This is a genomic window from Dactylosporangium darangshiense, from assembly GCF_039537565.1.
GTDB classification, from domain to species: Bacteria; Actinomycetota; Actinomycetes; order Mycobacteriales; family Micromonosporaceae; genus Dactylosporangium; species Dactylosporangium darangshiense.
The window spans coordinates 341,467-398,393 of the sequence record NZ_BAABAT010000002.1 but is presented as its reverse complement, the minus strand read 5'-3'; the positions used below and the strand labels follow the sequence as shown (position 1 = coordinate 398,393).

Genomic DNA, 56,927 nt, shown 5'->3' with positions numbered 1-56,927 from the left:
CCTTCCCGGATACGCCGGGCGCGTGCACGACCACCTGGTTCGCCATCCGGAACGCCTGCGGCTGATGATGTGGGGTCAGCTGGAGCTCCCGGCCGGGCAGGCGCCACCCGACGATCCCTTCCAGGCGTCCGTGCGCCACAAGGTCGAGCAGCTACGCGACGCTCAGAAGGCCGGCGCACTCGATGCCGTGTGGGCGCCCGAGGACGTGCTCGTGTTCGTCAGCCAGCTCGCCACCTCGTGGGCCGCCCAGGCCGATCACGCACCCACCGGCGCCGATCGCGACCGGTTCATGGCGGCGCGCCGGGCGGCCATCGTCGCCGCCGTCCAGCGGCTCTTTCCCGCCGCTGCAAACAAGGCCGCGCCCAGCGGAGGCTGATCGCGACGCCCACGGGTCACCGCGACGGGGTCGGGACCAGATAGCGGCGGGCGATCGCGCGGAAGTCGGACACCAGGCGGCCCGTCTCGGCCGGGCGGGTCGCCAGGGCGACCGTGCAGGGTGCGACGCCGTGCAGTGGCACCTCCGTCAGGTCCGGGCGCAGCGCCGCGAACCCCGCCGGCATGATGACCACCGCCTCGCCCGACGCGATCAGCTCGAACTTGTCCTCGACCGATGTCAGGAGGGGTCCGTCGGGGGCGGGGCGGCCGTCCGGGCGGGGGTCGGCGAGCCAGAACGACGCCCACGCCGGGTCGACGCCGGGCAGGCGCGGCATGGGCTCGTCGGCGATGTCGTCCAGGGTCAGGGAGTCCTTGCCGGCCAGGCGGTGCGCGGACGGCAGGACGACGACCCGCGGCTCGTCGTAGAGGGCCGTGACGCTCAGGCCGTCCGTGGCCGGGTTGGAGCGCAAGGTTCGGCGTGGCGTTGGTCGATAACTGAAGAGGTCTCCGGTACCTGGTTCTGTGACCAAGCAAGAACTGCACACCGGAGACCTTGTGGCCACCACCGTAGCGGTGACGAGGCGGCATCACCTGACCGACGCGCAGTGAGCGTGGGAGCCCGCCGATCACGGTCCGGGCCGTTCCCGCGGCGGGCTGACCAGGAAGACGCATCTGGCCCGTGAACAGGGTCAGAAAGTGCTGTCCCTGATCGTGACCGCTGGGCATCGCTGGGACAGCCCGCAGTTCGTCCCGGTGCTGCCCCAGATCCACGTCGGCCGACCCGCGACCCGGCCGGTGATGGTGCTGGCCGACAAGGCCTCCACCAGCCGGGCCAACCGCCGATATCTGCGCTCCCGCGGGATCAACGATCGGAGCGGCTGCTCGTCGTCCGGGCCCGCCGCTGCGGGTTTGAGGGGGTTCGGGTGGAGCGAAGCTCCCCCGGGCGAGCGCAGCGAGCTAGGAAACAGCGCCGACGTAGTCGGCCAGGTGGCGGCCGGTCAGGGTCGCGCGGGACTCGACCAGGGTGGCGGGCGTGCCCTCGAAGACGATGGTGCCGCCGTCGTGGCCGGCGCCCGGGCCGATGTCGATGATCCAGTCGGCGTACGCCATGACGGCCAGGTGGTGCTCGATGACGATGACCGACTTGCCGGCGTCGACGAGCCGGTCGAGCAGGCCGAGGAGCTGCTCGACGTCGGCCAGGTGCAGGCCGGTCGTCGGCTCGTCCAGCACGTAGACGCCGCCCTTCTCGGCCATGTGGATGGCGAGCTTGAGACGCTGCCGCTCGCCGCCCGACAAGGTCGTCAGGGGCTGGCCGAGGCTCAGGTAGCCCAGGCCGACGTCGGCGAGGCGGGCCAGGATCGCGTGTGCGGGGGCGTTCTTCGCCGGGCCGGCGTGGAAGAACTCCTTGGCCTCGGTGACCGGCATCGCGAGGACCTCGCTGATGTCGCGGTCCCCCAGCTTGTACTCCAGCACCGACGCCTGGAACCGCTTGCCCTCGCACTCCTCGCACACGGTAGCGACGCCCGCCATCATGGCCAGGTCGGTGTAGATGACCCCGGCGCCGTTGCAGTTCGGGCAGGCACCGGCCGAGTTGGCGCTGAACAGGGCCGGCTTGACCTTGTTGGCCTTGGCGAACGCGGAGCGGATCGGGTCGAGCAGGCCGGTGTAGGTTGCCGGGTTGCTGCGCCGCGAGCCGCGGATCCCGGCCTGGTCGACGGAGACGACGCCGGCGCCCTTCGGGATCGAGCCGTGGATGAGCGAGCTCTTGCCCGAGCCGGCCACGCCGGTCACGACGACCAGCACACCCAGCGGCACGTCGACGTCGACGTTGCGCAGGTTGTGCCGGGTGGCGCCGCGGATCTGCAGGGCGCCCGACGGGGTGCGGGTCTGCGCCTTGAGCCGGGCCCGGTAGTCGAGGTGGCGGCCGGTGAGGGTGCCGCTGCGGCGCAGGCCCTCGACGGTGCCCTCGAAGCAGACCGTGCCGCCCGCGCCGCCGGCGCCGGGGCCGAGGTCGACGACGTGGTCGGCGATGGCGATGGTCTCCGGCTTGTGCTCCACGACGAGGACGGTGTTGCCCTTGTCGCGCAGGCGCAGCAGCAGGCCGTTCATGTTCTGGATGTCGTGCGGGTGCAGGCCCACGGTCGGCTCGTCGAAGATGTACGACACGTCGGTGAGCGACGAGCCGAGGTGCCGGATCATCTTGGTGCGCTGCGCCTCGCCGCCGGACAGGGAGCCGGACGGGCGCTCCAGCGACAGGTACCCCAGCCCGATCTCCACGAACGAGTCCAGGGTGCGCTGCAGCGTGGCCAGCAGCGGCGCGACCGAGCGGTCCTCGACGCCGCGCACCCACTCGGCGAGGTCGCTGATCTGCATCGCGCAGGCCTCGGCGATGTTGATGCCGCCGATGCGGGAGGCGAGCGCGGCCCGGTTGAGCCGGGTGCCGCCGCACTCGGGGCAGGCGGTGAACGTGACCGCCCGCTCGACGAACGCGCGGATGTGCGGCTGCATCGCGTCCTTGTCCTTCTGCAGGAACGCCTTCTGCACCCGGGGCACGAGCCCCTCGTACGTCATGTTGATGTTCTCGAGCTTGACCTTCGTCGGCTCCTTGTAGAGGAAGTCGTGCAGCTCACGCTCGGTGAAGTCGCGGATCGGCTTGTCGGGGTCGAAGAACCCGGAGGCGGAGAAGATGCGCACCAGCCAGCCGTCCACGGTGTACCCCGGAATGGTGATCGCGCCCCCGGCGAGCGACTTGTCGCGGTCGAACAGCTCGTCGAGGTCGATGTCGCTCGTGGTGCCCATCCCCTCGCAGCGCGGGCACGCGCCGGCCGGGGTGTTGAAGCTGTAGTGGAACGCGGGGCCGGCGCTCGGCTCCCCCAGTCGGCTGAACACGATGCGCAGCATGGCGTTGGCATCGGTGGCGGTGCCCACGGTCGAGCGGGAGTTGGCGCCCATGCGCTCCTGGTCGACGATGATCGCCGTGGTCAGGCCCTCGAGCAGGTCGACGTCGGGCCGGGCCAGGCTCGTCATGAACCCCTGCACGAACGCGCTGTACGTCTCGTTGATGAGCCGCTGCGACTCGGCGGCGATCGTGCCGAACACCAGTGAGCTCTTGCCGGAGCCGGAGACCCCGGTGAAGACGGTCAGCCGGCGCTTCGGGATCTCGACGCTCACGTTCTTGAGGTTGTTCTCGCGGGCACCGTGCACCTGGATCAGGTCGTGACTGTCGGCAGCATGCATCGGGCCACCGTATCCGGGATCACGCCCCGCGGGCGACGCTCCACGAGCGCAGGGCGTCCTCGAGCGTGGAATAGGCCCGCAGGTGGGTGTGGCCGAGGGCGCCCTCGCCGTCGAGGACGCGCCGCCCCGCGGCGTCGACGCCGGCCAGCCACAGCCGGGTGCCGGGCCCGGCGCGCAGGTCGTCGTCGAGCGTCAGGAGCATGTCGGCGACGGCCACCCCGATGCCGGCGGAGTTGGCCAGGTCGAGCACGACGACGTCGGGCGACTCCGCATTCGCCCGGTCGAGCACCGCGACCCGGACCGGCTCCGCGTTGCCGTAGAACAGCGGCCTGTCGGGGCGCAGCACCAACGCGCTGTCGCCGCCGAGGTGCTCCTCGCGCAGGTGCGGGCGCGCGCCGCGGCCGGCGAACAGCACCAGCGACAGCACCACGGCGATCGCCAGGCCCGGCAGCAGGTCGAAGCACAGCACGCCGAGCAGCGCGGCCGCCGCGACGGCGAACGCCGGGCGCTGCAGCCGCCAGTACCGCACGAATCGCCCCAGCCGCAGGAACCCGCGCAGCGCCACCACGATGATCGCGGCGAGCACCGCCTGGGGCAGCACGCCCAGCAGCGGCGTGCACAGGGCGGCGGTGAGCAGCACGAGCGCCGCGGCCAGCAGCGACACCATCGGTGTGCGCGCGCCCGTGCCGGCGACCGCCGCGGTGCGCGAGGCGCTCCCCGACACCGCGAACCCGCGGAACCAGCCGGCGGCCAGGTTCGTCACCCCGAGCGCGACGAGCTCCCGGTCGGCGTCCACCCGCGGCCCGCGCCGGCCGGCACAGCGCGCGGCGACGCTGTAGGACTCGGCGAACACCACCAGCGCCGCACCGCCCGCGCCGGCGGCCAGCAGCAGCCAGTCCCGCCAGCCGACCCCGGGCGCGGCGGGCCGGGTCAGCCCCCGCGGCAGCGCTCCCACGACGTCGACGCCGCGGCGGGCCAGGCCGAGCGCCGCCGACGCCGCGATCGAGCCGGCGAGCACTACGATGGCCGCCGGGACGCGCGGCAGCCAGCGCTGCAGGGCCAGCAGGGCGGCGAGCGCGGCCGCCGCCGTCGCAGCGGTCGCCGGCTGCAGTTCATCCGGGTGTACCGCGATGTGCCCGGCCCGCTCGAAGAAGTTCCCGTCGCCGCCGGAGACGCCGAGCAGCGTCGGCGCCTGCCGCACGACGATGACGAGGGCCATGCCGGACAGGAACCCGGTCAGCGCCGCGTCGGACAGGAAGTTGGCCAGGAAGCCCAAGCGCAGCAGCCCGGCGGCGACGAGCAGCAGCCCGCACACCATCGCGAACGCCGCCGACAGCGCCGCGAACGAGCCGGCCGCCCCTCCCCCGACCGCGGCGCCGACGGCCGAGGCGGAGATCACCGCGGCGGCCGACGTCGAGCCGACCAGCAGCAGCCGCGACGTGCCCAGCAGCGCGTAGGCGACCAGCGCCACCGGCGCCGCGTAGAACCCGTGCTGCGGCGGCACCCCGGCCAGCTGCGCGTAGGCCACCGACTCGGGCACGATCACCGCCGCCGCGATCACCGCGCCGGCGACGTCGCCGCGCCACCATTCCCGTCGATAGCCGGTCAGCCAGCCCGGCAGTGCCCGCGTCACGCAAAGACGATCACAATTCGCGGTACCGCCGCGGACCACCCGATTCAGGTGACCTGTCTGCGGGCACTCAGCGCGCGACCCACGGCAACCCGACGAGCTTGCCCACCTTCGTGCCTTGCTCGAGGTCCGTGTGGGCCTGGCGGATGTCGTCGATCGCATAGCGGTGGACCGGACCGAGGGACACCTCGCCTGCGGCGATGCGGTCGAGGTAGCGCTGCAGCACCTCGGCGGGCAGGTCGTCGCTCTCGCCCCCGTACGCCGAGAGCCGCACGCCCCGCGGCAGGTACCCGATCGGGTAGAAGTCGCGGACCAGCCACTCGTTGGACAGCATGCCGGTGAAGCAGACCGTGCCGTGCACGCGCGTGGCCCGCAGCGTGTCGGGCAGCGTGGGCGTGCCGACCAGCTCGAGCGCCGCGTCGACGCCGTCCGGGAACAGCTTGCGCACCTGCCCGGCGACGTCTCCGTCATCGATGAGCGGATGGTCGGCGCCCATGGCGTCGAGGCGTTCCGGCCGGCGCGTGGTGGCGAGCACCATGGCGCCGAGATCCCGGGCCAGCGCGGCGGCGGCGAGGCCGACCGAGGACGTGCCGCCGCGGATGAGCAGCGTCTGGCCGGGCCGCAGGTCGAGCCCGACGGTCAGCGAGCCGTACGCGGTCTGCAACGTCTCCGGCACCGCGCCGATCGTCGCCCAGGGCAGCGCCGATCGGAACGGGATGACCTGCTCGCGGGGCACCACCGTGTACTGCGCGTATCCGCCGTCGAACGTCCGCCCCATCCCGCCCATCATCGTCACGACCTGCTGGCGCTCGGCGAGGTCGGTGCCGTTGGGGTCGTCGACGACCCCGGACGCCTCGATACCGGGAACCCGCGGAAACGTCACGCCGTCGGCGAGGCCCAGCCGGGTGTGCAGTTCCGACCGGTTGAGTCCGAACGCCTCCACCCGGATCCGCACCCAACCGGGCGGCACCGCGGGGTCCGGCACCTCACGAACCTGCAGGTTCTCCACCGGCCCGGGCCCGGTCAGCACAACCGCCTTCATCGTCTCGCCAGCCTCCGTCGTGTCATGCTCCACCCAAAATCGCTCTGGATCGTAATGCTGAGCTGGCATTATCCGGGGCATGACGAGCGATCCCGGCGAGGTAGTGCGGCGCGGATATGACGCGGTTTCCTATCAGTACCGCGGCGACGACGACATGCCGGAGCAGTACCTGGCCTGGCTCGACGAGCTGCAGGACAGCCTTCCGGAGCGCGCCGACGTGCTCGACCTCGGCTGCGGCTGCGGGGTGCCGGTCGCCCGGGTGCTGGACGAGCGCGGCCACCGGGTGACCGGGGTCGACATCAGCGGCGTGCAGGTCGAGCGGGCGCGCCGGCTCGTGCCCGGCGCCACCTTCATGCAGGCGGACGCGACCACCGTGTCGTTCCCGGACGGCTCGTTCGACGCCGTCGTGTGCCTCTACGCGCTCATCCACATGCCCCTCGACGCGCAGCCGGCGCTCATCGAGCGGATCGGCCGCTGGCTGCGCCCCGGCGGGGTGCTGCTGGCCACCACCGGCGCCCGGGAGTGGACCGGCGGCGAGGACGGGTGGCTCGGCGGCGACGCGAGCATGTGGTGGAGCCAGGCCGACGCGGCGACCTACCGCGCCTGGATCACCCGCGCCGGGCTCGACATCATCCACGACGAGTTCGTGCCCGAGGGCGACAGCGGCCACCAGTTTTTCCGGGCCTCTCGCGGAAATTTCGTAATGTGACGCGTAACAATTCCCACGTCGCCTGACCGGCCGTTTTAGTCGCCCGTTAAGTTTCGCTTTGCCGCCGCGCGCGAGGCGATTCGCCCGATTGAAAAACCCTATAGTCGCTCCCCGTGGATCCCTTGGACCCCCGATCGCCGACGGGTTGGACGAAACGGCGGCGGCTGGTTGTCGCCGTCGCGGCGGGTGCGGCGTTGCTCGCCGCGCTGGGCGCCGGGGCGGCCGCGCTGACGACCGGCGGCTCCGCCTCGGACACCGGCGACGGCCGGGCGGCGCTGCAGGCGGCCGGGTCCGATGCCTCGGCGGGCGACGGGGCGGCCTCCGCGTCGGCGAGCGCGAGCGGGTCCGCGTCGGCGAAGCCCACCGGCCCGTGCGGCCGCCCGGCGTCCGCGGCCCCGGCGGTCCGGGTCACCGACGTCAACGTCGGCACGTCGGTCACCGGCTACGGGCGGGAGGGCGACACCGACCCGCTGCCCATGGCGATCGCCGCCACGCCCTCCGGCGGGTCCTGGCTGGCCTGGCTCGGCACGAACGGCAAGGTGTACCTCGGCCGCCTCGACTGCGACGATCACCTGGCCGGCTCACCCACCAGCTTCGACGGCATCGACCTGCAGGACGTGCAGGCCGACGCGAACGGCGGCGTGGTGCTGCTCACCCGCAAGGGCGACTGCCACACCGGCCCGCTGTGCGGCGGGTCCTCCAGCCCGTGCAACACCATGTGGATGGTCCGGTTCGACAACAACGGGCAGAAGGTCTGGGAGCGGCAGGTCACCAACCTGACGAGCGGCCTCGGCGGGTACGACAACGGGGCCCGGTTCGTGTGGTGGTACCAGCACCACGGGCGCCTCGCCAGCGACGGCAGCAACTACGCGGCCTACTTCGGCGTGGCCATCACCGTGCAGAACGGCAGCTGCGTCGACATCCACGAGGGCGACCGGATGCAGGTGGTGAACGCCGGCGGCGGCCTGGTCTCCGGGCACCGCGACAGCTTCGAGGTCGGCTGCAGCCACAGCTGGGGCACCCGGATCGCGTGGGACCCGCGCACCAGCCACTTCGCGATGGTGTGCGCCACCGACAACAACTGCCGCATCGCCCAGCCGCACCCGTACCGCACGGTCGCCACCGGCGCCTGCGACGGCACCCTGTTCGGCGGCGACCTCGTCCTGGCCAGGACGTCGGGCTACTGGAGCGCGTGGAGCCAGGGCGGGCAGGCCCGCCTCGAGCACTTCGGCAACGGCGCGTCGGACTCGACGGTGCGCACCGGGGCGGCGTCGGCCCATCCGCACCTGGTGACCTACGGCGCCGGCCGCATGCTGCTCGCCTGGGAGTCGGGATCGTCGATGTCGGCACAGGTCTACGACTCCGGCACGGGCAAGACCGTCGGCGCGAAGTTCACGATCGGCGTCAAGGACCACAACTACCAGGCGTTCAAGTCCTACGCCGACGGCAGCGCCGCCTACCCGGCCGCGGGCGCCAACGGCACCTCGGTCCGTATCGCCCGGGTCATGCCGCTCGCCTGACCGCGACTGCGCCGCCGGCGCCGGCGTAACCAAAAGTTAGCGCTAACAGTGGCATTGATAAATGCGCGGGGGCACGGCAAAGTGAGCGCTCACAACGGGCGCTACGAGAGGAATCCGCCATGCCTCAGCCCCACCACCTCAGCCGGCGTCGGCTGCTGCAGACCTCCGGAGCCGTCGCCATGGCCGCCGCCGCGGTGCCGCTGGTCGCCGAAGGGGCCGACGCCGTCGTCGCGCCGGCCCGGGCCGACACCGGGGTGTCGGCGTACGCGTTCGACCTCGGGCAGGTGAAGCTGACCGCCGGACGGCTCATGGACAACCAGAGCCGGACCCTTGCGTACCTGAAGTTTCTCGACGTCGACCGGATGCTGTACAACTTCCGCGCCAACCACAAGCTGTCCACCAACGGCGCGACGGCCACCGGCGGCTGGGACGCGCCGACGTTCCCGTTCCGCACCCACATGCAGGGGCACCTGCTCACCGCCTGGGCGCAGGCCTACGCGGTGCTCGGCGACACCACCTGCCGGGACAAGGCCGGCGCGATGGTCGCCGGGCTCGCCGCGTGCCAGGCCAACAACGCCGCCGCCGGGTTCAGCACCGGGTACCTGTCCGGCTTCCCCGAGTCCGACTTCACCGCACTCGAGGGCGGCACGCTCGGCAACGGCAACGTCCCGTGGTACTGCATCCACAAGACCCTCGCCGGACTGCTCGACGTCTGGCGGTACATCGGCAGCACCCAGGCCCGCGACGTGCTCCTGGCGCTGTGCGGCTGGGTCGACTGGCGCACCGGCCGGCTCAGCTCCACGCAGATGCAGAGCGTGCTCGGCACCGAGTTCGGCGGCATGAACGCGGTGCTCACCGACGTCTACCAGCAGACCGGCGACGGCCGCTGGCTCACCGCGGCGCAGCGCTTCGACCACGCAGCCGTGTTCAACCCCCTCGCGTCCAACACCGACCAGCTGAACGGGCTGCACGCCAACACGCAGGTGCCGAAGTGGATCGGGGCGGCGCGGGAGTTCAAGGCGACGGGCACCACCCGATACCGCGACATCGCCGTCAACGCGTGGAACATCACCGTCAACGCGCACACGTACGTCATCGGCGGCAACAGCCAGGCCGAGCACTTCCGCGCGCCGAACGCCATCGCGTCGTACCTGACGAACGACACCTGCGAGCAGTGCAACAGCTACAACATGCTCAAGCTGACCCGCGAGCTGTGGATGGTGTACCCCGACCAGGCCGCCTACTTCGACTTCTACGAGCGGGCCCTGCTCAACCACCTCGTCGGCGCGCAGAACCCGGCCGACAGCCACGGGCACATCACCTACTTCACCCCGCTCAACCCCGGCGGCCGGCGCGGCGTCGGGCCGGCGTGGGGCGGCGGCACGTGGAGCACCGACTACACGTCGTTCTGGTGCTGCCAGGGCACCGGCGTGGAGACCAACACGAAGCTGATGGACTCCATCTATTTCTACAACGGCACCACCCTCACCGTGAACCTGTTCGTGCCGTCCGTGCTGACCTGGAGCCAGCGCGGCATCACCGTCACGCAGACCACGACGTACCCGGTCGGCGACACCACCACGCTGCAGGTCACCGGCAGCGTGAGCGGCTCGTGGACGATGCGCGTCCGCATCCCCGCGTGGGCGAGCGGCGCGACCGTCAGCGTCAACGGCGTCGCACAGAGCGTCGCCGCCACCCCGGGCACCTACGCGTCGCTGACCCGCTCGTGGACGTCGGGCGACACCGTCACCGTGAAGCTGCCGATGGCCGTCGCCGTGCGCCCGGCCAACGACAACGCCAACGTCGTCGCGCTCACCTACGGCCCGGTCGTGCTCGCCGGCAACTACGGCAGCACCGCCCTGTCGGCGTTGCCGGCGCTGAACACCTCGTCGGTCAACCGCACCAGCAGCACGTCCCTGGCGTTCTCGGCGACGGCGAACAACACCACCGTCGGGCTCGGGCCGTTCCACGACGCGCAGGGGTTCAACTACACCGTGTACTGGAGCGCGAACGGCCAGGCCGGCGGGCCGGCCTACCGGCTCGCCAACGCCTCCAGCGGCCTGGTGCTGGGCATCCAGAACATGTCCACCGCCGACGGCGGGCTCGCGCTGCAGTGGGCCGACAACGGCACCGCCGACCACGACTGGGAGCTCGTCGTGGACGGCACCGCGGTACGACTGCGCAACGCCAACAGCGGCAAGGTCCTCGGCGTGCAGAACATGTCCACCGCCGACAACGCCGTCGTGCTGCAGTGGACCGACAACGGCACCGCCGACCACCGCTGGACGATCGTCGACAACGGCGACGGCACCCACAAGCTGCGCAACGCCAACAGCGCCAAGGTGCTCGGCATGTCCGGCAACTCCACGGCCGGCGGCGCGCAGGCGGTACAGGCCCCCGACGACGGCAGCGCCGACAACCTGTGGCGCTTCCTGCCCGGCGGCTCCCGGCGCATCCAGAACCTCGGCAGCGGCCTGGTGCTCGGCGTGACGAACATGTCCACATCGGACGGTGCGTTGGTCGTGCAGTGGGGCGACAGCGGCACCGCCGACCACCTGTGGAGCGCGGTGGTCGACTCGGGCGGCTACATCAGGCTGCGCAACGCCAACAGCGGCAAGGTCCTCGGCGTCGAGAACAGCGGGACGGCCAACGGCACCCGCGCGGTCCAGCTGCCCGACACGGCGTCCAACGACCGGCGGTGGCGGCTGCGGTACGGCGGCAACGGCTACTTCCGCATCCAGTCCGCGGGCGGCGGCCGGGTGCTCGGGGTGAGCGGCGCCTCGACCGCGCCGGGCGCGCAGGTGCTCATCTGGGACGACAACGGCACCGATGACCACCTCTGGCGCTTCGTCTGAGCCTCTTGCCGAAAAGGTTTTCGGCGTGCACAGTGGGCAGCGGACCGCATAGACCAACGGCTATGCAATCCGTCCTCGTGCCGGGCCCCGCCAGGCCCGGCGCTCCCACTCCGCCGTGCCGATGCCGCATGCCCCGGCGCGGCTCTGCCGTGGAGGTACCCATGCAGCATCGCCGGACCTGGGCGGCGACCCTGGCCGCCGTGACCACCCTGACCACCGCGCTGCTCGCGGCCCCGGAAGCCTCGGCCGCGCCCGCCGGCCGGCTGGCCCGCCCGGCTGCCGACGGAGGCGGCCTCGCGCCGATCGGCGGCACCGTCCCGGGCCTCACCGGGGAGTCCGCACGCGCCGCGGGCGGCGCCGCCGTCGAGCACTTCGCCGGCACCCGCCGGCAGCAGAGCGTGCAGGCCCGGAGCGCGCAGATACAGGCCGCGCAGCTGCACACCGACTGGGGCGTGAACCTGCCCAGCGCCACGACGCAGGGCCTGCACGCCACGCAGAGCGTGCTGGACTCGGCGCCGACCACGACCACCGGCGGCGACTACGTCTACGCGCCGACCGCGCTGCCCGGCGGCAACGCGTGCATCGAGATGACCACCGCCTACACGCCCACCGGCCCGTACCTGTGGGCGTGGGACTGGTGCGGCGGGCGCGACGGCGTCGGCAAGCTCACCCCGATGGACGCGACCTTCCTGGCCACGTACACGACCACGGTCAACGGCCGGCGCGCCTACAGCATGGACGAGCACAAGACCTCGACCACCGCCAACACCTGGACCGCGTACCTCTACAACTACGTCACCCACGCCTGGGACACGTACTTCACCAGCTCCGGCACCTTCGACCTGCCGCAGTTCAACTTCGGCTGGAACATGTTCGAGATCTACACGTCGGTGAACCCGTCCACCGGCGCCGGCTACTACTGCCAGACCTTCGCCGGGCGCGGGTTCGAAAGCAGCGCCGTGCAGGTCTACGCCGGCGGCGCCTGGGTCGCGGCGACCTCGGCGAACACCTCGACCACGCACCGCACGATCCCGTCCGGCAGCGCCTACGACTGCCCGGCGCTCACCTTCTCGATGCTCAACCCGAACGACCACTGGCTCGCCCAGATCGGCGGCGCCCAGCCGCCGGCCGGCGCCTCCTACGAGGCCGAGTCCTCCGCCAACACCCTCGCCGGCCAGGCCCGCGTCCGCACGTCGGCGGGCGCCTCCGGCGGCGCGTTCGTCGGCTACGTCGGCGGCGGCTCGGCGAACACCCTGCGGTTCAACAACGTCACCGCCTCCGCCGCCGGCACCAGGACGGTGCGGCTCTACTACGCCTCCGGCGAGGCCCGGTCCGTGACGCTGACCGTCAACGGCACCGCCGGCCCGACGGTGAGCACGCCGTCCACGGGCGGCTGGGACACCGTCGGCTCGGTCACGCTCAGCGTCACCCTGCGGGCCGGCGCCAACACCATCCAGCTGGGCAACGCCGGCGGCTGGGCCCCGGACATCGACCGCATCGTCGTGTCCTGAGGTACAGTCCGCACATGCCTGGCCGGCGCGCGTCTGTCCGCCTCAACCTGGCCGCACTGTTTGCGGCGCTCCTGCTGGCAGTTGCCTCCGCGCTGCCGTGGGAGGAGCGGGTGACGATCGCGGGCGCGCACGCGGTCTCCGGCCTGCAGCTCGGCGGCGCGGTCACGCTGCCGCTCGCCCTGTTCGCCGCCGCGACCTCGGTCGCGGCGGCGATCACCGGGCGGGCCCGGTTCGCGGTGCCGTCGGCGATCGCCGGCGCCGCCGCGGCGGTCGTGGCCACGCGGGACTTCGCCCGCCTGGCGCAGACCCGCTACGAGGTCATCGACAACGCGTCGGAGCCGATGCTCGGCGTCCTGCTCGCCGCCGTCGCCGGTGTGCTCCTCGCCTGCCTCGCCACGGCCGCCGTCGCGCTCAGCCCGCGAAGCGCGGGGTCGGCAGGCCGCGGGGGCCGCCCGGATCGATGACCAGCACCTGGCCGGACAGCGGCGCCGCCGCGAGCTCGGCGTCGGTGAGGCCCATGCGGGCGCTGGTGACGGCGAGCAGCGCCAGGTCCGGGCCGATGAACGCGCACCGGGTGGGCCGCGGCACCGGCAGGAGGAGCTCACGGTCGACGGTGCCGTCAGGGGCGTAACGCACGATCCGCCCGCCGGCCCACTTGCAGTTCCACACGTAGCCTTCGGCGTCGACGGTGACGCCGTCGGGGTACCAGCCGGTGCCGGTGTCGTCGACGAAGACGCTGCCGGGGCCGGCCTCGCCGGTGTCCGGGTCGAACGGGTGGGCGCGCACGACCTGGCGGGTGGAGTCGACGTGGTACATCGTGCGGCCGTCGGGGCTCCACGCCGGACCGTTGGAGCAGATGATCCCGTCGAACACGGCGGTCGGCGTGCCGCCCGGCGACAGGCAGTAGAACGAGCCGGTGGGGTCGGTCTCGGCGAGGTCCATGGTGCCGAACCAGAACCGGCCGGCCGGATCGACCGCGCCGTCGTTGCAGCGGTTGCCGGGCCGGTCGGCCTCGACCGCGGCGACGACCTCGCACCATCCGGCGTCGGGATCGAGGTAGGCGACCGCATGGCGCAGCGCCATGACGAGGCCGCCGTCCTCGCGCAGGGCGACCGAGCCGACCATGTCGCCGACGTCGATCGTGCGGGTCGGGCCGCCGGCCCAGTCCAGGGTGTGCACGAGCCCGGCGGTGATGTCGACCCAGTGCAGGCGGGCGGCCCGGTCGTCCCACACGGCGCTCTCGCCGAGGTGGCAGGGTAGGTCGCCGAGCACCGTCCACGTTGTGTCAGTCATCGGCGCGCTCCCGGCCGTAGGTGAACAGGATGGCCAGGATGACCAGGCCGTAGATGATGTCGCGGCCGTACTCGGGCACCCGCTCGGCCTGCAGCAGGGTCACGATGGCCACGAGGGTGACGCTGCCGGCGACGACGCCGGCGTAGTGGCCCCGTCCGCCGAGGATCGACACGCCGCCGACGACGACCGCGGCGATGGACTCGAACAGGTACGGGTCGCCGAGGCCCAGCGACGGCTGTCCGCCGTAGCCGACGAGGGCGATGCCGGCGACGGCCGCGAAGACGCCGGAGAGGGTGTACAGCGCGACGGTGACGGCCCGCACCGGCACCCCGGCGAGGAACGCGGCCCGGGGGTTGTTGCCGACGGCGTACACCCGCCGGCCGAACGTCGTCAGCGTGAGCAGGACGGTGACGGCCAGCCCGGCGCCGGCCCACAGCAGCAGCTCGGTCGGCACGCCGAGCACCCGCCCGACGACGAGCCGCCGCAGCGGCTCCGGGGCGTAGGAGGCGCACGACGCGCAGGTGAGCCCCTTGGACAGGCCCAGCGACAGGCCCTGCAGCACGCCGTTCATGCCCAGCGTCATGACGACCGCGGGCACCCCCAGCCAGGCGACGCCGAGCCCGTTGGCCATGCCCACGAGCGCGCCGGTGCCGATCGCGGCCAGCAGCGCGAGCGGCAGCCGCGAGGTCTGGCCGAGGCTGGTCGTGGTGAGCACGATCGCGGCGCCGTTGAGCACCCACGGCATCGACAGGTCGATCCCGCCGACGAGCACGACGAGCATCTGCCCCGCGGCGACGAAGCCGATGAAGCTCGCCACCACGAGCATCGCGCGCAGGCTGGTCCAGCCGGCGAAGCCGGGGTGCAGGATCGTGCCGGCCACCAGGATGAACGCGGCGGCGGCGAACGCGTAGACCAGCCGCTGCACGCCCGGGGTGAGCGCGGTGAACCGCGCGACGAGGGCGCTCACGAGACCGCCTCCCGGCGGCGGCGGGCCAGCAGGGCGGCGCCGCTGCCGAGCAGCACCGCCACGACCAGGAACAACCCCTGGAACAGCGACTGGTACAGCGGGTCGATCCCGGCGAAGAACAGCACGTCGATGACGAGGGTGAGCGCGAACGCCCCGGCGACGGCGCCGAGTGCGCTGCCGCGGCCGCCGGTGAACGCGATCCCGCCGACGACGACGGCGGCGATGGAGGTGAGGATGTACGGCGCGCCCGCGTTCGGGTCGCCGGACGTCGTCGTGGACACGTAGAAGACAGCGGCGAGGGCGCTGCACAGGCCGGACAGCGCGTAGACGGCGACCTTGACCCGGGCCGCGGGCACGCCGACCGCGCGGGCGCTCGCCTCGTCGGAGCCGACCGCGTAGACGCGCATGCCGAAGCGGGTGCGGCGCAGCACGAGCCACCCCGCGACCGCCAGGGCGAGCCAGATCAGGGCGGTGGGCGCGTCCGGGTCGGTGAGCACGGAGCGCACCGCCGGGTCGATCGAGCCGCCGGGCACGGGCAGCACGCGCAGCGCGAGGCCGCTGTAGACGCTCAGGGTGGCGAGGGTGGTGAGGATCGGCGCGATGCGGCCGCGGGCGACGATCAGGCCGTTGACCGCGCCGCAGAGCGCGCCGACGGCGAGCACGAGCAGGAGCCAGCCGGGCGAGCCGCCGGTCGCGGCGGTGATGGCGACGCCGAGGCCGACGGTGCCGCCGACGGACAGGTCGATGCCGCCGGTGAGCACGACGAGGCTCTGCCCGATGGCCACGAACACCAGCGGCAGGGAGGTGTTGAGCAGCGACAGGTAGTCGAACGGGGTCGGGAAGTGCCCGAGGCTCGTCGTGTAGACGGCGAGGTACGCGGCGAACGTGGCGCCGAGCACGAGCACCCCCAGCCGGAGTTCACGCATGCGGTACCAACTCCTTCATGGCTGCCGCCACGATCCGCTCAGCGTCGCCGACGGGGCCGGGCAGCTCGGCGGTGATGCGGCCCTCCCGCAGGACGAGGACGCGGTGGCAGAGGTGGGCGATCTCCTCGGTCTCGCTGGAGTACAGCAGGACAGCCTTGCCCGCCGCGGCGAGCCGGGCCACGAGGGCGTACAAGTCGTGCTTGGTGGCGGCGTCGACGCCGCGGGTGACGTCGTAGAGCAGCAGCACGTCGGCCTCGGTGAGCAGCCAGCGGCCCATGAGGACCTTCTGCTGGTTGCCGCCGGACAGCGTGCCGACCGGCCGGGTCGCCGGGCGGTCGGCGCGGATCGACAGCTGCGCGACCATCGCCGCGACCGCCTCCCGCTCGGCCCGCCGTCGCACGAACCCGGCTGTGGAGATGCGCTCGAGCGTGGCCAGGGTCAGGTTGTCGCGCACGGACATGGGCAGCAGCAGCCCCTCGGCCTTGCGGTCCTCGGGCACGTAGGCGATGCCGATCCCGGCGCGGATCGCGTCGGCGGGCCTGCGGATGCGCGCCGGCCGCCCGGCGACCTCGATGCTCCCGGCGCGGGCCCGCCGGGCCCCGAACAGGGTGAGGAACAGGTCGCGCTGGCCCTGCCCGGCGAGGCCGCCGATGCCGAGAATCTCGCCGCGGCGCAGCTCGAAGGAGACGTCGCGCAGCGTCGGGCCGCTCAGCCCGTCGACGCGCAGCGCCGCGTCGGTCTGCTCGACCGGTGCGATGGTGGGGTAGCTGCCGGCGAGGATGCGCCCGCTCATCAGCCGCACCGCCTCGGCCTCCGACAGCCGGTCGCGGGTGTCGACCCGGGTCCCGTTGCGAAACACGGTGACCCGGTCGGCGAGCGCCTCGATCTCGCGCCAGCGGTGCGAGGTGAACACGACGCAGCAGCCGGCGTCGCGCAGCCGCCGCATGTGCCCGGCCAGCCACGCCACCTGCTGCTCGGCGAGGGCAGCGGTCGGCTCGTCGAGGATGAGCACCCGCGGCTCGGTGGCCAGGACCCGGACCAGCTCGACGACCTGCCGCTGCGCGACGGTCAGGTCGCCGGTCGTCGCCGCCGGGTCGATGTGCTCGGCGCCGAGCCGTTCCAGGAGCAGGTGCGCCGTCGGTACGAGCTGACGCCGCCGGACCAGGCCGAAACGCCCGCGCGGCGGGTGCTGCAGCAGCAGGTTCTCGGCGACGCTCAGGTCGGGCATGAGCGAGAGCTCCTGGAACGTGGTCGCCATGCCCAGCGCCTGGCGGGCCGCGGGCCCGGCGAGCCGGCCGACCGGCTCGCCGAGGATCTCCACGGTCCCGCGGTCCGCGCGGATCAGCCCGCACAGGACCTTGATCATCGTGCTCTTGCCGGCGCCGTTCTCCCCCGCCAGGGCGTGGATCTCGCCGGGACGCGCCGCGAACGACGCGTCCCGCAGCGCCTGGACCCCGCCGAAGGCGCGGTCGACCCCGGTGGCCGCGACGGCGTCGACCGGCCCGGCCCCCGGGTCCGCGGGTGCCGCCGGCGGCGCCGTCGACGAAGTCCCGTCCACGTCAGCCCAGCTTCACGTTGAGCGTCGCGCCCGGGCAGGGCGTGCCGTCCGTCGCCGCCTCCTGGCACAGCACCAGCAGCGCGTTGGGCCCGGAGTCGGTGAAGTCGGCGAAGAAGCTGTCGGGCAGGTCCGGGAAGACGGTCTCGCCGGGCTTGATGGTGTCCGACGTGGCCACCGGGAACGGGATGGTGATGCTCTGCTTGGGGTGCTCGCCCTTGATGACGGCCCGGGCGAGCTCGAGGGAGATGACCGACAGGAACGGCGGCTGGCCGATCGACATGCCGTTCACCTTCGGCTGGGAGATGCCGGCCATGTACTTGCGGAAGCCGTTCTCCGCCTCGCCGCCGACGACCGGCACGGGCTTGCCGGCCTCGGCGAAGGCCTTGATGACACCGTCGGTGCCGCCGGATACCCAGACGCCGTCGACCTTCGGCAGGCTCGGCAGCTGCGCCGCGGTCTGGCGCTGCGCGGTGGCGGAGTCCCACATGCCGCTGTACGTGGCGACGATCTTGATGCCGGGGTTGGCCGCGAACACCTTCTTGGCGCCGGCGTTGCGGTCGTTGTCGGCGCCGGTGCCGGCCACGCCGGTCACCATCACCACGTTGCCCTGCCCCTTGAGCTGGTCGACGATGAACTGGGCCAGCTGCTCGCCGAACTTCACCTGGTCGGTGTTGACGGTCAGCCCGCACGGCTCGTCGACGGTGTTGTCGAACGACACCACGACGATGCCGCGGTCGCAGGCCTGCTTCACCACGCCGTTGAGCCCGCTCGTCGACGCGGCGTTGATGACGATGCCGTCGACGCCCTGCGCGATGAGGTTCGAGATCTGCCGGGTCTGCACGGCCACGTCGTTGCCGGCGTTGAACACCGTGCAGTCGACCTGGTCCTTGTACGGCGGCATCGCGCACGCCGCCTTGAAGACGTTCTCCATCTCCACGCGCCACCCGTTGCCGATGAACGAGTTGGACAGGGCGATCTTCAGCTTGCCCTTGGCGCCGGCGCCGGCGTCCTTGGCGCTCGGCCCTGAGCTGCAACCGGCCGCGACCAGCACGGCCAGCAATCCGGCCGCGAGCAGCCGGGTATAGCGGGGTAGCATCATTCGCGCTCCACCTTCGGGTGTGTGCGGTCCCGAGTTGCCGCTCGGGGCCTTTGCTGCATTTGGGATGTGCGGCAGTGCGGCCAGGGTCTTCGGGCTCTGGCCGTGCTCGGTGTGCGAGCTGGTTCTTAGGCGACGGTTCCCGCGCCGAGCGGGAATCCGGCCGAATCGCGCAGGACGGCCGCGGCGGCGCCGACCACCACGACCACCTCCCCGTCCAGGGCACCGGCGACGACGGGCGGGATCGCCTCGCCGGCATGGATGGCCCGCCGCGCCATGGACTCGCGCAGCGGATCGATGAGGATGGAGCCGGCCGGCGCAAGGTTGCCGCCGAGCACGATCAGCTCCGGATCCAGCAGGTTGTACATGTTCGCCATCGCGACGCCGATGTGCCGCCCGGCGTCGGCGAGCACCCGCCGGCACCCGGCGTCGCCGTCGTGCGCGAGCCGGATGACCTCGGCGATCGAGGGCTTGCCGGGATGCGACTGCCACAGGTGCTGCGTGATCGCGTCCGCATTGGCCAGGGTGTTGAGGCAGCCGCGCCCGCCGCACTCGCAGACGAGCCCGTCCTCGTTGATGGTGGTGTGGCCGATCTCGCCGGCCGTGCCGTTCGCGCCGACATACAGCGCCCCGTCGAGGACGAAGCCGGCGCCGATCCCGTTGGCGGTGTAGACGTAGGCGTAGTCGCGCAGCCCGCGGGCCACGCCAAGGGTGAGTTCGGCCAGCGCGGCCAGGTTGGCGTCGTTGCCGACCAGGACCGGCAGCCCGAGAATCTCGGTGGCCAGGGCGTGCGGGTTGACGCTCACCCACGGCTTGAGGGTCGTCGCCCGCCCGTTGAGCCCGGTGCGACGCTGGATCGGCCCCGGCATCGCGATGCCGACCCCGATGACCTGCTCCCGGCGGAACGACGTGCGCCCCAGCAGCCGGTCGATCAGCTCGCCGGTCAGGCGCAGCGTCTCGGCCGGCCCGATGCGGTCGTCGACCGTCACGGCGTCGTGCACGAGCAACTCCTGCGCGACGTTGCAGACCGCGGCCCGCACCGTCCCGTTGGCGATCTCGACGCCGACGGTCGCGCCGAGCCCCCCGTGCAGCCCGACGAGCGTCGGCGGCCGCCCGGTGACCACCCGCCCGTTGCGCGGCGCGTCCGCCACCTCCACGACGGTCCCGGCATCGAGCAGCTCGGCAACCACACTGGCCACGGTCGACCGGGACAGCCCGATCTCGGCGAGGTCGGAGCGGGACATCGCACCGCGCTGCCGCAGCGCGTGCACCACGCGACTGCGGTTGGCGTTGCGCTGTGCGGAGCCCGCATCCATGACCGGAGTATTGACGTTCCAGCTGATCCAGTCAATACACTGCCCGGGAGAGCGTTTCCTGCGACCTATTTATGTCTGGACTAATCAAAACAGGAGGCGTCATGGACACCGCCGACACCGCAATGCGCCACTGGATCGCCGGCGCCGCAACCGGCGACTGGACCGCGCTGGTCGCCCTGCTCGACCCGTCGGTCGCCTTCCACGTCCCCGTCTCCGGCTTTTCCGGCGTCCAGCACGGCGTCGAGTCGGCCGAGCGCTTCTTCGCCGGCCTGACCGCCCGCCTGCGCGCCGCCCTGACCGTCACCGCCCGCCTCACCGGCGACGGCCGCACGGCCTTCGAGGTGGCCGTGGCCGGCATGTTGTCCGGGCATGCCTTCGAGCAGCGCCTGTGCCTGGTCTTCATCACCGCGGACGGGAAGGTCCGCGAGTTCCGCGAGTACCTGGCCTTCCCCTCCGCGGCGCTTTAGGGGTCGGGCAACGACATCACCGACGCACCGAGGGTGCCGGCCCGAAAAACACGTGGATCGATGTGGGGTGGCGGGCTACGGTCGCCGCATGATCTACCAGCATCCGTTGGCGTACCTGCTCGGGATCGAGGGCCTCGCGCTCCTGCATGCGTGGGGCGGGGAGTACGACGAGAAGTTCACGCAGCGGCGGCTGGCCGAGGTACGGGACCTGCTGGCCAACCCGGCGCTCACCGGGCACGAGGGGGTACTGGCCGGGCGGGGCGACACGCTCACCGGGTACCGGCAGTGGGCGGCGACCTACGACGAGCCGCGCAACAGCCTGTTCGATATCGACGAGCCGGTCATGCACCGGCGTATCGAGGCGCTGCCGGTCGGCGACGCCCTCGACGCGGCGTGCGGTACGGGAAGGCACGCCGAGTACCTTGCCGGGCGAGGGTTCACGGTGATCGGCGTGGACAGCTCACCGGAGATGCTGGAGCGGGCCCGCAACCGGGTACCGTTTGGAGACTTCCACCTGGGCGATCTGCGCGAGCTGCCCCTCCCCGACGACAGTGTCGACCTCGTCGTCTCCGGCCTCGCGCTGTCCCACTCGCCCTCGCTGGAGCCGGTGCTGACCGAGTTCGCCCGCGTCCTGCGCCCCGGCGGGCACGCGGTGATCTCCGATGCGCATTGCGAGATCGGCTTCCGCGGCTCCGTCCCGCACGCGCTCGGGCCGGCCGGCGAACCCGGCCTCGTCGCCACGTACCGGCACACCGTCGGCGACTTCGTACGCGCGGCGCTGGCCGCCGGGCTCCAGATCCGGGCGTGCGAGGAGCCGCACGGCTCGCGTGGTGACCAGTCCTCACCGCCACCGCCACCGCCGGTACCTCCCGCAGAGGCGCCCCCCGGCGACTGGGCCAACTGGCCGTGGTCGCTCATAGCGCTGCTGCCCGAGGCGGCACGGGCCGCGTGGGCGGTACCCGCGGTCGTCGTCTGGGACTTCGAGCTTCCCGAGGGCGCCTAGGCCTGCCTTTGCAGCATCCGGGTGCCCCGGCCCGCGGGCGGGCGCCATATACCTGCTCCAGCGGGGATACCGCTAGAGCAGGTATCTCGAGCGATCGGGCTACGACAGCGTCCAGGTGACGGTGTCGGTGACCGTTGTGCCGTTGATGACGGCGGTGGCCGTCACCGTGTTGGTGCCCGGGCGCAACGTCACGCCCGGCCAGGTGAAGATGTGGTCGGTGCTCGATCGGGAGCCCAGCGAGGTGCCGTTGAGGCTCAGCGTCACGGTGGCGGCGTTCGAGTAGATCTTCACGTCTGTCGCCGCCGTCGTGCGCTGTGTCCAGCGGCGGCTGGTGATGTACACCGTCGGTGCGGGTGACCAGTTCGCCTTGTACCAGTAGAAGGCGTCCTTCTTCACCGCCCGGTCGCGGGTCACCAGACCCTTGTCGTTGATGCCGGGCTGGGAACCCTCGTTGCGGCCGTCGGAGGCGAAGTCGAACATGTTCCAGACGAACTTGCCCCAGACGTAGGGGCGGGCCTGCAGCTGCTTCCACGACTGTTCATGCAGCAGCGCCTGGTACTCCTCCGGGTGCCACTGGCCGCCGGCGCTGGGCTGGGCCGGGTTGAGCTCGTGCTGGGTGGTGTTGGCGCCGGCGCCGTACTCCGACACGGCGATCGGGCGGGCCGGCATCGCGGCGTGCAGCGAGTCCAGGTTCGGGCCGAGGCCGGAGACCGAGCCGGTGTACCAGCCGTAGTACTTGTTGTAGCCGGTCGTCTCCGCGTGGGTGGGCACGGCGCCGGTGTCGCTGACGCAGCAGGTGGCGTAGGTGGACAGGCGGTCGGGGTCCTCGGTGCCGACGATGCCGGCCAGGTCGGCGAGCAGGTTGTTCGTGGCGGCGTTGTCGGCCCGCTGCTCGTTGCCGATGCTCCAGAACACGATCGACGGATGGTTGTAGTTCTGGCGGATCAGCTCGCGCAGCTGCTGCTCGGCGTTGGCGGTGAAGCCCGACGACGCCGTGGTGTCGTTGACGAGCGGGATCTCGGCCCACACCACCAGGCCGGCGGCGTCGGCGAGGTTGTAGTCCTTCTGGTCGTGCTGGTAGTGCGCCATGCGCACCGCGGTGGCGCCGATCTCCTTGATGAGGTCGAAGTCCTGGGTGTGCTGGGTGTCGTTGACCGCCCAGCCGGCGCCGGCGCGGTCCTGGTGCAGGTTCACGCCGTGCAGGTCCAGGTGGTGGCCGTTGAGGCTGAAGCCGGTGTTGGGGTCGATGGCGAACGAGCGCAGGCCGAGCGGCTCGGTGACGACGTCGGTGACCCGGCCCGTGGCGGTGTCGCGCAGCTCGACGTTGGCGTTGTACTGGTACGGGTCGGCGAGGCCGTCCCAGCGGTGCGGGTTGGCGATGGTGACGGTCTGCACCACGTCCTTGCCGGCGTGCGCGGCGACGCTGCCGGCGCTCGCGGTCTGGTCGGCCACGACGTTGCCGGCCGCGTCGGTGATGACGGCGCGGACGGAGACGTTGAGCGCGGCGCCGTTGTTGTTGAACAGCTTGGTGGTGACGTCGACGGTGGCCGAGGCGGCGGTGACGCTGCGCTGGCGCAGGTACACGCCGGGGCCGGCGTAGTCGAGCATGCGGATCTGGACCGGGTCGACGGCCCAGAAGCTCACGTTGCGGTAGATGCCGCCGTCGAAGGAGTAGTCGGCCGTCTGCGGCGCGATGTCGTTGTTGTCGGCGTTGTTCACCTTGACGGCGATGACGTTGTCCTGCCCGACGTGGAACGCGGCGGTGGCGTTGAAGCGGAACCGCGCGTAGCCGCCCGCGTGCTGGCCGAGGTAGGTGCCGTTGACCCAGACGTCGGCGACCTGGTTGGCCCCGGCGAACTGCAGGTAGAGCTGCTTGCCGGCGTAGGCGCCCGGCACGGTGTAGTGGCGGCGGTACCACCCGGTGCCGCGGTAGTAGTTGTTGCCGCCGTCGGCGCCGTCGGCGGCGTTCCAGGTGTGCGGTGTGCTGACGGCCGACCAGCCGGCGTCGTTGAAGCCGGGCTGCTCGGCGCCGGCGACGTCACCCTTGTTGAACTTCCAGCCGGAGTTGAGGTCGACGCGGGTGCGCAGGTCGGGCGGGGAGTAGGTCGCGGCCATGGCCGGCGTTGCCGGCACGAGCAGGGCCGCGGCGAGGACCACGAATGCGATGGCGGTTCGCATACGACGGCGTCCTTTCACCAGTAGGGAGAACCAGCAGGAGTGCATCGCGATGGGTATGTCAGTCGACCTCCTCCTTGACCCGGGCGACGAGCTGGGTCGGGTTGACGATGCGCAGGGCCAGGACGAGCAGCACGAGCATGGTGGCGGTGTAGACCACGGCCATGGCGTCGATCGACTGCTGGGCGCGGATGCCCGGGGAGGCCATCTCGGCGTACAGCTTGACGACCAACGTGGACGATTCCTCGTCGGCGGTGAGGAACGTCAGCTCGAACATGCCGATCGTGCGCACCAGCACCAGGATCGACGCGGCGAGGATGCCGGGCACCAGCAGCGGGGCCAGGATCCGCAGGAAGACCTGCCCGGTGCGGGCGCCGCACATGCGGGCCGCGCGCTCGATGGCGGGGTCGATCTGCTCGATGAACGGGGTCATCGTGAGGATGACGAACGGCACCGACGGCACGAGGTTGGCCAGAATGACGCCGGAGAGGTGCCCGGCGAGGTCGTACTTGTACAGCACCGTCGCCAGCGGGATGCCGTAGGTCATGGGCGGCATGAGGATCGGCAGCAGGAACGCCAGGTACATGACCCGCTGCCCCGGGAAGCGCCGCCGGGCCAGCACGTAGGCGGCGGGCACGCCGATGAGCAGCGAGACCACCACGACCGCCAGGGACACCTCCAGGGTCACCAGCAGCACGTGCAGCAGGTCGAACTCGTCCCAGGCCTGCGTGTACCACTGCGTCGTGAAGGCCTGTGGCAGCCAGGTGTCGAACCAGCTCGTGCCGAAGGAGCTGACCAGGACCGAGCCGACGACGCCGGCGAGGTTGAGCATGAAGAAGATGACGGCGCCCCAGACGATCCAGGCGGCGGGGCGCGCGACGATGCGCCGCTTCATCCCTTGCCTCCAGTCGGTCCGGTGTACAGCATCGAGCGCGCGCCCAGCACCGCGCCGATGACGACGAGCTCCACGAGGCCCATGACGATGGCGATGGCGGAGCCCTGGGCGTAGTCGTAGTGCTGGTAGCGGGCCTGCCAGGCGGCGTAGGCGATGACCCGGGTCTCCCCCGCCGGGTCGCCGACGAGCACCGCGGACGGGAACACGCTGTAGGCGAGCACGAACGTGAGGCAGAACGTGGTCGCCAGGCCCGGCGCGAGCAGCGGCAGGGTGATGCGCCGGAACCGCGACCACCAGCCGGCGCCGAGGGTGGCGGCGGCCCGCTCGAGGCTGGGGTCGATGCCCGACAGGTAGGACAGCACGAGCAGGAACGCGAACGGGAAGCCGGTGATGACCAGCGACAGGAGCACGCCCCACGAGTTGTGGATGAGCCGGATCGGCTCGTCGATGATCCCGGCGTCGAGCAGGGTGCGGTTGAACCAGCCGGTCGGGCCGAGGTAGTTGAGCAGGCCCTGCGCGGTGAGCACGGTGCCGAGCGTGATGGGCACGACCAGCAGCGTGGTGACGGCCCGCCTGCCGCGGAACCGCCCGCGCATGCGGTAGGCGATCGGCACCGAGGCGAGGACGTTGAACAGCGCGGCGGGCAGGGCGATGCGCAGTGTGGTCCAGATCGTGGCGCGTTCGTAGGCGTCGGCGAAGAAGCTGCGGTACGCCTCCAGCGGTCCGCCCTGCTCGGGCTGGAACGACAGGCCGACGCCGTAGGCGAACGGGTAGATGAACAGCAGCACGACGAACGCGGCGGCAGGTGCGAGCAGCCACAACTGGCGGTCGACGCCGCGTTCGGCGAGGCGGTGGCGCAGGGCGACCTCGGCCATCACGCCTCCCCCGCCGGGTAGACGAGCAGGTGCGCGGCGTCGGCGGTGACGGTGATCGCGTCCTGCGGCGCCAGCCGCGCCGTGGTGCGCAGGTGCAGCTGGAGCCCGTCGCGGGTGCGTGCCTCGACGGCCATTTCCCGGCCCTGGTACTCCACGACGTCCACGACGCAGTGCAGCCCCTCCTCGGCCTCGGCGCCGGGGCGGAGGTTCTCGGGTCGTACCGCCGCGAGCACCTCGTCGCCGGGGCGCACGTCGGCGACCGCGGTGCCGGTGAGCCGGACCCCTTCTAGGCTCATCACGACGCTGTCGCCGGCGACCTTCTCGGCCCGCAGCCGCAGCAGGTTGCGGAAGCCCATGAAGTCGGCGACGTGCGGGTTGGCCGGCCGGGTGTGCAGCTCCTCCGGGCTGCCGACCTGCTGCACGCGCCCGGCGCGCAGCACCACGAGCCGGTCGGCGAGCGACAGCGCCTCCTCCTGGTCGTGGGTGACGTAGACGGTGGTGAGGCCGAGGCTCTGGTGCAGCCGGCGGATCTCGGTGCGCATCTCCAGGCGCAGCTTGGCGTCCAGATTGGACAGTGGCTCGTCCATGAGCACCAGCGACGGGGAGATGACCACCGCGCGGGCGATCGCGACCCGCTGCTGCTGGCCGCCGGAGAGCTGGCCGGGCAGCTTCGCGGCGTGCTCCTCCAGGCGCACGAGGCGGACCGCCTCGTCGGTGCGCCGGCGCACCTCGGCGCGCGGCAGCCGGCGCATCTGCAGCCCGAAGGCGATGTTGCTGCGCACGCTCAGGTGCGGGAACAGGGCGTAGTTCTGGAACACCATGCCGAAGCCGCGCCGCTCCGGCGGCAGGGTGTCCAGGCGCCGCTCGTCCTGCCAGATGCTGCCGCCCGACAGCGGCAGCAGCCCGGCGAGGCAGTTCAGCGCGGTCGACTTGCCGCAGCCGGACGGGCCGAGCAGGGCGATGAACTCGCCGCGGCGGATGTCGAGGGTCAGGTCCGCCAGGGCGGCGTGCCCGGCGAAGCGCCGGGTCACGCCGTCGAGGCGGAGCGTTTCGAACGCGGGCTCGGGCACGGTCACTTCTTCACCTTCGCGCCGCCGATCTCGCGGTCCCACCGGTCGAACGCGGCGACGAGGGCCTTGGCGTCCAGCGGTACCTCGATCGGGTTGTTCGCGATGAGCGCGTCGTACTCGGGCCGGCCGAAGTCGGCGATCGCCTTCTGGCTGTCGGCGGGCGCCATGGACAGCGGCACGTCCTTGATGGCCGGTCCCGGGTAGAAGTACCCCTTGTCGTACGCCTTCGCCTGCTGCTCCTTGGTGAGCATCGACTGCAGCAGCGACAGGATCGCGGCCTGCTTGTCGGTCGAGACGCCCTTGGGCACCACGACGTAGTGCGCGTCGGTGACCCAGTGGAAGCCGTTGAGGGAGCCGATCGCGGCCTCCTTCGGCACCTGGCCGAGCACGCGCGGGTTGATGTCCCAGCCGGTCGTCGACGCGATGATCTTCGCCGATCCGTTCGCGATGCTCTTCATCGTCTCGCTGGTCGCCGACGGGTACAGCGTGACGTACTTGTTGAGCTCGGCGAGGTAGGCCCAGGTCTTCTCCCAGCCGTTGACCGGGTCCTTGGGGTCCTTGTCGCCGAGCAGGTAGGGCAGGCCCATGAGGAAGGTGCGGCCGGGTCCGGAGTTGGCGGGCCGGGCGTACTGCACGGCGCCGGGGTTGGCCTTGGCGTAGTCCAGCAGCTCCTGCGCGGTCTTCGGCGGGTTGGGCACCTTCGCGGGCAGGTACTCGATGAGCGGCCCGGACGGGTAGTAGGTGACGGTGACGCCGTACTCCCCCGCGAGCTTCTGCATGTTCGCCGCGCCCGGCAGGTAGTCGTTCATGGCGGTGAGGCGGCTGGTGAACGGCTGGAACGACATCCACAGTTTCTGGTCGATGCCGGCGGCGAGGCCGTCCACACCGGTGAGCACCACGTCGATGTCGACGCGGTTGGCGTCCTGCTGCGCCTTGACCTTGCCGGCGAGCTCCGGAGCCGTGGCCTTGGAGTAGGTGACCTTCGAGATGACGGACGGGTTCTTCTGCACGTACTCGTCGATCATGCCCTGGGTCAGCTGGAGGTTGCCGGCCACGTCGAGGATGTTGAGCGAGACCGGTGCGGAGGGCTTGTCGGGCACGGCCCCGCCGGTCGGGCCGGACTGCGCGGCGGGCTTGTCGGGCGCGCCGCAGGCGGCGACGAGGGCTAGGGAGGCGAACAACGCGGTCGCGCCGAGGCGGCGCCGGGACAGGAACATTGGCGGAGGTCCCTTCGCTACTAGACTTGCCAAAACGGCTTAGGGAGTTGGTGCCGGGCCGGTCGAGTTGCGGACCATGAGGTGCGACTCCAGCTCCCGGCGGGAGAAGGCTCGCTCGGGGTCCGCCAGCAGTTGCAGGAGCAGGTCGACGCCGGCCCGGCCGGTCTGCTCCTTGGGCTGGGCGAGGGTGGTCAGCGACGGGTTGACCATCTCGGAGAGCACGATGTCGTCGAAGCCCATGACGCTGATCCGCTCGGGCACGGCGACGCCGCGCGCAGCGAACCGGCTGAGCATGCCGAGCGCGACCAGGTCGTTGTAGCCGAGCACGGCCGTGACGCCGGTGGCGAGCACCTGGTCGGCCGCGGCGACGCCGCCGGCGAACTGCGGCGCGACGTTGCCGACCTCGACGAGCTCGACGCCGGCCGCGGCGGTGTGCTGGCGCAGGGCGCGCACGCGCTCGCGGTTGGACCACGACAGCTTCGGGCCGGGCACGTAGGCGATGCGGCGGTGCCCGAGCGCGGTGAGGTGCGCGACCGCCTGGCGGATGCCGTCGGCGCTGTTGACGGTGACCGACGGCATGCGCCCGACGCGCCGGTTGAGCATGACGATCGGGGTCTCGCCGGTGAGCGAGCGCAGCTCCTCCTCGCTCATGCGCGGCGAGCACAGGATGATCCCGTCGACCTGCTTGCTGAGGTTGCGCACGACGTCGGCCTCGGCGCTGGGGTCCTCGTCGGTGTCGGCGAGGAAGACCGCGTAGTCGGACTCGCGGGCCCGGGTCTGCACGCCCTTGACCACGCCCGGGAAGAACGGGTTGGTCAGGTCGGGCACGATGAGGCCGAGGTTGCCGGTGCGGCCCGTGATGAGGCCGCGCGCGGCCCGGTTGGGCTTGTATCCGAGCGCGTCGACGGCCTGCTGGACGCGCCGGCGGGTGTCGGCGTGCACCAGCTCCGGCGTGGCCAGCGTGCGGCTCACCGTCGCCGGCGACACCCCGGCGGCGCGCGCCACGTCCTTGATCGTCACCGGCACCCATGGCCTCCCATCGATCTCCGTCGAGTCTGCAAACCTTTTCAGGAAGTTGTCAAGACTCTTCGATGCGTGGATCAATCTCCGGTGCCGGGCCGTTCTGAAACCGTTGTCAAGCCGCCTGCACGTGGAGACCTTTTGACCGCTGCGCCCGCATGCATCGTGGCGGGGTCTTGACGGGTGTGATTACGATGGCTTCATGCCGCACCGTTAGCTTCGGGTCCCGCGCCTCTATCTCGTGACCCGCGCCGATCTCCCGCCGGGCACCCAGGCCTGTCAGGCGGCACATGCCGCGTTCGACTTCGCCTTCGAGCACCCCGATGCCGCCTCGGGCTGGCACTCCACCTCCAACACGCTCGTGCTGCTCGCCGCCCGCGACGAGCTCGCCCTCGGCTGGCTGTGCGACGACGCGGCCGAGGCGGGCCACCGGCTGGTCCGCGTCCACGAGCCGGACCTCGGCGGCGCCCTGACCGCCGCGGCGCTGGAACCCGCCGCGCACCGGTTGCTCGCCCGCCTGCCCCTTCTCGGCTCGAGAGGGGGTGAAATTTCATGAGCACTCCTGAGGCCGTCCGCGCCGAGCTCGAGGCCCTGGCCGCGCAGTTCGACGGCGACCTGGCCAAGGCGACGCGTTGGCTGCAGCGCAAGGTGCTGCGGCAGGCCGCGGCGCTGGACGCGCTCAACCGCCGGGTCGTGACGCAGCGCTTCGTGCTGCGTACGCTCGACGAGCTGGGCCGGTCGCTCACCGCCGACGAGTACGTCGCGGCGCGCGCCCGCGTCGCCGACGCCGAGCTGCGCGAGCGCATCGAGGCTGTGTAAAGCAAGTCGCATCACAAACAAGCGCGATCGCCGTGCAGGCGGTCAAGGCCGCCTGCACGCCACGTCTCGCAAGGCGCCGCCGGCCACCCGCACGCCCCGGAGGCCCTACGGTTGGGCTGCCGCCTCTAAAGCGGCGCGCAGCGGGTTCGACTCCCGCTCGGGGCGCGATGCCGTCACGACACCGGAACCAGGGTGAACAGGGCGCGGCCCTGGAAGTCGGGCCACGTTCTGGAGGCCGGGGCCTGCTCCAGGGCCGGATAGGCCGCTCGCACCGCGTCCGCGGCGCCGCCGGCCGACACGAGGTAGTAGCGCACGCCGTGGCCCTTCGGGTCGGCCAGGATCGCCGCGAAGTCGCGGTCGGAGCTGATCACGAACTGCTTCGGGTGGCGGCTGGCGAGGATGACCGCGTACGAGTACGCCGAGTCGGTCAGCACCGCGCCGTCCGGCAGGCCGAGCCCGTCGATCTCGGCGCCGATGCGCAGGTTCTGCCGGGCCAGGAACCGGGTCTGCTCGGCGCCGCCGGCGGTCAGGAACGCCGACTCCTCGCGGGCCAGATCGGGGTTGCGCAGGGTCAGGACGGTCACCGGCACCGCCAGCGCCGCCGCGAGCAGGCCGGCGACGACCGCCGCGCGCCGCGGTCCCGGGCCCCGCGCCGGGCCCTGCCGGGACAGCAGGATGCCGACCAGGACGACGACCAGCGGCACCACCGCGATCTGGAACCGCAGCCAGCCGAACGAGCTGCCGAGCAGGAAGGCGAGGTTGTCGAAGGCCAGCACCGAGCCGAGCACGGCGACGGGCGCCAGCGCCCGCGCGTCGCGCCACCGAACCGCGAGCACGGCCGCGACGAGCAGCACCGCGGGCGCGAGGGGCTCGAGGCCGGCGAGCTGCTGCGCCGCGTAGGCGGCGCGGTCGGCGAGGGTGGAGCCGGTCACCGACTCGATGGCCGCCCGGTTGGCCGCCACCTGCGCGGCGTTGCCGTACTTCGACGAGAACGTCGCGAACCACTGGTTGTCGACGATCCGCCCGCACGCGGCCCACAGGCCGACGGTCACGAGCGCCGGGAAGCCCGCGAGCACGGCGTCGGCCTGCGCGATGCCGAGCCGCCCGGACTCCCGGCCGCGGTTGCGCCACCAGCTGACGCCGAACACGGCGACCGGTGCGGCGAGCGCGGGCGCGAGGGCCTCGTAGCGGCTGCCGTAGGCCAGGCCGAGGGCGAGGCCGAGCGCCACCAGCCGCTCGGGGCGGCCGTCGGCGAGCCACTGCAGCAGGCTGCGCGTGGCGAGCATGAGCGCGACGAGGAAGAGTGCCTCGCTCATGCCGTTGCCGGCGTACCAGAAGATCATCGGGTGCAGCGCGAACAGCCCGGTCAGGATCAGCCGGGGCGTGCGGGACACGCCGAGCCGCCGCAGGATGTCGCGGGTCACCGCCACGGTCACGGCCATGACGCCCGCGGAGACGAGGACCGCGACGAGGCCGTCGCGCACCAGCGCCGGCACGAGCGCGCCGAGCGGCAGGAACGGCAGGAGGGCCAGCGACGGCAGCGGGTTCCAGACGATGCCGACCGCGGCCAGGTGCGGGTCGCGGCTGAACAGGACGTAGTAACCGTTGGCGAGGCGGCTGAGGGAGTCCTGGGGTATGAACTGCTGCCGCCACATCCAGCAGGCCAGCGCGAGGTACACGACGAGAGCCGCACCGAGGACGACCCGGCCCTCGGTCAGCCGGCGCGGGCGGGTAACCGGGGTGGCGCCGACCGCGATCGTGTCAACCGCCATGTGCCGCTCCCTGCTTCAGGTGCAGCCCGTGGGTCGTCTTCTCCCAGTACGACGGGCGCAGCAGCAGCTGCAGGCCCGCCTTGACCGCGGCGATGCTCATCATCGCCCAGTAGACCGGCGAGATGAGCGCCGACCACAGCAGGTTGGGCCGGTCCATCTGGCGCACCACGAGCACGTTGAGGTAGATCACCGTGAGGTTGCCGAGCACCAGGCACAGCAGCCCGAGGTAGTACACCGGCGCCACGAACAGGACCTGGATCGCGTGCGGCCGGGCGATCACCCACAGGATCGTCATCGCCCAGAACACGGGGTTGATCAGCGCCGTGAGCGGCGTGCCGCCGACGAAGAAGTTGAGGCAGAGCAGCCCGCGCCAGCCGAGCTGGCGCAGCGTCTGGCGGGGCGCACGCATGTGCACCAGCCAGGTCATGAGGTAGCCCTTGTACCAGCGGCTGCGCTGCTTGACCCAGTTGATGAAGTCGGAGTTCGCCTCCTCCAGCGTGACCGCGTGCAGCACCCCGACCTGGTGGCCCAGCCGGGCCAGGCGCATGCCGAGGTCGGCGTCCTCGGTGACGTTGAACGGGTCCCAGGCCCCCAGCTCGCGCAGCGCCTCGGTGCGGAAGTGGTTGCTGGTGCCGCCCAGCGGGATCGGCATGCCGAAGGCGACGAGCCCGGGCAGCAACGAGCGGAACCAGGCCGCGTACTCCAGCGTGAACCAGCGCGTGATGCGGTTCTGGTAGGTGTTGAAGTACCCGAGCTCCGCCTGCAGGCACGCGTAGGCGGGGCCGAGCCGGGCGAGCGCGACGGCCGCGCGCCGCAGCTGCAGCGGCTCCGGCCGGTCCTCGGCGTCGTAGATGGTCACGAGCTCGCCCCTGGCCAGCTGCAGGCCGTAGTTGCACGCCTTGGGCTTGGTCTGCGGCTGCGACGGCGGCACGATCACCACGTGGATGCGCGAGCCCGCCGGCAGCTGGGCCCGCGCCGCAGCGATGGTCTCGGTGTCGTCGGCCTCCAGCAGCAGCTTGACGTCGAGCTTGTCGGCCGGGTAGTCGAGGTCTTCGAGGTGCGCCATGAGCAGGTGGATCACCTCGGGCTCGCGGTAGGCGGGCACCAGGACCGTGTAGACGGGCAGCTCGTCGTCGGTGGCCGCCAGGGCGTCGGAGTCGCTGACCCAGACCCGGTGCTCCTGGCGCCCGGCCGCCCACACCAGCGCGACCCGGAAGGCGATGGCACCGCCGTACACCACGGTGATGCACCCGATGAGTACCTGCAGCGTGCCGATCGGCCGCCACACCAGTGCCGCCGCCACCAGCGCGACCACGGCCAGCAGCACCAGCTTCTGTACCCGGGTCAGCACCACGTGCGCCGAGAGCGAGGGCCACCGGTTGCGCAGCCCGTCGATGCTCGCGACGAGCTCCCGCTCCTCGCGGCCGGGCACCTTGCTGACGCCGACGGCGGTCACGGCCGGTTCCCGGTGCTGAGGCCGCCGTCGTGGCGCACGGCCGACGCGAGCGGCGAGCCGGGCACGCCCAGCAGGGCCGCCGCAAGAGCGAGGGTGACGAACGCCAGCCGTCCGCGCGGCACGTAGTGCGGGCGCGCGTCGCTGCGCTGCACCGCGACCGATGCCGACCATCGCCACGCGAACGCCGCAACGGTCAGCCCGAGCGAGGCGTCGAAGGCCAGCGGCACGCCGCCGAGCTGCCCGGTGGCGAGGGCCACCGCGACCAGGATGGGCAGCGAGATCCCGATGCCGATCACGAAGCGGCGGGTCAGGCCGTAGCAGCTCAGTGCGGCCAGCATCAGGCAGAGCAGCGCCGTGGAGAACGGTGCGCCGCCGAGGCGGTGCAGCGCCTGGGCGGCCGATGCCGGGGCGGCCTCGTCGATCGCGAGCAGCGGCAGCACCAGCGCCCACCGCAGCCGGGCCGCGGTGCGCGTGCCGAGCAGCAGCACGGTCGCGGCGGCAAGGTAGGACACGACCGCCAGCAGTGTCCAGGTGGAGGCGGCGTCGCCGGGCGGCGCGAGCGCGGTGAGCGCGCCGGCGGTGAGCAGCAGGGCCGTCGCGATGAGCCCGTCGACCTGCCGGTCGTGCACGTCGGGCTCGGCGTCGGCGGCCTTGAGCCGGCCGACCAGCAGCGCCGCCGCCGTCATGAACGGGATCACCAGCGGCACGTGCGAACCGCCGTCGAGCAGCGCCCGCCAGGTCGCCAGGGCCGGCGCCGGGAACGCGGCGAGCGTGAGCAGGAGACCGAGGCCGAAGCGGATCTGCACCGAGCGCCGTCCGGCGACCGCCAGGCGGCGCAACGCACCGGCGGTCATGGAATCGCCGGTCTGGCCGTAGACCCAGCGGCTGGTGGCGGCGTAGCGCAGCACGAACACGCCGCCGATCGCCAGCACGTTGGCCACCAGCAGATGCGTCCCCAGGCCCTGCACGAGGCCGGCGAGCACCGCGAGATGCACCGGCACCAGGCTGTTGTTGATCAGCCAGAAGCGGCCGAGGCGGCGGTGCAGGCGGCGCTCGGTCCCGGACATGACGAACCGGTCGACGATCATGAAGTTCCACGCGATCGCGCCCTGCATCGACAGGAACGCGGCCACCAGGTACGGCAGCGCCAGCTCCCGGCTGAGTGCCCACAGCAGCACCGAGTTCACCACGATGCCGGTAGCGCCCGCCGCGGCGAAGCCGACGGCCCGCCCGATGCTCGAGCCGGGCCGCGCGACCGTCGCGAGCCGCAGCACGGCCAGGTGCCGGGCGAAGCGCAGCCCCTCCCGCAGCGAGGCCTTGCTGTCGCCGGCCTCGCGCGGCAGGAAGGTGTAGGGCACCTCCGCGATCCGCCCGATCCTGGCCCGCACGAGGATCTCCAGCAGGATCTTGTAGCCGATCGGCCGCAGGGCGGCGTCGGTCAGCGCTTCGCGCCGCACGGCGAAGAAACCGCTCATCGGGTCGGACACGCGGGCCAGCCGGCGCGGGAAGACCAGCTTCGCGACGATGCCGGACGCCCGCGAGACCAGCCGGCGCCACGCGCCGCCGAGGCCGTCGGCGCGGCCCTTGCCGGCGTAGCGGGTCGCGATCACCGCGTCGGCCCCGGCCCGGATCTCGACCGTGTCCTCCTGGTCGTCGCCGGTGACGGACGCCCCGGTCCGGACGATCATCGCGGGCAGGGTTTCGGGCGGGTGCTGCAGGTCGCCGTCCATGACGATGATCCAGGGCGCCCGCGCGGCGCCGATGCCGGCGACGACGGCGCCGCCGAGCCCGCCCTCGCGCTCGCCCCGGGGCCGGTGCAGCAGGCGCACCCGCTCGTCGTCGACGTCGCACATCACGTCGCGGATCACTTCGGGTGTGGTGTCGTCGCTGTCGTCGACGAACACAACCTCGAAGGCCGTGTCGCCGAGCACGGCGCGCAGCCGTTGCACCAGCGGGCGTACGTTGTCCGCCTCGTTGCGGGTCGGCACGACGATCGTGACGTCGGTCCGTATCCGCGTTTCGGTGTCCTCGTCGAGCAGCGTGCCACCCATCCGGACTCGTCCTCCCTAGATCTTCACCTGGCTGTACGCGACAGTGGCGCCGACGAACGCCTCGTAGTACTCGACGACGACCGTGTGCGGGCCGGCGGCGAGCGGGACGTCGGTGGTGTAGGTCGTGGGGCCCTGGTCGACCCAGCCGTTGAGGACGGTCTGGCCGTCGACGAGGACCCGGACGCCGTCGTCGGCCGTGGCGGTGAGGCGGTAGGTGCCGGCGGCGAGGGTCTCGGACCTGGTCCACCGCACGGAGAACTGGTTGGGCGGGATCTGCGGGGCCGGCGAGCCGTCGCCCCAGTTGAAGGCGATGGTGTCGTCGTTGCGGGTGAGCGCCGGCGGGCCGGTGAGCGTCGGGTTGGCGAAGTACTCGCCGGTGAACTGGGCGGCCGGCGCCGGCGGGGTGCCGGTCGGGGCGTACGTCAGCCGGGCCACGGCGCCGACGAACGACTCGAAGTACTCCATGACGATGGTGTGGGTGCCCTCGGCCAGCGCGAGCGTCACCGAGTGCGGCGCCGGGCCCTGGTCGACCCAGCTGTCGACGACCAGCGCGCCGTCGACGTAGAGGCGCACGCCGTCGTCGGCGGTCACCGTGAACGCGTAGTTGCCGGCGGCCAGCTGCGTCGTCTGCGTCCAGCGGGCCGAGAACTGGTCGGGCGGGATCGCCGGCCCGGGCGAGCCGAGGCCCCAGTCGTTGTCGACGGCGTCCTCGTCGCGGGTGAGCGCCGGCACGCCGCTGAGCGTCTTGTTCGCGAAGTACTCCGCGTGGAACGGTGCGGCCGGCGTGACCGCCCCGATGCGCCGGTAGTCGAAGGACAGCAGGGCGCCGACCTCGTTCTCGTAGTACTCCACCCGGATCGTGTGGGTGCCGGCGAGGACCACCTTGTCGACGCTGTACGGGGCGTTCTGGTCCTGCCACCGGTCGACGATCAGGCTGTTGTCGAGGTAGACCCGCACACCGTCGTCGCTGGCGCCGCTGAATCGGTAGGTGCCCGCGGCGAGGGTGTCGGTGCGGGTGAAGCGGGCGGCGAAGTGGTCGGCGCCGATGGGTGCGCCGGGTGAGCCGCCGCCCCAGTCGAAGCCGATCGTGGCGTCGGTGCGGGTCAGGTCGGGCGCGCCGGCCGGGATCGCCGGTGTGGCGGTGTTCCAGAACTGCGAGGTGTAGGCGGTGGGCTCGGGCAGGTCGCCCACCTTGGTGTAGGCGAGCCGGACCTGTGCGTCGCCGGCGTTCTCGTAGTAGTCGACCTGTACCGCGTGCGGGCCGCCGTCGAGCGGCACCTCGGCGGTGTCGGTCTGCGGGTCGTGGTCGGCCCACCGGTCGATCACGCGCACGCCGTCGACGACCACCCGGACGCCGTCGTCCGCGGTCGCGGCGAAGGAGTAGACGCCCGGCTCGACGACGAGCGTCCGGGTCCACCGGGCCGCGAAGTGGTCCGGGTCGATCGCCGGGTCGGGCGAGCCGGCCGCCCAGTTGAACGCGAGGTCGTCGTCGGCCCGGCTCAGCGCCGGCGGGCCGGCCGGCATCGCGGGCGCGTTGCCCGTGCCCGGCGTGTTCCAGTACTGCCCGGCCCAGCTCGCGTCGGGCTGGTCGGTCGTGCTGTCCCAGAACAGCTTGGCCACCGCCGCGGCACCGCCGTCGTAGAACTCCATCTTCAGCGAGTGGTTGCCGGCGGCCAGGTCGGTGACGTAGTCGTGCGCGGTGCCGGCCTGGTCGTGCCACTCGTCGACGACGAGCCGGTCGTCGATGAACAGCCGCACCCCGTCGTCGGTGACGGTGGTGAACCGGTAGCGGCCGGCGGCGAAGTACTGGGACTTGGTCCATCGCGCGGAGAACTGGTCCGCGCTGACGCCGGGCCCCGGCTCGTCCGGCCACACGAAGTCGATCTGCGGGTCCTGGCGGGTCAGCGCCGGTGTGCCGGTCAGCGTCGTGTTCGACCAGTACGCGGCGGTGAAGGTGCCCGACGGTGCGTAGGTGGCGGTGTAGGTGGTGTCCGTCTCCGGCGTGGTGATCGTGTGCCGGATGGCCTTGCCGTCGGACCAGCCGGTGAAGTGGTACACGACGCCGTCGGGGCCGAGCACGCTCGGGGCCGCCGCCACCTCGCGCTGGAACCCGCGCACCCCTTCGACGGTGTGCGGTGTCGTGACCGGGATGCCGTCGACCTCCATGCCCAGGCCCGGCGGCGAGGTCTGGAACGTCAGGCCGGACTTGAGCGGGTTGATGCGCACGGACTGCGTGGCGCTCAGCCCGTTCTCGTCGGTAGCCGTGACGATGATCTCGTACCAGGTGTCGGCGGACGGCTCGCCGGTGCGCGGGATCGTGAACGAGCCGACGCGCCCGGTCAGCGGGCCGACGAACGGGTGGAAGTGGGTGCCGTGGTGCAGCCGCACCTCGGTCTTGATCTTTCCGTCGTCGAGGTCGAACCCGGCGGCGTCGTTGGCGAAGGCGTTGTACGTGATCGTGTCGCCGGCCCGGTAGGTGGAGCCGTCGGCGGGGACCGCCACCCGCAGCGTCGGCGGGATGCCGACCTGCACCACGAGCGGCGTGGCCGATGACGTGTGGCCGTCGGTGTCCGTGACCGTCAGGCCCACCTGGTAGACACCGACGTTGGCGTACACCTTCGTCGGGTTCGGCGCGGTGCTGCTCGATCCGTCGCCGAAGTCCCAGTGGTAGGACAGCGGGTCGTTGTCGGGGTCCGAGCTGCCGGCACTGGAGAAGTGCACGGTGAGCGGGTTCAGGCCCTTGACGACGTCGGCCGCGGCGCTCGCCGTCGGCTGCTGGTTGCCCAGCGTGTAGCTGAGCCGATAGAGCCGGCCCGGGAAGTACGTCAGGTAGTACAGCGAGCCGTCCGGTGCCTCCTTCAGGTCGACGACCGAGCCTGCCGCCGTGTCGAAGTCGTGCACCGCCACCACGTTGCCGGCGGCGTCGAGGTCGGCCCGCTTGATGAAGCCCTTGGCGTAGTCGCCGAAGAAGAGGCTGCCCTGGTACTGCGGCGGGAACATCGACCCGCGGTAGACCGGGCCGCCGGTGACCGCCGCGCTCTGCCCGTCGTGCGGATAGGTGTAGATCGGGTCGACGTATCCGGCGCAGCCGGTGGCGCACAGGCCCTCGTGCAGCGGCCAGCCGTAGTTGCCGCCCTTGACGATGTGGTTGACCTCTTCCCAGCTGAAGTCGCCGACGTCGCCGCCGTAGAGCCGGCCGGTGGCGGGGTCGAACTGGAACCGCCACGGGTTGCGGAAGCCGTACGCCCAGATCGCGCCGAGTTTCCCCGGCTGTCCGTAGAACGGATTGTCGGTCGGGATGGAGCCGTCCTTGTTGATCCGCAGGATCTTGCCGTGCGGGTTGCTCAGGTCCTGCGCATTCGGCGGATATCCGTTGTCGCCGACCGCGAAGTACATTTTCCCGTCCGGGCCGAACCGGATGCTGCCACCGACATGCAGTTCCTGCGAGGGCGACTGTGTCTGGAAAATCAGGAACGGCCCGTCGGTGCCCACGTCACCGGACGCGTCGAATCGCACCAGCCGATTGAGCAGGTCCAGCCCGGTGTAGTAAAAATAGACGTAGTTGTTGGAGACGCCGAATTCCGGGTCGAATGCGACGCCGATCAGGCCGCGGTCGCCGGAGGCCACGGACGGCAGCTCGGCAAACGGCTGGGCCAGCAGCTGCCCGTCCTTGACTATCTTGATCTTTCCGGTGCGCTCCAGCACGAAGATGCGGCCGTCGGGCGCGACCTCGAAGCCGGACGGCCCGTCCAGCCCGGCGCCCACGATCAGCGAGGTCTGGAATCCCGGCGGCGGCGCGGCGCTCGTCATGGCCGCCGGCGCCGTGATCACCGCCGTCGCCAGCAACACGGCGGCGGCGAAGGCGGCCACGCGCCGGGCGGCACGCACGCCGCGCAGCGGTGCGCCAATCACAGCCATGAGCCCCCCTGTCGAAACGAGTCGAGACGCGGGCTTAATTAGGCGCCCGAAAAGAATGGGCAGGCAAGCGGGGCAACCAGAAATTTACGGCGCACGCAATCCGCGTTTCGAGCAGCGGCATTCGCGTGTTACGAAAATGGGCGCGGGCGCGAAGCGAACCAAGGTGGCGAAAGCTGCAATTCGGCCGTCGACGTCACGACGTCGCTCACGCGCGGCGCGCATGCCGGTCAAACTCTTCATCGGCCCGAACCCTGCCCGAAATACGTTGCCCGGATACGCCGAGGTGTCGTATAGCCGTCACTGGCTCGAGGTTCGGCGGTTCGTATCCCCCTCGGCGCGCACGGCGCCGTGGATCGCGTAGGCTGCCGCCCCGTGGACAGCACGCCGAACGCGGTGTCCAGGGTGGCGGCCGCGTGCCGCCGGCTGGTCGCCGCACCGTGGTTCAACGCCGCCTCGTTCATCGTCATCGTGCTCAACGCATTGACGATGGGGCTGGAGACGTACCGCGGTGTCGTCTCCTCGGGCGGCCCCGCCTTCCACGCCCTCGAGTACGTCTTCCTCGCCTGCTTCTCGGTGGAGCTGCTCGTGCGCTTCGCCGCGCACCTGCCGCGCGGCGGCGGGTTCTTCCGCGACGGCTGGAACCTCTTCGACCTTGCGATCGTGCTCGCGCCACTGGTGCCGGGAGTGCGCGAGAACGTGACGATCCTGCGGCTGCTGCGCCTGGCCCGGATCGTGCGCGCGTTCCGGCTCTTCCCCAGCCTGCGGGTCATCCTGGTGGGCATCCGGCGCAGCCTGCCGGGGCTGGGCAGCTTCCTGCTCATCACGCTGCTGGTGCTCTACGGCTACGCCATGGTCGGGTGGATGGTGTTCGGCGAGGCCCAGCCCGAGCGCTACGGCACCGTCGGGCAGGCCATGCTGACGCTGTTCCTGCTGCTGTCCCTGGACGGCATCACCGACACGCTGCAGGCCGGTCGGGAGGTCACCGAGTGGGGCATCCTGTACTACCTGTCGTACATGATCGCCGCGTCGTACCTGCTGACCAACCTGCTCGTCGGCGTCGTGCTCAACGCGCTGCAGGAGGCGCACGAGGTGGAGAAGGCGCCGCCCCCGGCCCCGGTGGCCGGCGTCGAGCAGCGCCTCGCCGCGCTGCGGGCCGCGCTGGAGGACCTCGAGCGGGAGTACGCGCTGAGCCGGCGCTACGCGGACGCGCCCGAGCGGGTGCCGGTCAGCTCGCCTCGCTGACCGCGAGGGCCTCCATCGAGCGCAGCAGCTCCTCGGCCGCCGACGGCCCCATGTGGTGCGTGTCGACCTCGATGTGCAGGCGCACCATGTCGGGGCCCTCGTCGTCGACATTGAGGAACAGCCGCGGGTACACCTCGTCGCGCCGGATCGTCCACCGGAACACCGTGCGCGCCAGCGCGGCCTTCACCTCCTGCGCTTCGACGGGCTCGGGCGCCACCGGCCCGCGGCGGTCGTTGTAGAAGGCGTTGAGGTCGACGTCGGGCGCGGTGGCGGCGATCATCTCCTCCAGCCGGGCCCGGTCGTAGTAGCCGTACTTGTAGGCGAGCATCGCCGAGCGGCGGACCCGCTCCAGGGCGTCGGTGAACGGCGCGCCGGCCACCTCCATGACGCACAGGGCGGTCTGCGACACCGGGCCGACGATCTCCGCCAGGCCGGGGCGGAACCGGTTGCTCGACACCAGCCGGGTCGCCACCGGGTCGACGCCGCCGAGGCGGGCCATTGTCACCGCGTACAGCGTCAGCATCACCGCGCTCGCGTCGAGCTTGGTCCGGGCCGCGATCGACTGCACCCCCAGCGCCAGGGCCGCGGAGCTGAGCTCGCCGCGCCAGTACCGCGGCCGTCGCGGTGCACGACGGCCATGCGCACAGGCCGCTGCACACCCTCACCTGTCATGGTCGTCGATGCTATGGCCGCGGCGACCAAGTCCCGGACGGCCGTTCGGCCGGGCCGGGGCAGCCGAACCACCGAAGGCCCCCACGGCTCGGGCCGCCGACGAGCGATGTTTGCCCGCCGGGCGGCCCGGGCAGCTGTGTCGCCATGACGACAATCACCGCCGACGACATCCGCGCGCTCGCGCAGTCCAACGACGCCGACCCGGCGCTGGCCCTCGACGACGGCGGCGTGCGCCTGGTGCCGCAGGCCGCCGAGGCCGGCGGGCACATCGTGTACACCCGCGTGGACCTGGTGCGCGACTACGGCGAGGAGATCACCGACGTGCAGGCCGAAGTGCTCGCGGCCGGGCTGACCGCCCAGCAGGGCTGACCGGCCGCTCAGCCCTCGAGGGTCTTGCGGACCCCGGTGATCTCCAGGACGCGCAGGACCAGGCCGCCGGCGTTGCGCGCCCGCACCGCGATGCCGTCGGCCAGCCCGGTGCGGTAGGCGGACAGCAGCGTCGCGATGCCGGTGGAGTCGAGCATGACCAGGTGCTCGAGGTCGATGACGATCTCGGCGACCCCGGGCTCGGCCAGAGCGCGGTCCAGCGCCTCCTCGAGGATCGGCTGGGTGCCGAGGTCGACCAGGCCGCGCAGGCCGATGAGCACTTGGATGCGGTCGAGGGCGTCGCGGCGGACCGACCGTTGCGCGACCAGCTCGCTGCGCATCGCGCCCTCCATCCACAGCAATGTGCCGAGGCGCGCACTCTATACCGAAGGTTACTTGCTCCGCGACAAGTGTCCCGCCGGTGTTCTTCCGGCGTGTCAGGCCCCGATCGCGTCGAGCTCGGCGAGCGCGTCGGCGGGCAGCTCGAGGGCGGCGCCGGCGACGTTCTCGCGCAGGTGGGCGACGGATGAGGTACCGGCGATGATGAGCATGTTCGGCGAGCGGTGCAGCAGCCAGGCCAGGGCGACCGACAGCGGCGTGGTCTCCAGGCGCTTCGCCACGTCCTGCAGGATGCCGGACTGCAGCGGCGAGAAGCCGCCGAGCGGGAAGTAGGGCACGTAGGCGATGCCCTGCCCGGCGGTCAGCTCGACGAGGTGGTCGTCGTCGCGGCGGGCGATGTTGTACATGTTCTGCACGCACACCACCGGGGCGATCGCCTGGGCCTCGGCGAGCTGCTCGGCGTTGACGGTACTCAGGCCGAGGTGCCGGATGAGGCCGTCGCGCTGCAGGTCGGCGAGGGCGCCGAACGGCTCGGCGATCGAGCCCGCCTCGGGCGCGTCGAAGCCCCCTACGCGCAGGTTCACCACGTCCAGGGCCTCCAGGCCCAGGTTGCGCAGGTTCTCGTGCACCTGCGCCCGCAGCTCCTCGGGGCTGCGGGCGTGCGGCCAGCCGCCCTGCGCGTCGCGGCGGGCGCCGACCTTGGTGACGATGTGCAGCTCGGCCGGGTACGGCGCCAGGGCCTCGCGGATGATCTCGTTGGTGATGTGCGGGCCGTAGAAGTCCGCGGTGTCGATATGGGTGATGCCGAGCTCCACCGCCTCGCGCAGCACGGCGACGGCGGCGGCGCGGTCCTTCGGCGGGCCGAACACGCCGGGGCCGGCCAGCTGCATGGCGCCGTAGCCGAAGCGGGTGAGGTCGAGGTCGCCGGCGCGGAACACGCCGCCGGGCAGGTCGTTCGTCGTCATGCCACCACCATCGCGCGGCCGGGCGGGCGCAGGCAGGGCCTTGCCGATCCTGGGGGTGCCAGGACCAGGATGGGCCGCTTCGGCCGGCCGTAGGCTGGCAAAGTGAATGGCAACACGAGCAGGACGAACGCGCTGGGCGAGTACCTGCGGGCGCGGCGGGAGCTGGTGGACCCGGCCGACGCGGGGCTGCGGGTGGTCGGGGTGCGCCGCACGCCGGGGCTGCGCCGCGAGGAGGTCGCCACGCTCGCCGGCATCAGCGCCGACTACTACCTGCGCCTGGAGCAGGGCCGCGACCGCAACCCGTCGCCGCAGGTGCTCGAGGCCCTGGCCCGGGTGTTCGGGCTGGACGCGGAGGCGACGCAGTACCTGCTGAGCCTGTCCGCGGCCCGGCCCCGTTCGCCGCGCCGGCCGCGCCGCGAGGTGGTGCCCGCGGGGGTACGCCAGCTGCTGGACGTGCTGGAGCTGCCCGCGTTCGTGGAGAGCCGCATGTTCGAGGTCCTCGCGGCCAACCGGCTCGCCACCGCGCTCTCCCCGCGGATCCGCCCGGGCACGAACCGGCTGCGCGACACGCTGCTCGACGAGGACGAGCGCGACCTGTACCCGGACTGGGAGCAGGCCATCGGCGGCATGGTCGCGGCGTTTCGCAACTCCATCGCCGACGACGTCGACGACCCGCGCGTGGAGCGGCTCGTCGGCGAGCTGTCCCTGGCCAGTGAGCACTTCCGCCGGCTGTGGGCCCGCCACGACGTCAAGCCCCTCGCGGGCGCGCCGACCCGGATGCGCCACCCGCAGGTCGGCCTGCTGGAGCTGCGCCGCGAGAAGCTCGCCATCGGCGACTCCGGCGGCCAGCTGCTGGTGATCTACCACGCCGAGCCGGGCTCCGGCAGCGCCCGCGGCCTGGCCCTGCTCGGCTCGCTGGCCGCGACCGTCACGCCCGACGCGGTGGACCCGTCCGGCACCGGGGCTACAGCCACGGCTCAGCGTGGCGGCGGGTGATCGGCAGCCGGTGGAACGGGATGGGCCGGTCCGCCGACCACATCGCCGACGGCGCGGTGGTCAGCGACGCGAACTGCAGCAGCGGCGCCTCGTAGGCGGCGCGGTGCATCACGAAGTCCCGCCAGCACCGGTCCGGGTCGCCGCACAGCCGGGCGCCGGCCCGCCGCAGCCGCTGGTACGCCTCGTCGTACTCCGCCCGGCCGATCGCCACCGCTGCGCCGGACTGCTCGGGCATCCGGAAGTAGTCCCCGACCCGGCGCAGCGCGAGGGTGCCGGCCCGCAGGCACAGCTCGGCGTGCGCCGGGCGCACCTCGCCGAGGGTGAACGACGAGCACACCAGCGCCGCCGCGTCCAGCACGGTGCCGGCCGCGGTGACCCAGTGCCGCTCGGGTGAGGGCGAGCGGAAGAACACCAGCAGCGGGTTCGACGAATGGGTCTCCTCGATCTCGTTGAACCAGCGGGTCCACTCGTGCCAGTACCCGTCGAGCAGCGCGAGCCCATCGGCGTCCAGCAGCCGCTCGAGCAGCCGCACGGCCGACGGCGGGGTGCCGGCCTCCGCCTCCAGCGCGGTCACCAGCACCTCGCGGCGCGTGTAGCTGCTGTAGAGCGCCGGAATGTAGCTCACAACGAGGGCGAGCAGCGACAGCCCGAGTGCAGCCTCGACGAGCTGCAGCCCGCCGGTGAGGAGCCCGCCCGGCTGGTGGAAGCCGAGCGTGAGCAGCGAGGAGCCGCTGTCCAGCACCGCGTTCTGCCACGGCCGCACGCCGAGCGACCAGTACAGCCCGGCGAACCCGATCAGCGTGAGCGTCAGCCACACCCCGGGCAGCGCCATGAGCGTCACCGGCCCGAACAGCACCAGGATCCGGTCGCGCTCGGCGTAGCCGCGGGCCCACCGCAGGCGCACGTCGAACGCGGCCCGCACGGCGGCCATGACCCACCGGGTCAGCAGCACCGAGGTCCCCCGCGGCACGACGAGCGTGTGTGCCGCCGACAGCGCGGTGAGCACGATGATCATCGAGGACAGCACCCCGACGAGCGGCAGGAGTGTGTCACGCAGCATGAGGAGTCCCACGCTACCCGCGCGTGAGGCGCACCATGTTCCAGGACGGGCCGGCCAGGTCGAGGGTGCACCGGCCGCCGTCCATCGCGGGCACGGCCAGGCGCCGGGGGGTGACGGCGTCGGGGGCGTCGGCGGTGTTGACGGCGTCGCCGGCGGCGATGGCGACGTGCTCGGCGGCCCGCATCGGGGGCAGGCCCCGCAGGTCCACCTCGACGCTCAGCGGCGTCTCGGCGCGGTTGACGGCGAAGAGCGTGACGGCGCCGTGCTCCTCGTCGTGCACGGCGACGGCCGACAGCGACGGCACCGGGCCGTAGCGCTGCGTATCGTGCGACGGCCCGGCCGGCTCGATGCGCAGGACCGTGCCGCGGGCGTTGGCGGCGGTGAGGGCGAACGGGTGGAAGATGCTCTGCCGCCAGGCGGGGCCGCCGGTGCGGGTGCGGATCGGGGCGATGACGTTGGCCAGCTGGGCCTGGCAGGCGACGCCGACGCGGTCGGCGTGGCGCAGCAGCGTGACGAGCAGGTCGCCCACGACCACGGCGTCGGTGGCGGTGTAGTCGTCCTCGAGCAGCGGCGGCGCCTCCTGCCAGTCCGGGCGCTCGGGGTCGGCGGGCCTGGACATGTACCACACGTTCCACTCGTCGAACGAGATCTTCATGCGGCGGGTGTGCCGGTGGCGGGCGGCGACGTGGTCGGCGGTGGCGACGACGTCGCGGATGAAGGCGTCCATGTCCACGGCGGAGGCCAGGAGGCTGGCCCGGTCGCCGTCGCTCGGGTCGTAGTAGGCGTGCGCGGAGACGTAGTCCACATGCTCGTAGGCGTGCTCGAGGACGGTCGCCTCCCAGGCGCCGAACGTCGGCATGCCGCGGCCCGAGCTGCCGCACGCCACCAGGCTCACGCCCGGGTCGATCATCTTCATCGCGCGCGCGGTCTCGGCGGCCAGCCGGCCGTACTCCTCGGCGGTCTTGTGCCCGATCTGCCAGGGGCCGTCCATCTCGTTGCCCAGGCACCACAGCCGGATGCCGTAGGGCTGCTCGGCGCCGCCCCGGCGGCGGCGGTCGGACAGCTCGGTGCCGCCCGGGTGGTTGGCGTACTCGAGCAGGTCGCACGCCTCCTGCACGCCGCGGGTGCCGAGGTTGACGGCCAGCATCGGCTCGGCGCCGGCGGCCCGGGCCCACGTCATGAACTCGTCCAGGCCGAACGCGTTGGACTCGACGGTCTTCCAGGCCAGGTCGAGGCGGCGGGGGCGCTGCGCGGCCGGCCCGACGCCGTCCTCCCAGCGGTAGCCGGACACGAAGTTGCCGCCCGGGTAGCGCACGACGCTCACGCCCAGCTCCCGGGTCAGCGCCAGGACGTCGCCGCGCAGGCCGAGCGGGTCGGCGGCGGGGTGGCCGGGCTCGAAGACGCCGCCGTAGACGCAACGGCCCAGGTGCTCCACGAAGGAGCCGAAGAGCCGCCGGTCGGCCTCGCCGATGCGGAAGTCGGGGTCGATCGCGATGCGCGCGTTGTTCATGAGTTGTGTTGTACCTGAACGTTCATGGGTTGTGTGGTACCTGCACTCGGGTGAACTCGGACCTCATCCGGCATACCGATGTCACATTCCGTTCACCGTACCGTTAGAATCCGCACGACGATCAATGGATCACGGGGGTTCACCAGGGCGGAGGCGCCCATGGAACAGCCGACGTCGACGCGGACCGACCCGCCTGAGCTGGTCCGCCAGGCCTACGCGTGCATGCGGCGGCGGCCGCCGGACTACCACACGGCCCTCGCCCGGCTCGACGAGGCGCTGTCGCTGCGCCCCGGCGACGCCGAGACACACCTGGCCAAGGCGATCTGCATGCTCGCCCTCGACCGGCCCAAGACGTGCGGCGAGCTGCTGGAGGCCGCCGCCGCCCACGACGACGGAGCCCTGGCGCCGCGGCTGCGGCTGGCGCACCTCGAGCTGGCCCGGGTGCTGCTGCGCCGGCACGCCTTCGACGAGGCGATCGGGGCCCTCGACGGCGCCGGGAACGACGCGCTGAGCCGCAGCGCCCGGGCGTACACCCGGCTGCGACTCGGCGGCGCGCCGCACCTCACCGGCGCCGAGCACGAGCGGGTGGTGCGCTGGCTGACCCGCCGCGAGCTCGACGCCGCCGAGCGGGCCGTGCGGGAGCGCCGCTACACCGACGCGCTGCAGGCCTGCGACGCCGCCTCCCGCGTCGACGACCGCGGCTCCCGCCTGGCCCTGCTGCGCGCGACCGCGCTGCGCCGCCGGGTCGAGGACGCCCTCGACGACGGCTCGGCCCAGCTGCGCAAGATGCACAACCACCTGACCGCGGCGCGCGGCTGGCTGCACCGGGCCGCCGAGGACCCCGCCGAGTGCGCCGCCGAGGCCCGCGCGATCGAGGAGCTCGACGGCCGCGTCGCCGAGCAGTTCCGCCGGGCCGAGGTGCAGACGCTGCGCTCCCGGTTCGAGGCGACCTGCCGCATCCACAACGAGGCCCGGATGACCTTCGTCGAGTACGGCGTGTTCCGCTCCTCGGTCGCCGGCCTGCACAGCGCCGCCGAGCAGCTCCAGCGCAGCCTGCCGCAGCACAGCGACGCCCACGACGCCCTGGCCGACCTGCTCGCGGAGATCCGGCAGATGCAGCTCAGGTTCCGCTAGCGTGCTGTGCCGGGTGCCGTCAGTGCGGGCGCGCCGCCCGGTGCGCGCGCAGCACGTCGCCGCCGAAGTCCGAGCCGGGGCGGCGCAGCACCGTGTGGGCGTGGTTGCCGTCGTCGGCGGTGTTGTCGTACTCGATGAGCAGGTCCGGACCCTGGACCCGGTAGTAGTGCCGCCCGCCGCGCACGGCCGGGCCCTGCCAGGCGAACGACAGCCGGTCGCGGTCCACGCGCGGTGCGATGTCGGCGGGCAGGCGCTCGAGGTAGAGCGCGACGAGCTCGTCGAGCCGGTCGCGGGCGGCATCGGGCAGCTCGACGGCGGGCAGTCCGGGTGGCGGCGGGGTGACGTCGGCCCGGGGCCCGCTGTAGATGTCGGCCGGAGCGGTCGCGGTCCGCACCACCTGCGGGAGCAGGTTCCGTGGTACCGCGTCCAGCACCGCCCAGCCGAGGTCCTGCTCCGGGGCGAGGGGCGCGAGCACCGGCCGGCCGCGGTAGGCGGTGGCGAGCGGGTTGGCGCCGAAGAACACCGGCGTGCTGTACACGGTGTCGCCGTCGAGCGTCATCGTGACCGACAGGTGGTGGCCCTCGAACCGCCAGCCCCAGCGCTCGCCGGGCGCCGGCGTACCGAACACGACGACCCAGTAGTCGGCGCTGTGCCTGCCCCGCCGGTAGCCCTCGGCACGGTCGAGCACCTCCTCCAGCGCGACGATCGCCATCGCCTGCGCGAACGCGTGCGGCGCGAGCGCGGTGGCGAGCAGCCGGTGCGCGGCCTTGCGCCCGTCGTCGCCGAGCTCGCCCAGGCCCATCCCGGGCCGCCGGGGCGTCGGCCGGTACTCGATCCACCGCCGCAGGTCCTCGTCGTCGAACGGCACCCGCAGCCGTTCCGGCGCCGCCCGCAGCAGGGCGGCCGCCTCGGTTCGCATCGCTTCCGCGCTCGTCACGCCTTATGTTCTACCCAGCCGCCCACTCGGCGGCCACACCGGCCGCGACGGCCGACGAGGCCCGCACGCGCCGCACCCTGTCGCGGCGGTGGCGACACGCCCGGCGGTCGCGGCGCCCGGACCCGTACGGCGCGGAGTGCGCCGGCACGACCGGACCCGGCTCGGGCTCGATGCACGGAACGACGCCGCGGTAGACCGGGGAGGGCGGCGTGTCGCCACCGACCACCATCTGGCTCAGGGCGCGCTCCGTGCCGATGCAGGTGTCCTCGACGTAGTCCAGTCCGGCCTCCTGCGCCAGCCGCCGCGCCTCGGTGCTGACGATGCCGGGCTGCAGCCACACCGCGCCGGCGCCGATGGCCGCCGCCTCGCGAACGATCTCGGCAGCCTCTGCGGCCGGCCGGAACACGTCGACGACGTCGACGTGGCACGGAATGTCGGCGAGCCGCGCATACACGTGCTCGCCGAACAGCGCGACGGCGTGCGGGTTGACCGGGATGATCCGCCAGCTCTGTTCCTGCAGCATGCCCGGCACCCAGTGCGCGGGCTCGAGCGGGTCGCGCGACGCCCCGACGACCGCGACGGTCCGGGCGTCCGCCAAGATCTGCCTCGCGGTGCGCATCGGACTCATCTCCATTCCTGACCTCGGCTTGCCCCACACCTCCAACCTCGCCCGAGCGCCGGCCGTCGTGCAAGGCCGAAGGTCCCGAACACGAGGCGCTGGTGTTCGGGGCCGGACGCGCACGCCGAGCCGGCGGTTCACGAATCGCCGGCGTCGGCTCCGGGCCCCGGGTGCCCCGAGCCGAGTGCGCCGCGCTCGAATGCCCGGGCGACGTCGGCACGGTCGAGCAGGCCGACGAGCACGCCGTTGTCGACGACCAGCGCGCCGCCGGCCCGCGACACGGCGCCGGCGACGTCGGCGAGGCGCTGGGCCGGCGCAACCACCGCCACGGCGTTCGACGGCATCGCGATCCGCCGCACCGGCACGTCCGCTCGCTGCGACGGCGGCACACGAGCGAAATCGGCGACGCGGACGAGGCCTTCCGGTCGTCCGCCGGCGGTGCGCAACGCGACAGCACGCCCCTCCGGCGCCGCCTCGATCACGGCCGCCGCGGCCTCGGCGACGGTGCAGTCCGCATCGACGCACGCGATCCGCGTCTGCATCGCCGACGACACCGGTGCGTCGTGCAGCACCATGCGGTTCCGCGCGATGCCCGCCTCGACCCCCGCGGCCGACACCAGGAACCACCCGATCAAGGCGAGCCAGATGCCGCCGATCAGGCCCGCGACGAGCAACTCGGAGGCGCCGAGAGCGAGCAGGCACCATCCGAGCACGCGCCCCACCCCGGCGGCGCCGAGGGCGGCCCGGTCCCGGTCGCCGTGCCAGCGCCACAGCGCCGCCCGCAGCACCCGGCCACCGTCGAGGGGCGCCCCGGGCAGCAGGTTGAACGCGGCGAGCAGCACGTTGACGGCGGCCAGCCAGCGCATGACGGCCACGACACCGGCCGGCGCCCCGATGGCATCCAGGCCCACTGCGATGGTGCCGACGAGCCCGCCGAACAGCGCGCTCGCGGCCGGTCCGGCCGCGGCCGTCAGCAGGTCCGCCCGCGGGCTGGGCGGTTCGCCGCCGAGCTCGGCGACCCCGCCGAGCAGCCACAACGTCACCCGCTCGACCCGCACGCCGAACGCGCGAGCGACGAAGGCGTGCGCCAGCTCGTGCGCCAGCAACGACAGCAGGAACGTGACCGCGCCCGCCGTCGCGAGCAGCCACCGCACGGGCGTGCCCGCCGGGACGACCGCCAGCGCGAGCATCTGCACCAGCAGAACCGCGACGACCAGGACCGACCAGTTCGCACCGATCTTGATGCCGGCGATCGTGCCGAGCGGCACACCGGGCCTCATGGCTCCTCCCCTCGACGGTCGGCGGTCAAGGACACCTACTTCGACAGCTACTTCAGGCGTACGCCTGCTACACCCTCATCGTCCGCCGACCGTGCGGGGCGTTGCAGGAACGCAGGGCCTGGACGGGCGGAGCACGGCGGCCGGCGGGTGAGGAAACCCAAACCGGCCGATCACACCCCGAATCTCGCGCGACGTCGCTTCGTGGGAGGTGATGCGGGTAGGCCGCCGACGATGCCGGCCCGAGCGGGCCGGCCGAAGCGGAGGACTCGATGCCCGTCACCGAAACGCGCCACTACAAGCTGCCGGCCCTTGCCCAGACCGGGTTCGTCACACTGCCGGCCTTCTCCGGCCAACTCGACCCGGCAGAATGGGAGCGACTGCACTACCTGGACTGGAAATCAGGCGGAGACACGAACTTCGCGGTGCTGGCCTCCGCGCTCGGCGAGGACGATCCCCGCGGGTTCTGGGAGCACGGTCTGCCGGACAAGGACGGCGTGTGGACGGCGAACGCATCGCTGGCACCGACACTGCGCCAATGGGTCCAATCGGTCGGTGCACGATTCGGCCGGGTCCGCATCATCAAGCTCGCCCCGTCGACCGACGTTGAGACGGTGATCCGCCAGCACCTCCACCTGGACGACAACAACCGGCTGAACCCGGTCGACGAGGGCTGGGTCGTGCGCGCGTGGCTGAACCTCACCGACGACCCCGACAGTTACATGATCCTGCGCGAGGACCGCGACGACCCCGCGACCGAGCACCGCATTGCGCTGCCGCTCGGCGCCCAGTTCGTCGTCGACACCGAACGACTCTGGCACGCCGCGTACCATCCGGGGTCGCAGGCCCGCTACGCCATGATCGCCAGCTTCGAGTCCGGGCCCGCCCTGGAGGCCTGGATGGAAGGCCGGCGGGCGCCCCGGCCGGTTCGCCAGGCATCGCCGGCGGACTTCACGACGGCGTAGGAACGGGGGGGCCGGACACCGCCCAGCGGTTCCGGCCCACCGTCACCCGGCGGCGATCGGGTCGCACGCCGTCGGCCACCCGGCGGCCGGAACCACCCCGCCGGCGGCGCGTCAGCGCTCGTCGCGGGCCGGGATCCGGCAGCATGCTGGTGATATCGCCGTATCGTCATGAGGAGGCGAGTCCGATGCGCACACCGCGGCAGATTCTCGCCGACGCACACACCATCGCGGTCGTCGGCGCGTCGCGCGACCCGCAGAAGCCCGCACACTGGGTCCCGCAGATGCTGCAGGACCAGGGCTGGCGCGTCATCCCCGTCAACCCGCACGCCGAGCAGATCTTCGGCGAGCGTGCCTATGGCCGCCTCAGCGACATCCCGTGGCACGTCGACGTGGTCGAGGTGTTCCGGCCGTCCGGCGAGGCGCCGGAGATCGCCGAGGCCGCCGTGGCCGCGGGCGCGGGCGCGGTGTGGCTGCAGCAGGGAGTCACCAGCCCCCGGGCCCGCAGCATCGCCGAGGACGCCGGCCTGGACTACGTCGAGGACACGTGCATGGGCATGGAGCGTGCGCTGCACGACATGACGCACCTCTGCGAACATCCGACGTGCCAGGTGTACCACGGCGTCGACCCGGCGCCCGAGGTTCCTCAGGCCTGAGCCTCCACCCAGAAGATGCCTTCGCGCACCGCGGCCGCCCTGGGCCGGATCGGGTAGGCGAACGGCCAGCCGTCGGTGAGCAGCTCGGCCAGCCGCGCCGCCTCCTGCGGGTCGGTCGTCTGCAGCACCAGCGTCGGTCGTTCGTAGTCGCCGCAGATCTGGCCCCACCACACGCAGTACTCGGGTTGGTCGCCCAGCACGGTGGCGATGGAGGCCGGCGGCTCCGGGTCGAAGACGGTCCAGTGCCGCTCCACGGTGGCGAAGCGCAGGGTGTGGTGCGAGAAGTACGGATAGAACCTGCTCAGGCACGTGCGGGAGGCCGCCTCCACGAGCGGGCCCAGCAGCCGCGGCCAGCCGTGGCGGGCCTCGTTGCCGGCGTCGCGTGCGGCGGTCTCGGCGCGGAACTCCTCCCAGGCCATGTGCCCAGTGTCGCCCCTCAGCGCACCCCGTGCATACGGCCGCGGATCCACGGGGTCAGGGCGAAGAGGGCGGCGCCCAGGGCGATGGCGGCGGTGCCGAGCAGGGCGAAGTACGGCACCTCGCGCTGCGGCGAGTAGTGCGACGCGAGCGCGCCCGCGGCCGCGGTGCCCAGGGCCACGGACAGGAAGAACAGCGCCACCATCTGGGTGCGGAACGCGGCCGGGGCGAGCTTCGTGGACAGCGACAGGCCGACCGGCGACAGCAGCAGCTCGGCGACGGTGAGCACGAAGATGACGCCGACGAGGCCGAGCAGCGGCGCGCCGCCGGGTCCGGTTCCGGCCATCGGCAGGAACAGCAGGAACGCCACGCCCATGATGACCGTGCCGGCGGCGAACTTGACCGGCGTGGAGGGCTGGCGGGTGCCGAGGCGGGTCCACAGCGCGGCGAAGACGCCGGAGAGCAGGATGATGAAGACCGGGTTGATCGCCTGCATCCACGACACCGGCATCGTCCAGCCGAACAGCTCGCGGTCCAGGCGCTGGTCGGCGTAGACGGTCAGGACCGTGAACTGCTGCTGGTACAGCGACCAGAACCCGGCGCTGGCCACGAACAGCGGGATGAAGGCGATCACCCGGTCCCGCTCGGTGCGGTCGATGGCGCGGCTGGCGAGGATGACGACGAAGTAGGCGAGCGCGGCGACGGCGCTGAGCGCCACGACAACGGCCGCGAGCCGTTTGGCGGCGAGCACGCCGATCGCGGCGAGGACGGCCACGAGCGCGACGGCGGCCGCGACCAGGCCGGAGACGAGCGGGATCCGGGCGCGGGGCAGCGGGTGCGTGACGTCGTTGGCCGACGACGGCAGTCGCTTGCGTCCCAGGGTGTACTGCGTGAGCCCGATCGCCATGCCGATCGCGGCGAGGGCGAAGCCGTAGTGGAACCCGAGCTCGGTCTGCGCCAGGCCGGTCAGCAGCGGCCCGGCCAGCGCGCCGAGGTTGACGCCGAGGTAGAACAGCGAGAAGCCGGCGTCGCGGCGGGGATCGTCCTCGGCGTAGAGGGAGCCGACCAGCGAGGTGGCGTTGGCCTTGACGCCGCCGCTGCCCAGCGCGACGCAGACCAGGCCGAGCCCGACGCCGGCCAGGCCCGGCACGGCGGCGAGGAAGATGTGGCCGGCCATGACGAGGATCGCGCTGCCGAACAGCACCCGCTCGGACCCGGCGACCCGGTCGGCGAGCCAGGCGCCGGCGATCGTTGAGAGGTAGACGAACCCGCCGTACGCCCCGACGATGCTCGTCGCGGTGGCCTCGTCGACGCCGAGGCCACCGCGGGAGCTTTCGTAGTACAGGTAGATCAGCAGGATGCCTTGCATGCCGTAGAACGAGAACCGTTCCCACAGCTCGACCCCGAAAAGGTTCGCCAGGACCCGTGGCTGACCGAAGAAGGTCGGCATGCAAGGCAGCTACCCGGCATCAGGTCCCGTACACCTGGAAGGTGAACAGCGAGTACCCCCACTGGGTGCCGCGGGCCGTGCCGTAGATGCGCACGTAGCGGGTCGAGGCGTTGAGGCCGGTGTTGTCGTCCTCGCCGCCGTTGCCGCCGGTGACCGTGCGGATCGTGGTCCAGGCCGTGCCGTTGGGCGAGGTCTGGATCTGGTAGTCGCGCCCGTACGCCGTCTCCCACACCAGGCGGACCCGGTTGACGGTGTGGGTGCCGCCGAGGTCGACCTGGATCCACTGCGGGTCGGAGAACTGGCTCGACCAGCGGGTGGTGGTGGAGGCGTCGACCGCGTTGGAGGCCGGCAGGGAGGCGTTCTCCACGCTGGAGGCCGTCGCCGGGTGGTTCAGCGCCAGGTCGGTCGGCGGCGGCGGGGTGGTGCCGACGGAGCAGTCGCCGATGTTCTGCGCGGCGTAGCGGATGCCGCCGAGCAGCAGGTTGCGGAAGCCCGTCTCGGAGTAGCTGGCCTGGGTGTGGCCCATGCCGGTGTAGAACGCGCGGCCGCCGTCGTAGGCGCGGCACCAGGTGTTGGGGTGGTCGGCGCCCATCGTGCCGCCGCTGTACGTGGACTCGTCCAGCGTGGTGAGCACGTGTACCTGCGAGCGCGGGTTGGTGCGGTAGTTGTACCACTCGTCGCTGCGCGACCAGGCGGCCGGCAGGCCGGCGGTGGCCGGGTGGGACGGGTCGGCGACGCGGACCGTGGCGGTCTGGATCGCCGGGTGGCTGGCGAAGTAGGCGCCGACGAGGCCGCCGTACCACGCCCAGTCGTACTCGGTGTCGGCTGCGGCGTGCACGCCGAGGTAGCCGCCGCCGGCGCGGATGTAGTTCTCGAACGCGGTCTGCTGGGTCGCGTTGAGCACGTCGCCGGTCGTGGACAGCCAGATGACGGCCTTGAACCGGGCCAGGTTGGCCGCCGTGAACTGGTTGGCGTCCTCGGTGGCCTCGACGCTGAAGTTGTTCGCGGCGCCGAGCTGCTGGATGGTGGTGATGCCGACCGGGATGGAGTCGTGGCGGAACCCGGCGGTCTTGCTGAACACGAGCACCGAGAAGTCCGGTGCGGCGTGGGCCGGCACGGCGGTGAGGCCGAGCGCGGCCGTGACGATGGCGAGGCAGAAGGCCAATCTGCGCAGCATGGTCGATGTCTCCCTTCCTGACTGGCGGGTCATGTGCCGTAGACCTCGAAGCTGAACAGCGAGTAGCCCCACTGGGTGCCGCGGGCCGTGCCGTAGATGCGCACGTAGCGGGCCTGGACGTTGAGGCCGGTGTTGTCGTCCTCCCCGCCGTTGCCGCCGGTGACGGACCGGGCGGTGGTCCAGGTGGTGCCGTCGGGCGAGGTCTGGATCTGGTACGCCGAGCCGTACGCCGCCTCCCAGAGCAGCCGGACCCGGTTGACCGTGTGGGTGGCGCCGAGGTCGACCTGGATCCACTGCGGATCGCCGAAGGCGCTGGACCATCGGGTCGTGGTGGAGGCGTCGACCGCGGCCGAGGCCGGGTAGGTCGCCGACTCGGTGCTGGACGCGGTCGCCGGGTGGTTCAGCGCCAGGTTCGTCTGCGGCGGGGTGGTCGTGCCGGTGGCGAACGTGAAGCTGTCCAGGTCGAACAGCGCCGCAGTGCCGGTGCCGGCGAACGTGAGGTACAGCGACGTGGTGCTCGCGGGCGCGCCGCTGATCGTGCCGCTCACCGTCGCGAACGTCTCCCACGAGCCGGTCGGTGCGACGGCCGCCGAGCCGATGACCGTGCCGGTCGGGGATCCGGTGCGCACCTGCAGCGTCCCACCGGTACCGCCGGATGAAACGCGGGCCGTGAACGACGTGGCGTTGTTGAGCTTGTAGGGGTCGAACTCGATCCAGTCGCCGTTGTTGATGTCGCCGACGGTCATGCCGCCCTCGGCCGCGGTCTTGCTGTACTTGTTGACGCCGGACGAGGTCTTGTAGAACTCGGCCTGGCGGTGCTTGGGCGCCAGGATGTTCTGCGCGTGGGTGGTCAGGCCGCCCTTGTCGGTGTACTGCGCGTCGAAGATCGGGAAGATGTTCGAGGCGTCGTCGTGCTCGCCGTCGACCGGGATCGTGATCGTGCCCGAGCAGCCGGTCTGCGACGTGATCTGGTGCGCGTGCTGGTCGTGGCCGAGCACGTAGTTCATCGTCACCTTCGAGCAGTCGATGGTGCCGTCCTCGGGGTCGGTGACCGTGACGCTCCACGGCACCGCCTCACCGAACGCGGCCAGCTGCCCGGAGGCGGGGCTGTTGACGACCACGGTCGGTGCGGTGTTGCCGACGCTGATCGGCACGCTGGCGGTGCCGGTGGCGCCCTGCGGGTCGCGGACCGTGAGGGTGGCGACGTAGTTGCCGTTGGCCGTGTACGTGTGCGACGGGTTCGCGGCGGTGGAGGTACCGCCGTCGCCGAACGCCCACGAGTAGGTCAGCGCGCCGCCCTCCGGGTCGCTGGACCCGGCCGACGAGAACGTCACGGCGAGGGGTGCCGCACCCGACGTCTTGTTCGCGCCGGCCACGGCGGTCGGTGCGCGGTTGCCGCCCGTGCCGACGTAGTCGTAGCGGTACAGCGCCGAGTTGGCGTCGCCGTTGAAGTACCCGGTGCCGTAGTCCAGCACGTACAGCGACCCGTCCGGCCCGAACTGCAGGTCCATGACCTGCTTGCCGTTCCACGGGAAGTTGTCGATCGCGCCGTAGCTGCCGTCGGCGTTCACGGTCACCGGCTTGATCCAGCCCCGGCCGAACTCGGCGGCGAAGAACTGCCCGTCCAGGGAGGCCGGGAACTTCGTCGTGGACGGGTTGCTGGCGTTGTACCGGTAGACCGGGCCCGCCATCGGCGACTCGGAGCCGCCGCCGAAGGCCGCCGGGGAGCCGGCGTCGCCCGCGTAGCGGATCCAGGCGGGCTTGGCGGGAGGCAGGGTCGTCAGGCCCGTGTTGCGGAAGGAGTTGTTCGTCGGGCCGCCGGCGCAGTTGTACTTCGGGCCGGTGCTGTTGCTCGCGAAGTTCCACTCGTTGTAGGTCTCGGTCGTGGTGTTCGTGCCGGTGCAGTACGGCCAGCCGTAGTTGCCCGGCCCCGTGATCCGGTCGAACTCGACCTGCCCCGAGGGCCCGCGGTTGGCGTCGGTGGTGCCGGCGTCCGGCCCGTAGTCGCCGAGGTAGACGATGCCGGTGGCCTTGTCGACGGTCATGCGGAACGGGTTGCGGAAGCCCATGGCGTAGATCTCGGGCCGGGTGTTGGCGGTGCCCGGCGCGAAGAGGTTGCCGGCCGGGATCGAGTACGTCCCGTTGGCGTTGACCTTGATGCGCAGCACCTTGCCGCGCAGGTCGTTGGTGTTGCCGGCGGAGCGCTGCGCGTCGTAGACGGGGTTGCGATCGGTGCGCTCGTCCAGCGGGGAGTACCCGGAGGACTCGAACGGGTTGGAGTCGTCGCCGGTGGACAGGTACAGGTTGCCGGCCGCGTCGAAGTCCATGTCGCCGCCGACGTGGCAGCACATGCCGCGGTTGGTCGCCACCTCCAG

General features: G+C 72.2%; 47 protein-coding genes and 2 pseudogenes (2 of these 49 only partly in view). 17 read left to right on the top strand and 32 right to left on the bottom strand.

The features are described from left to right. Positions 1-376 carry the 3' portion of a TetR/AcrR family transcriptional regulator gene (locus ABD901_RS05445; RefSeq protein ID WP_345121879.1) on the top strand. Its footprint begins 233 nt before the window's first position, so the window shows 376 of its 609 coding nt (coding positions 234-609); the start codon falls outside the window, past its left edge; its stop codon occupies positions 374-376. 16 nt (positions 377-392) lie between these two features. Here ABD901_RS05445 and ABD901_RS05440 read toward each other — a convergent pair whose 3' ends face one another. Then, complete coding sequence (locus ABD901_RS05440; RefSeq protein WP_345121877.1) at positions 393-845, bottom strand: LysR substrate-binding domain-containing protein; 453 nt, start codon at positions 843-845, stop codon at positions 393-395. Between the two features lie 166 nt (positions 846-1,011). Between ABD901_RS05440 and ABD901_RS05435 the strand changes: the two are divergent. Next, positions 1,012-1,239, top strand: a pseudogene (locus tag ABD901_RS05435) (IS5 family transposase); the annotation flags it as partial. A gap of 93 nt (positions 1,240-1,332) precedes the next feature. Here ABD901_RS05435 and ABD901_RS05430 read toward each other — a convergent pair. The 3 genes from ABD901_RS05430 to ABD901_RS05420 form a co-directional block, all read right to left on the bottom strand. Further along, a complete protein-coding gene (locus ABD901_RS05430; protein WP_345121876.1) occupies positions 1,333-3,612 on the bottom strand; it encodes an ATP-binding cassette domain-containing protein in 2,280 nt (759 codons plus the stop codon). A gap of 19 nt (positions 3,613-3,631) precedes the next feature. Beyond that, positions 3,632-5,245: a SulP family inorganic anion transporter gene (locus ABD901_RS05425; protein WP_345121874.1), complete on the bottom strand. Its 1,614-nt coding sequence runs from the start codon at positions 5,243-5,245 to the stop codon at positions 3,632-3,634. Positions 5,246-5,312: 67 nt separating this feature from the next. Continuing rightward, positions 5,313-6,284 carry a zinc-binding dehydrogenase gene (locus ABD901_RS05420; RefSeq protein ID WP_345121872.1) on the bottom strand — a complete coding sequence of 324 codons (972 nt, stop codon included), beginning with the start codon at positions 6,282-6,284 and terminating at the stop codon, positions 5,313-5,315. A gap of 79 nt (positions 6,285-6,363) precedes the next feature. On the opposite strand from ABD901_RS05420, the gene ABD901_RS05415 reads away from it, so the two are divergent. The 5 genes from ABD901_RS05415 (at position 6,364) to ABD901_RS05395 (ending at position 13,343) form a co-directional block, all read left to right on the top strand. After that, positions 6,364-6,993, top strand: coding sequence for a class I SAM-dependent methyltransferase (locus ABD901_RS05415; protein WP_345121870.1), 630 nt, complete (start codon positions 6,364-6,366; stop codon positions 6,991-6,993). A gap of 113 nt (positions 6,994-7,106) precedes the next feature. Next, complete coding sequence (locus tag ABD901_RS05410; protein ID WP_345121868.1) at positions 7,107-8,513, top strand: hypothetical protein; 1,407 nt, start codon at positions 7,107-7,109, stop codon at positions 8,511-8,513. A 119-nt stretch (positions 8,514-8,632) separates the two neighbouring features. Then, positions 8,633-11,368, top strand: coding sequence for a beta-L-arabinofuranosidase domain-containing protein (locus ABD901_RS05405; protein WP_345121866.1), 2,736 nt, complete (start codon positions 8,633-8,635; stop codon positions 11,366-11,368). A gap of 161 nt (positions 11,369-11,529) precedes the next feature. Further along, the gene (locus ABD901_RS05400; RefSeq protein ID WP_345121864.1) at positions 11,530-12,879 is read left to right on the top strand and encodes a carbohydrate-binding protein; all 1,350 of its coding nucleotides are present in this window, start codon (positions 11,530-11,532) and stop codon (positions 12,877-12,879) included. A gap of 14 nt (positions 12,880-12,893) precedes the next feature. Continuing rightward, complete coding sequence (locus ABD901_RS05395) at positions 12,894-13,343, top strand: hypothetical protein (RefSeq protein ID WP_345121862.1); 450 nt, start codon at positions 12,894-12,896, stop codon at positions 13,341-13,343. On the opposite strand, the gene ABD901_RS05390 is transcribed toward ABD901_RS05395, so the two are convergent. From ABD901_RS05390 to ABD901_RS05365, 6 genes are all read right to left on the bottom strand, one after another. Further along, positions 13,291-14,172, bottom strand: coding sequence for an SMP-30/gluconolactonase/LRE family protein (locus tag ABD901_RS05390; protein ID WP_345121860.1), 882 nt, complete (start codon positions 14,170-14,172; stop codon positions 13,291-13,293). The genes ABD901_RS05395 and ABD901_RS05390 overlap by 53 nt on opposite strands. After that, positions 14,165-15,139 (bottom strand): ABC transporter permease, encoded by a 975-nt coding sequence (locus ABD901_RS05385; RefSeq protein ID WP_345121858.1) that lies wholly within the window; start codon positions 15,137-15,139, stop codon positions 14,165-14,167. The genes ABD901_RS05390 and ABD901_RS05385 overlap by 8 nt, the downstream gene beginning before the upstream one ends. Further along, entirely contained in the window at positions 15,136-16,065 is a 930-nt protein-coding gene (locus tag ABD901_RS05380) for an ABC transporter permease (RefSeq protein WP_345121856.1), read from the bottom strand. The genes ABD901_RS05385 and ABD901_RS05380 overlap by 4 nt, the downstream gene beginning before the upstream one ends. Next, positions 16,058-17,623, bottom strand: a complete 1,566-nt coding sequence (locus ABD901_RS05375) for a sugar ABC transporter ATP-binding protein (RefSeq protein ID WP_345121854.1) — start codon at positions 17,621-17,623, stop codon at positions 16,058-16,060. Before ABD901_RS05375 ends, ABD901_RS05380 begins: the two co-directional genes overlap by 8 nt. Position 17,624: 1 nt before the next feature. Beyond that, positions 17,625-18,722, bottom strand: a complete 1,098-nt coding sequence (locus tag ABD901_RS05370) for a sugar ABC transporter substrate-binding protein (RefSeq protein ID WP_345121852.1) — start codon at positions 18,720-18,722, stop codon at positions 17,625-17,627. A 125-nt stretch (positions 18,723-18,847) separates the two neighbouring features. After that, positions 18,848-20,035 (bottom strand): ROK family transcriptional regulator, encoded by a 1,188-nt coding sequence (locus tag ABD901_RS05365; RefSeq protein ID WP_345121850.1) that lies wholly within the window; start codon positions 20,033-20,035, stop codon positions 18,848-18,850. A gap of 101 nt (positions 20,036-20,136) precedes the next feature. Here ABD901_RS05365 and ABD901_RS05360 point away from each other — a divergent pair, with 101 nt between their 5' ends. Further along, positions 20,137-20,502 (top strand): nuclear transport factor 2 family protein, encoded by a 366-nt coding sequence (locus ABD901_RS05360; protein ID WP_345121848.1) that lies wholly within the window; start codon positions 20,137-20,139, stop codon positions 20,500-20,502. A gap of 88 nt (positions 20,503-20,590) precedes the next feature. After that, positions 20,591-21,505 carry a class I SAM-dependent methyltransferase gene (locus ABD901_RS05355; RefSeq protein WP_345121846.1) on the top strand — a complete coding sequence of 305 codons (915 nt, stop codon included), beginning with the start codon at positions 20,591-20,593 and terminating at the stop codon, positions 21,503-21,505. A 99-nt stretch (positions 21,506-21,604) separates the two neighbouring features. Here ABD901_RS05355 and ABD901_RS05350 read toward each other — a convergent pair whose 3' ends face one another. Genes ABD901_RS05350 through ABD901_RS05325 form a run of 6 tightly spaced genes read right to left on the bottom strand, consistent with a single transcriptional unit; the run spans position 21,605 to position 28,763 of the window. Beyond that, a complete protein-coding gene (locus ABD901_RS05350) occupies positions 21,605-23,683 on the bottom strand; it encodes a glycoside hydrolase family 2 protein (protein ID WP_345121844.1) in 2,079 nt (692 codons plus the stop codon). 58 nt (positions 23,684-23,741) lie between these two features. Continuing rightward, positions 23,742-24,575: an ABC transporter permease gene (locus tag ABD901_RS05345; protein ID WP_345121842.1), complete on the bottom strand. Its 834-nt coding sequence runs from the start codon at positions 24,573-24,575 to the stop codon at positions 23,742-23,744. After that, the gene (locus ABD901_RS05340) at positions 24,572-25,450 is read right to left on the bottom strand and encodes an ABC transporter permease (protein ID WP_345121840.1); all 879 of its coding nucleotides are present in this window, start codon (positions 25,448-25,450) and stop codon (positions 24,572-24,574) included. The genes ABD901_RS05345 and ABD901_RS05340 overlap by 4 nt, the downstream gene beginning before the upstream one ends. Then, the gene (locus ABD901_RS05335; protein ID WP_345121838.1) at positions 25,450-26,526 is read right to left on the bottom strand and encodes an ABC transporter ATP-binding protein; all 1,077 of its coding nucleotides are present in this window, start codon (positions 26,524-26,526) and stop codon (positions 25,450-25,452) included. The genes ABD901_RS05340 and ABD901_RS05335 overlap by 1 nt, the downstream gene beginning before the upstream one ends. Beyond that, positions 26,523-27,737, bottom strand: coding sequence for an extracellular solute-binding protein (locus ABD901_RS05330; protein WP_345121836.1), 1,215 nt, complete (start codon positions 27,735-27,737; stop codon positions 26,523-26,525). Before ABD901_RS05330 ends, ABD901_RS05335 begins: the two co-directional genes overlap by 4 nt. A 39-nt stretch (positions 27,738-27,776) precedes the next feature. After that, positions 27,777-28,763, bottom strand: a complete 987-nt coding sequence (locus ABD901_RS05325) for a LacI family DNA-binding transcriptional regulator (RefSeq protein ID WP_345121834.1) — start codon at positions 28,761-28,763, stop codon at positions 27,777-27,779. A 235-nt stretch (positions 28,764-28,998) separates the two neighbouring features. Here ABD901_RS05325 and ABD901_RS05320 point away from each other — a divergent pair, with 235 nt between their 5' ends. Continuing rightward, on the top strand, positions 28,999-29,313 hold the full coding sequence (locus ABD901_RS05320; RefSeq protein WP_345121832.1) for a hypothetical protein: 315 nt from the start codon (positions 28,999-29,001) through the stop codon (positions 29,311-29,313). Continuing rightward, a complete protein-coding gene (locus tag ABD901_RS05315) occupies positions 29,310-29,576 on the top strand; it encodes a hypothetical protein (RefSeq protein WP_345121830.1) in 267 nt (88 codons plus the stop codon). The genes ABD901_RS05320 and ABD901_RS05315 overlap by 4 nt, the downstream gene beginning before the upstream one ends. Positions 29,577-29,749: 173 nt before the next feature. Here ABD901_RS05315 and ABD901_RS05310 read toward each other — a convergent pair whose 3' ends face one another. The 4 genes from ABD901_RS05310 to ABD901_RS05295 are packed head-to-tail and all read right to left on the bottom strand — an operon-like array spanning position 29,750 to position 38,773. Beyond that, the gene (locus ABD901_RS05310; RefSeq protein WP_345121828.1) at positions 29,750-31,348 is read right to left on the bottom strand and encodes a hypothetical protein; all 1,599 of its coding nucleotides are present in this window, start codon (positions 31,346-31,348) and stop codon (positions 29,750-29,752) included. After that, entirely contained in the window at positions 31,338-32,804 is a 1,467-nt protein-coding gene (locus tag ABD901_RS05305; protein WP_345121826.1) for a glycosyltransferase family 2 protein, read from the bottom strand. Before ABD901_RS05305 ends, ABD901_RS05310 begins: the two co-directional genes overlap by 11 nt. Beyond that, a complete protein-coding gene (locus tag ABD901_RS05300) occupies positions 32,801-34,855 on the bottom strand; it encodes a glycosyltransferase (protein WP_345121824.1) in 2,055 nt (684 codons plus the stop codon). The genes ABD901_RS05305 and ABD901_RS05300 overlap by 4 nt, the downstream gene beginning before the upstream one ends. A 15-nt stretch (positions 34,856-34,870) precedes the next feature. Further along, positions 34,871-38,773, bottom strand: coding sequence for a PA14 domain-containing protein (locus ABD901_RS05295; protein ID WP_345121822.1), 3,903 nt, complete (start codon positions 38,771-38,773; stop codon positions 34,871-34,873). A 372-nt stretch (positions 38,774-39,145) separates the two neighbouring features. On the opposite strand from ABD901_RS05295, the gene ABD901_RS05290 reads away from it, so the two are divergent. Continuing rightward, the gene (locus ABD901_RS05290) at positions 39,146-40,015 is read left to right on the top strand and encodes an ion transporter (RefSeq protein ID WP_345121820.1); all 870 of its coding nucleotides are present in this window, start codon (positions 39,146-39,148) and stop codon (positions 40,013-40,015) included. On the opposite strand, the gene ABD901_RS05285 is transcribed toward ABD901_RS05290, so the two are convergent. Continuing rightward, positions 39,999-40,583: a hypothetical protein gene (locus ABD901_RS05285; protein WP_345121818.1), complete on the bottom strand. Its 585-nt coding sequence runs from the start codon at positions 40,581-40,583 to the stop codon at positions 39,999-40,001. The genes ABD901_RS05290 and ABD901_RS05285 overlap by 17 nt on opposite strands. 248 nt (positions 40,584-40,831) lie before the next feature. Between ABD901_RS05285 and ABD901_RS05280 the strand changes: the two genes are divergently transcribed. After that, entirely contained in the window at positions 40,832-41,056 is a 225-nt protein-coding gene (locus ABD901_RS05280; RefSeq protein WP_345121816.1) for a hypothetical protein, read from the top strand. A gap of 8 nt (positions 41,057-41,064) precedes the next feature. Here ABD901_RS05280 and ABD901_RS05275 read toward each other — a convergent pair whose 3' ends face one another. Together ABD901_RS05275 and ABD901_RS05270 are read right to left on the bottom strand one after the other, a co-directional pair. Next, entirely contained in the window at positions 41,065-41,394 is a 330-nt protein-coding gene (locus tag ABD901_RS05275; RefSeq protein WP_345121814.1) for an STAS domain-containing protein, read from the bottom strand. A gap of 96 nt (positions 41,395-41,490) precedes the next feature. Further along, a complete protein-coding gene (locus ABD901_RS05270; RefSeq protein WP_345121812.1) occupies positions 41,491-42,357 on the bottom strand; it encodes an oxidoreductase in 867 nt (288 codons plus the stop codon). Positions 42,358-42,459: 102 nt separating this feature from the next. On the opposite strand from ABD901_RS05270, the gene ABD901_RS05265 reads away from it, so the two are divergent. Beyond that, positions 42,460-43,353 (top strand): helix-turn-helix domain-containing protein, encoded by an 894-nt coding sequence (locus ABD901_RS05265; RefSeq protein ID WP_345121810.1) that lies wholly within the window; start codon positions 42,460-42,462, stop codon positions 43,351-43,353. Here ABD901_RS05265 and ABD901_RS05260 read toward each other — a convergent pair. Together ABD901_RS05260 and arfA are read right to left on the bottom strand one after the other, a co-directional pair. Next, a complete protein-coding gene (locus ABD901_RS05260; protein ID WP_345121808.1) occupies positions 43,322-44,413 on the bottom strand; it encodes a VOC family protein in 1,092 nt (363 codons plus the stop codon). The genes ABD901_RS05265 and ABD901_RS05260 overlap by 32 nt on opposite strands. Before the next feature lie 13 nt (positions 44,414-44,426). Then, positions 44,427-45,923 (bottom strand): arabinosylfuranosidase ArfA, encoded by a 1,497-nt coding sequence (arfA, locus tag ABD901_RS05255; RefSeq protein ID WP_345121806.1) that lies wholly within the window; start codon positions 45,921-45,923, stop codon positions 44,427-44,429. Between the two features lie 159 nt (positions 45,924-46,082). Here arfA and ABD901_RS05250 point away from each other — a divergent pair, with 159 nt between their 5' ends. Then, positions 46,083-47,057, top strand: a complete 975-nt coding sequence (locus tag ABD901_RS05250) for a tetratricopeptide repeat protein (protein WP_345121804.1) — start codon at positions 46,083-46,085, stop codon at positions 47,055-47,057. Positions 47,058-47,076: 19 nt separating this feature from the next. Here ABD901_RS05250 and ABD901_RS05245 read toward each other — a convergent pair whose 3' ends face one another. The 3 genes and pseudogenes from ABD901_RS05245 to ABD901_RS05235 all read right to left on the bottom strand — a co-directional run bounded on the left by ABD901_RS05245 (position 47,077) and on the right by ABD901_RS05235 (position 49,893). Continuing rightward, a complete protein-coding gene (locus ABD901_RS05245) occupies positions 47,077-47,976 on the bottom strand; it encodes a DUF3500 domain-containing protein (protein ID WP_345122386.1) in 900 nt (299 codons plus the stop codon). A gap of 256 nt (positions 47,977-48,232) precedes the next feature. Further along, positions 48,233-48,613 (bottom strand): annotated as a pseudogene (locus tag ABD901_RS05240) (CoA-binding protein); the annotation flags it as partial. 137 nt (positions 48,614-48,750) lie between these two features. Then, entirely contained in the window at positions 48,751-49,893 is a 1,143-nt protein-coding gene (locus ABD901_RS05235) for a site-2 protease family protein (protein WP_345121802.1), read from the bottom strand. A 269-nt stretch (positions 49,894-50,162) separates the two neighbouring features. Here ABD901_RS05235 and ABD901_RS05230 point away from each other — a divergent pair, with 269 nt between their 5' ends. Further along, positions 50,163-50,855: a hypothetical protein gene (locus ABD901_RS05230; RefSeq protein WP_345121800.1), complete on the top strand. Its 693-nt coding sequence runs from the start codon at positions 50,163-50,165 to the stop codon at positions 50,853-50,855. A gap of 185 nt (positions 50,856-51,040) precedes the next feature. Next, positions 51,041-51,508, top strand: coding sequence for a CoA-binding protein (locus tag ABD901_RS05225; protein ID WP_345121798.1), 468 nt, complete (start codon positions 51,041-51,043; stop codon positions 51,506-51,508). On the opposite strand, the gene ABD901_RS05220 is transcribed toward ABD901_RS05225, so the two are convergent. The 4 genes in view from ABD901_RS05220 to ABD901_RS05205 are tightly spaced (at most 29 nt apart) and all read right to left on the bottom strand, a layout consistent with a single transcriptional unit that may run on beyond the window. Continuing rightward, entirely contained in the window at positions 51,499-51,927 is a 429-nt protein-coding gene (locus ABD901_RS05220; RefSeq protein WP_345121797.1) for a hypothetical protein, read from the bottom strand. The genes ABD901_RS05225 and ABD901_RS05220 overlap by 10 nt on opposite strands. A 17-nt stretch (positions 51,928-51,944) precedes the next feature. Further along, the gene (locus ABD901_RS05215) at positions 51,945-53,375 is read right to left on the bottom strand and encodes a peptide MFS transporter (protein WP_345121796.1); all 1,431 of its coding nucleotides are present in this window, start codon (positions 53,373-53,375) and stop codon (positions 51,945-51,947) included. A gap of 19 nt (positions 53,376-53,394) precedes the next feature. Then, positions 53,395-54,552, bottom strand: coding sequence for a ThuA domain-containing protein (locus ABD901_RS05210; protein WP_345121795.1), 1,158 nt, complete (start codon positions 54,550-54,552; stop codon positions 53,395-53,397). Positions 54,553-54,581: 29 nt separating this feature from the next. After that, positions 54,582-56,927 carry the 3' portion of a PQQ-dependent sugar dehydrogenase gene (locus tag ABD901_RS05205; RefSeq protein ID WP_345121794.1) on the bottom strand. 474 nt of this gene lie beyond the right edge of the window, so the window shows 2,346 of its 2,820 coding nt (coding positions 475-2,820); its start codon lies beyond the right edge, outside the window; the stop codon is at positions 54,582-54,584.

Excerpts from the sequence above, each read along its gene's own strand:
- ABD901_RS05430 (WP_345121876.1), bottom strand. The coding sequence starts at position 3,612 with ATGCATGCTGCCGACAGTCACGACCTGATCCAGGTGCACGGTGCCCGC.
- ABD901_RS05420 (WP_345121872.1), bottom strand. The coding sequence starts at position 6,284 with ATGAAGGCGGTTGTGCTGACCGGGCCCGGGCCGGTGGAGAACCTGCAG.
- ABD901_RS05415 (WP_345121870.1), top strand. The coding sequence starts at position 6,364 with ATGACGAGCGATCCCGGCGAGGTAGTGCGGCGCGGATATGACGCGGTT.
- ABD901_RS05405 (WP_345121866.1), top strand. The coding sequence starts at position 8,633 with ATGCCTCAGCCCCACCACCTCAGCCGGCGTCGGCTGCTGCAGACCTCC.
- ABD901_RS05400 (WP_345121864.1), top strand. The coding sequence starts at position 11,530 with ATGCAGCATCGCCGGACCTGGGCGGCGACCCTGGCCGCCGTGACCACC.
- ABD901_RS05395 (WP_345121862.1), top strand. The coding sequence starts at position 12,894 with ATGCCTGGCCGGCGCGCGTCTGTCCGCCTCAACCTGGCCGCACTGTTT.
- ABD901_RS05390 (WP_345121860.1), bottom strand. The coding sequence starts at position 14,172 with ATGACTGACACAACGTGGACGGTGCTCGGCGACCTACCCTGCCACCTC.
- ABD901_RS05380 (WP_345121856.1), bottom strand. The coding sequence starts at position 16,065 with ATGCGTGAACTCCGGCTGGGGGTGCTCGTGCTCGGCGCCACGTTCGCC.
- ABD901_RS05370 (WP_345121852.1), bottom strand. The coding sequence starts at position 18,722 with ATGATGCTACCCCGCTATACCCGGCTGCTCGCGGCCGGATTGCTGGCC.
- ABD901_RS05365 (WP_345121850.1), bottom strand. The coding sequence starts at position 20,035 with ATGGATGCGGGCTCCGCACAGCGCAACGCCAACCGCAGTCGCGTGGTG.
- ABD901_RS05360 (WP_345121848.1), top strand. The coding sequence starts at position 20,137 with ATGGACACCGCCGACACCGCAATGCGCCACTGGATCGCCGGCGCCGCA.
- ABD901_RS05355 (WP_345121846.1), top strand. The coding sequence starts at position 20,591 with ATGATCTACCAGCATCCGTTGGCGTACCTGCTCGGGATCGAGGGCCTC.
- ABD901_RS05350 (WP_345121844.1), bottom strand. The coding sequence starts at position 23,683 with ATGCGAACCGCCATCGCATTCGTGGTCCTCGCCGCGGCCCTGCTCGTG.
- ABD901_RS05345 (WP_345121842.1), bottom strand. The coding sequence starts at position 24,575 with ATGAAGCGGCGCATCGTCGCGCGCCCCGCCGCCTGGATCGTCTGGGGC.
- ABD901_RS05340 (WP_345121840.1), bottom strand. The coding sequence starts at position 25,450 with ATGGCCGAGGTCGCCCTGCGCCACCGCCTCGCCGAACGCGGCGTCGAC.
- ABD901_RS05330 (WP_345121836.1), bottom strand. The coding sequence starts at position 27,737 with ATGTTCCTGTCCCGGCGCCGCCTCGGCGCGACCGCGTTGTTCGCCTCC.
- ABD901_RS05315 (WP_345121830.1), top strand. The coding sequence starts at position 29,310 with ATGAGCACTCCTGAGGCCGTCCGCGCCGAGCTCGAGGCCCTGGCCGCG.
- ABD901_RS05310 (WP_345121828.1), bottom strand. The coding sequence starts at position 31,348 with ATGGCGGTTGACACGATCGCGGTCGGCGCCACCCCGGTTACCCGCCCG.
- ABD901_RS05300 (WP_345121824.1), bottom strand. The coding sequence starts at position 34,855 with ATGGGTGGCACGCTGCTCGACGAGGACACCGAAACGCGGATACGGACC.
- ABD901_RS05295 (WP_345121822.1), bottom strand. The coding sequence starts at position 38,773 with ATGGCTGTGATTGGCGCACCGCTGCGCGGCGTGCGTGCCGCCCGGCGC.
- ABD901_RS05280 (WP_345121816.1), top strand. The coding sequence starts at position 40,832 with ATGACGACAATCACCGCCGACGACATCCGCGCGCTCGCGCAGTCCAAC.
- ABD901_RS05275 (WP_345121814.1), bottom strand. The coding sequence starts at position 41,394 with ATGCGCAGCGAGCTGGTCGCGCAACGGTCGGTCCGCCGCGACGCCCTC.
- ABD901_RS05270 (WP_345121812.1), bottom strand. The coding sequence starts at position 42,357 with ATGACGACGAACGACCTGCCCGGCGGCGTGTTCCGCGCCGGCGACCTC.
- ABD901_RS05260 (WP_345121808.1), bottom strand. The coding sequence starts at position 44,413 with ATGCTGCGTGACACACTCCTGCCGCTCGTCGGGGTGCTGTCCTCGATG.
- arfA (WP_345121806.1), bottom strand. The coding sequence starts at position 45,923 with ATGAACAACGCGCGCATCGCGATCGACCCCGACTTCCGCATCGGCGAG.
- ABD901_RS05250 (WP_345121804.1), top strand. The coding sequence starts at position 46,083 with ATGGAACAGCCGACGTCGACGCGGACCGACCCGCCTGAGCTGGTCCGC.
- ABD901_RS05245 (WP_345122386.1), bottom strand. The coding sequence starts at position 47,976 with ATGCGAACCGAGGCGGCCGCCCTGCTGCGGGCGGCGCCGGAACGGCTG.
- ABD901_RS05235 (WP_345121802.1), bottom strand. The coding sequence starts at position 49,893 with ATGAGGCCCGGTGTGCCGCTCGGCACGATCGCCGGCATCAAGATCGGT.
- ABD901_RS05230 (WP_345121800.1), top strand. The coding sequence starts at position 50,163 with ATGCCCGTCACCGAAACGCGCCACTACAAGCTGCCGGCCCTTGCCCAG.
- ABD901_RS05225 (WP_345121798.1), top strand. The coding sequence starts at position 51,041 with ATGCGCACACCGCGGCAGATTCTCGCCGACGCACACACCATCGCGGTC.
- ABD901_RS05220 (WP_345121797.1), bottom strand. The coding sequence starts at position 51,927 with ATGGCCTGGGAGGAGTTCCGCGCCGAGACCGCCGCACGCGACGCCGGC.
- ABD901_RS05215 (WP_345121796.1), bottom strand. The coding sequence starts at position 53,375 with ATGCCGACCTTCTTCGGTCAGCCACGGGTCCTGGCGAACCTTTTCGGG.
- ABD901_RS05210 (WP_345121795.1), bottom strand. The coding sequence starts at position 54,552 with ATGCTGCGCAGATTGGCCTTCTGCCTCGCCATCGTCACGGCCGCGCTC.